The following is a 54,720-nucleotide window of genomic DNA, read 5'->3' on the forward strand; positions in this document are numbered from 1 at the left end:
CAAGTCGACGCTCATGAAGGTCATGGCGGGGCTTGTGGAGGCGGACCGGGGCAGCCGGGTTCTGGGGCCGGGGATCACGGTCGGCTATATGGAGCAGGAGCCGGATCTGTCGGGCTTCGAGACGCTGGGCGATTTCGCGGCGTCGCATCTCGATGCGGCGGAGAGCTATAAGGTCGATATGGTGGCCGAGGGGCTCAAGTTCGATCCGGCCACGCCGGTCGCGACCGCCTCGGGCGGCGAGCGGCGGCGGGCGGCTTTGGCGAAGCTTCTGGCCGAGGCGCCGGGGTTGATGTTGCTCGATGAGCCGACGAACCACCTCGACATCGAAGCGATTGCATGGCTCGAAGAGGAACTGCGGCTGACCAAGACGGCTTTTGTGCTGATCTCCCACGACCGGGCGTTTCTCAATCACCTGACACGCGCGACGCTTTGGATCGACCGGGGCGAGGTGCGGCGCCAGGAGCAGGGCTTTGAGGCCTTCGAGGAATGGCGCGACAAGATCTGGGACGAAGAGGACCAGCAGCGGCATAAATTGAACCGCAAGATCAAGGCGGAGGCGCGGTGGGCGGTTGAAGGCATCTCGGCGCGACGCAAACGCAACATGGGCCGGGTGCGGGCGCTTCAGGACCTGCGCTCGGAACGCGCCAGCCAGATCAAACGCCAGGGCACGGCGGCGATGGAGCTTGAGGTTGCCGAGAAATCAGGCAAGCGGGTGGTCGAGGCCGATCACATTTCCAAGAGCTTCGGTGATCGCGTGATCATCCGTGATTTCTCCATCAAGGTGGGCCGGGGTGACCGGATCGCTTTCGTGGGGCCGAACGGGGCGGGTAAAACCACGCTTCTGAAAATGCTCACCGGCGAGATGGAACCGGATTCGGGGACGATCAAACTCGGGACAAAGCTCGAAATGGCGGTGTTCGATCAGACCCGGTCGAACATTCGCGAAGACCTGACGCTTTGGGAGGCGATGACCTCTGACAAGGACATCTCCGTCTCCGGCAAGGCCGATCAGGTCATGGTGCGCGGCACGCCGAAACATGTGGTCGGCTATCTGAAAGATTTCCTGTTCTCGGAGGCCCAAGCGCGTGCGCCGGTGGCGTCGCTTTCAGGCGGCGAGAAGGCGCGGCTTTTGCTGTCGAAAATCATGGCGAAACCCTCGAACGTCTTGGTGCTCGACGAGCCGACCAACGATCTCGACATCGAAACCCTTGATTTGCTTCAGGAATTGCTGACGGATTTCGAAGGCACGGTTCTGCTCGTGTCACACGACCGGGATTTCATCGACCGGGTGGCGACACAGACCGTGGCGGTTCCGGGGGACGGGACAGCGACGCTCTATGCGGGCGGCTGGACGGATTATCTGGCGCAGCGCGGCGACAATGGATTCGCCAATGAGAAGCCGCATGTGAAAGCGGCGGCCAAGGCGGAGAAACCCGCTGAAAAGGCCTCTGAGAAGGCGGCCGCTAAACCTGCGCCTGCGAAATCCAAACTGTCCTTCACGGAAAAGCACCGGCTTGAGGCGCTTCCGGGGGAAATCGAGCGGCTGGAGGCCGAGATTGCCAAAATCGGCGATCTTCTGGCCGATCCGGAGCTGTTCACCCGCGAACCTGTGAAGTTCAGGAAGGCGACCGAAATGCTGTCGCAGCGGCAAGAGGCGCTGATGGCCGCCGAAGAAGAATGGCTAACGCTCGAAGAGAAGAATTCCGACGCCTGAGCGCGCGGATTTCTTGTGGATTATTTCGCCTCGGCCAGTTCTTGCCGGCGCGGAACCCTGTCTCGGCAGCTTTTCACCGATTTAGGGTACTTCACGGTTTCCTCACGCGGGCGTGACCGTTACCCCTCTGTATTTCTGGAACGATTTCTCTATCTCTCTCGTTGAGATGTCGATCAAGGCATCACCTCTGAACGAGGCAGTACAAGGAGAATGAACATGAAACGTATCGCAACCCCGGCGCTCGCTCTGGCCGCTTTTGCCCTGACCGCTCCGGCCTTTGCCGGCGGCTATTCCGAACCGGTCGTCGAACAGCCGGTGATCACCCCCGCCCCCGTCATGCCGGTTGCCGGCACCGACTGGACCGGCGGTTACGTCGGTGCGACCATTGGCTACGGCTGGGGCGACAACGCGCTCGATGGCGCCGATGACATGACCTACGGCGTCTACGGCGGTTATGACTATGACTTCGGCAACTTCGTGCTCGGTGGCGAACTCGAATACAACGCCACGGAGATGGAAGAGGGCGACAACAGCCTCGACAACCTGACCCGTCTGAAACTGCGTGCCGGTTACGACATGGGTCCGGCTCTGGTCTACGGTGTGGTCGGTGCCGCCTATGGTGAAGCCGATATCAACGGCGCCTCCTACAATGACACCGGCTATGTCTACGGTCTCGGCGTGGACTATGCCGTCTCCGACAACATGACCGTGGGTGCCGAACTGCTGCAAAACGAATTCGACGAATTCGACAACAGCGGTGAAGACCTCTCCGCCACCACTCTCGGCGCGCGCGTGAGCTTCCGCTTCTGATCGACGGATCGGAAAGAGACCCCCCCGATGGTCCATTTCGACCATCTCTGGCCCCCCGTCTTTCGAGGCGGGGGGCTTTGACGTTTCTATGACCCGCGGGTCAACATCCGATGGACACGCTCCCCGGGGGCGCTAAAGTGAGGGTGAGACTGAACGGGAGGGGCCGAATGGCGCTCGAAGACGCGAAAACCCAGATTGATCTGGCCTTTACCGGCTCCGGTCGGGGGCTGGCCTATGAGAATGCCTTTGGCGGTGCGCTGTCGGCCTTTCGCCGGCGCTATACCAAGGATCTTGCAGGTGTCGATCTGGCCATCACCGGCGTGCCGTTCGATCAGGCGGTGACCAACCGGCCCGGTACGCGGTTGGGGCCGCGGGCGATCCGCGAAGCCTCCGCGCTTCAACCGTTCGATGCGCCCTATGGCTGGGGCTATTCGCCCCTGGATGAGTTCACTGTGGTGGATTACGGCGATCTGGCCTTCGATTACGCCATGGTGTCGGAGTTCCCGGAGCGCTTGACGGATCACATCCGGGGGATTCTGGCGGCGGGCGCGGGGAGCCTTGTTCTGGGCGGGGATCATTACATCAGCTACCCGATCCTCAAGGCGCATGCGGAGAAATTCGGGCCCATCAGCCTTATTCATTTCGATGCGCATTCCGACACATGGCAGGACGACGATCTGAGCCGGATCGACCATGGCACGATGTTCTACAAGGCGGTGAAAACCGGCCTCATCGACCCGAAAACCTCGGTCCAGATCGGCATTCGCACCGACAACCCGGACACTTTGGGCGTCAATATCATCGACGCACGGACGGTGCATGAACGGGGGGCGGCCTGGGTTGCGGGCGAGGTGAAAAAGATCGTCGGCGACCGGAACTGTTATCTGACCTTCGACATCGACTGTCTCGATCCGGCCTTCGCGCCCGGCACCGGTACGCCCGTGTGGGGTGGGCTTGCGAGTTGGCAGGCGGCGGCGATCCTGCGCGATCTGGCGGGGGTGAACCTCACTGGCGGTGACGTGGTCGAGGTCTCGCCGCCCTATGACACGACGGGCGCGACGGCGGTCGCGGGGGCTCATGTGGCGATGGAGATCATCGCGCTCTACGGCTGGACGCGGCGGGCGGGATGAAGATGCTGTTCTGGGGGATCGTTCTTGTCTTTGTCGGGCTTCAGGCGTTCATTCGTCTGGCGCCGACAGATCCCCTGCGCTGGCATGTCGATCCCTTTGCCGCCGCCGACCCTGCGCCGGGGGGCGTGAAACGGCTGGTCAACGTACCTTTGACGCCGGAGGAGGCGCTCACCCGTCTGGCGGCGATTGCCGAGACCGAGATGCGCACGCGCCGCGTCGCCGGGTCGGTCGAGGAGGGGCGTCTGACTTACCGGACCCGCACGGCGTTCTGGGGCTTTCCCGATTTCACCACGATTTCCGCACGGAGTTCCGAGGGCGGCTCCGAGGTGGTGGTGCTGGCACGGCTACGCTTCGGCAAATCCGATTTCGGGGTCAACGGGCGGCGGGCGGAGGCGTGGATCAAGGCGGCCGGGTTTTAGCGCGGCTTGACCCGGACCGTGTTTCAGCGCAACAGATCGCCTCATGATACCTCAAGACCGCCTCCAGCAGATTCTCCAGCGTTTCGAATTCCTTGAAGCCTCGATGGCGCAGGGCACGGGCGATATTGTCGCCTTGGGCCGCGAATATGCCGGGCTCAGGCCGGTGGTGGAGCAGATCCGCGCTTATCAACGCCTTGCTGGCGATATTGCCGAGGCGGAGGCGATGCTTGCGGACCCGGAGATGCGGGCGCTGGCTGAGGAGGAATTGCCGGGTCTGAAAGCGCGGCTCCCTGAGGCGGAGCAGGCGCTCCAGATCGCGCTTTTGCCCAAGGATGCAGCGGATACCGGCTCGGCCATTCTCGAAATCCGGCCCGGCACGGGGGGCGACGAGGCGTCGTTGTTCGCAGGCGACCTGCTCAGGATGTATCAGCGCTATGCCGAGGCGAAGGGCTGGCGGTTCGACATCATCGAGCTGGCGGAAACTGAGTTGGGCGGCATCAAGGAGGTGATCGCCAATGTCGAGGGCGAGGGCGTTTTCGCGCGGATGAAGTTCGAGAGCGGGGTGCACCGGGTGCAGCGCGTGCCGGAAACGGAATCGGGCGGACGGATTCATACTTCGGCGGCCACCGTGGCGGTGCTGCCGGAGGCGCAGGAGGTGGATATCGAGATCAACCCGGACGACATTCGCATCGACACGATGCGGTCTTCGGGCGCGGGCGGGCAGCACGTCAACACCACGGATTCGGCGGTCAGGATCACCCACATCCCCAGCGGAACCGTCGTGACCTCGTCGGAGAAATCCCAGCACCGCAACCGTGAGATCGCGATGACCGTGCTGCGCGCGCGGCTTTATGACGCGGAGCGGCAGAAGCTCCATGCCGAACGCTCGGCGGACCGCAAATCGCAGGTCGGCTCGGGGGATCGCTCCGAACGCATCCGCACCTACAATTTCCCGCAAGGAAGGATGACGGATCACCGCATCAATCTGACGCTTTACAAGCTCGATCAGGTGATGGGCGGCGATCTCGATGAGGTGATCGACGCGCTGATTTCGGATCATCAGGCCGGGCTTCTGGCGGAGATGGCGGAATGACGGCGCCGTCCACAGTGCAGGCCGCTTTGGTCGCAGGCACCAAACGTCTGGCCGAAGCCGGGATCGACGGCGGCGCGCGCGATGCCCGGCTTTTGATGGCGCATGTGCTGGGGTTCGCGCCCTCGCGGCTCACACTCGTGATGCCGGATGCGATTTCGGAGGCGGACGAGGCGGCGTTTGCGGTGGCGATCAATCGGCGGGTCAATCGCGAGCCGGTGTCGCATATTCTCGGGCATCGGGAATTCTACGGGCGGTCTTTCAAGGTCAGCTCCGATGTGCTCGACCCGCGTCCCGAGACCGAGATCCTGATCGCCGAAGCCCTCGCGCGGCCGTTCAATTCTGTGCTAGATTTGGGTACAGGATCGGGCGCTATCCTTCTGACATTGCTTGCGGAACAGATTTTGGCTAAGGGGCTTGGAACCGATCTTTCGGAGCCTGCTTTGAAGGTCGCGCGCGAGAATGCCGATGCGCTTGGCCTGACCGGGCGGGCGCGGTTTCAACAAGCCAACTGGTGGGACGGCATCGACGGTGAGTTCGAACTGATCGTGTCGAACCCGCCCTATATTGCGCTGTCTGAAATGCCGTCGCTCGCGCCCGAACTGGCGCATGAGCCGCGCATGGCGCTGACCGATGAGGCGGACGGGCTTACGGCGTATCGGGCGATTGCCAGGGGCGCGCGGACGCATCTGGCGCCGCGCGGGCGGCTGATCGCCGAGATCGGTCCGACCCAGGGCGCGGCCGTGTCGGAGCTGTTTCTGGCCCAAGGGCTCAAGGGCGTACGGGTGATTGCCGATCTCGACGGGCGCGACCGTGTGGTGCGCGCTCAGGCGCCGAACCCGCATCCGCGCAACCGGGGCAAGTGAAACATGGTTCTGTCATGTCGCAGGTATGTTGCCGACAGATGTCGCCAGCATATGCGAATTGGTAACTGTTTTGTGCCAAACTGGTGCCGATGCTCCCGCAGTTTGCGGTTTTCATGGCGAAATGCCGCATAAAGGTACCGGGTTTATGTAAAAATCGCTTGTCATACCCGACTCGACAGGGTTACAGAGGGATGCGCCGGACGGGAGATTGCTCCCCGACGCTCTTACCCTGCACAGCTTTGATGTTGAGGGCTCTCGAGAGAACGAGAGCGCATTGGGACAGACAAGCCAGCTTCAAAAGCCGGTCCGAGAATCCGGCACACAGGCTCGATTAACGAGATATAGGCTCGAAAGAACACCGTATGAGATCCTCGAAAAACCGTTCGCGGTCCAAGAACAACCGCAACCGTTCCGTTGGCAATATCGTCAACCGTGTCTTCGACAGCTCCGGCCCCGAGGGCAAGGTGCGCGGCACGCCGCAACAGATCATCGAGAAATACAACCAGCTTGCTCGCGACGCGCAGCTTGCCAACGACCGGGTGGCGGCGGAGAACTTCCAGCAGCACGCGGAACATTACCTGCGGATGCTGGGCGAGGCGCAGAAAGAGCTGGACGCGCAACGCGAACAGCAGGAGCGCGAACAGCAGGAACGCCGTGACCGTCAGGAAGCCGAGCGTGCCGAACGCCAGCGCCGTCGTGACGAGCAGCAGGCCGAACAACAGTCCCAGCAGGTGGCGGGGGCGGGCGATCAGCCCGATCTGGTCTTTGTCGAGGCCGATGTGAACGAGGCGGGCGACGGCAGCACCGATACCGGGCTTGTCGAAACGCCCGAGGATCAGCCGAAGCCGAAAAAGCCGCGCGCACCGCGCAAACCGCGCAAGAGCAAGGCGGAACGCGAGGCGGAGGCCGCCGCTGCCGCGGCGGAGGCTCAGGAGCCGCAAAGCGCCACGGAAAACGCACCGGAGAGCGCGCCGAACGACGACACCACAGAGGCTGCCGAATAAACGCGCTTGATTGGCGGAACGCTTGAGATGGCTGAATGCGAAAAACCCCGCCACTGAGCGGGGTTTTTTCATGGTCGTCGAGCTGGTGCGGTCAGGGGGCCGAAGGGGCTGTCGCGTCGCTCTGCGGGTGCGGGTCGATCAGCGAGTCGATCAGGGCGGACATCATCTCGGCGCGGTTGCGGGTGCCCGATTTGCGATAGATCGCGTTGAGATGTGCCTTGATCGTGCCCTCCTTGTTGCCGCGCAACCCGGCAATCTCGGTGATGGAAAAGCCTTTGACGAGAAAGCTCGCGACATCGCGCTCCGACGGCGACAGGCCCCAGAGATCGAAATGGCTCTCGATCACCTCGAACACGGCGCGGGAGGCGTCCTTGAGGCTGCGTTCGAGCCGGGCCTTGCGCTGCATCAGCTCGATGATCATGCGCAGTTCGAAGAGGATGGCGATCACCAGCGTGCCGGAGGCCAGAGTCTCGATGATCAGATGCAGGGTCGGTTTGCCGCCAGCCTGTCCGAGGTCGGTGGCGACGTCGGACAGGAAGAACAGGGCGCAGAAACTCTGCACCCCGATGAGGGCGACGATGAGGGCGGGGGATGTGCTCAGGCTGCGAGGGCGCATCGGCATTCCGGGGGGCATTGAGTCATGGCACCTCCTTATAGCCTGTCACCATGGCGCGGGGAAGGTTCACGCGCGTGCGGCGGCTCTCGAAGAGCACGGCGGCAATATGCAGGACAACGGAGAACTCCGCCCAGTCGACGGCGATCTGGTGCAGCTCATCGGGCCATTCGACGCCCCAGAACATGTCGGTGGTCATCAGCCAGCCGGAGAGCGCGATGACGGACAGCGTCACGATCAGGTTGTAGATCATCAGCGCGCCCAGCGGCGTATGGCCAAGGTGTGTCTTGACGCGCCCGGCGACCATGTCGGAGGCCTGTTCGAGCGCCCCATGCGCGGAGGGCGGAAAGGAAGAGAACCGGGCATAGCGCGGTCCGATCAGCCCCCAGAGCACGCGAAAGATCAGCAGGGCGATGATCGTGTAACCGAACCACAGATGCGCGTCGCTTTCGTGATCGACGATCAGCGCATTGGCGGTGAAACTGAGGACGAGGGTCCAGTGGAACAGGCGCAGGAGCGGGTCCCAGACCTTGTGTCGGGTCATGTGGCTGTCCTTTGAAGAGGGGCCGAAAAGGCGCCGGGGTCGGGAGCCCCGGCGCGGGGACGGCATCAGTCTTCTTCGGTCTTGACGACGTTGAGGTCGCCATCGAGGAAGATCTCGTATTTCATGCCGTCTTTCTTGGCATAGGCTTCATAAAGACCGTCCTCGATCTTGATCTTGCCGACCTCATAGCCCTGGGCGGTGAGGGTTTCGGTGATCTTGGTTTTCATCTCGTCGGTGAGTGCCACGGAATCCGAGGCGAAGGCCGCACCCGAGAGCGTGGTGGCGAGTGTGGCGGAGAGCAGAGCGGCGGAGATCAGGGATTTCATCGGCAGGTCCTTATGTCAGAGCGGGCGGGGTTGCCCGTGGCGTGACATAAGGACCTGCCGGGGAGGTTTGGCCATTGGACCGGAGTTGGAGGTGGCTCGGTCTCCGGTCGGTGCATGGGCGATTCAACCGGGGTTTAGGTGTTTATTCCGAAGCTTTCGGTCAGCTCGGTGCGATGCACGAGGTGGACCTTGTTGCCGAACGGGTCGCGCAGGTAGGCGCCGTAATAATCGGGCGCATAGTGCGGGCGCAGGCCGGGCGCGCCCTCATCGGTGCCACCATGGGCAAGCCCTGCGGCGTGGGCTTTGTCCACCGCCCTGCGCGACGGGGCGACAAAGGCCAGCATGGTGCCGTTCCCGGCGGTTGCGGGGGCTTTGTCGAAGGGCCGATAGACGTAAAACCGTGGGAAGGGGGCCTCCGGGCGCACCCAGCAACGGGCCTCGGGGCCGCCGTCGGGCTCGACCTCACGTCGATGCAGGCCAATCTCGCCCAGAACCGCGTCGTAGAAGGACGCGGCCAGATCGAGATCGTCGGCGCCGAGAGTGACATGGGAGAACATGGGTCAGCCTTTCACCATTTCGCGGGCGAGCGCGCACCAGCCCTCGATCGGCACCTGTTCGGCGCGATCCGTGGGCTTGATCCCGGCGGCGGTCAGGCGGTCTTCGATGTCGGGCGTGAGGCCCTTCAGCGAGGCGCGGAGCATCTTGCGGCGTTGGTTGAAACCTGCGGCGACGATGCGTTCCAACACTTTCGGGTCGGCTTCGAACCGCGGCGCGGGCAGGGCGTCGAGATGCACCACGGCGGAATGGATTTTCGGCGGCGGGCTAAACGCCTCCGGCGGCAGTTCCATGACGATGCGCGGCGTGGTGCGCCATTGCGACAGGATCGCGAGACGACCGTATTTCTTCGATCCCGGCTCGGCGACGATGCGCTCGGCCACTTCGCGTTGAAACATCAGCGTCAGCGAGGCCCAATAGGGTGGCCAGGACGGCGGGGTCAACCAGCGCACCAGCAATTCCGTGCCGACATTATAGGGCAGGTTGGCGACGATGCGCACCGGGGCGGTCAGGCGTTCGAGCGGGTCGATTTCAAGCGCATCGGCGTTGATCACCTCAAGCCGTCCGGGATAGGCGGCGGAGATTTCCGCCAAAGGCGCCATGGCGCGGCTGTCTTTCTCGACGGCGAGAACCTTGCGCGCGCCCTCGGCCAGAAGGCCACGGGTCAGGCCGCCGGGGCCGGGGCCGACCTCGAGTACGTCGCATTGCGTCAGATCGCCCGCCTGACGGGCGATTTTCGAGGTCAGGTTGAGATCGAGCAGAAAGTTCTGCCCCAGCGATTTCTTCGCTACAAGCTCGTGGGTCGCGATCACGTCGCGAAGCGGCGGAAGCCCGTCGACCGTGGCCATCAGAGTGCCTTTCGGGCGGTGATCGCCATGTCCTGCGCCATCTTGAGCGCGGCAATCAGGCTCGATGGATCGGCCACGCCCTTGCCCGCGATGTCGAAGGCGGTGCCGTGATCCGGCGAGGTGCGGATGAAGGGCAGGCCAAGCGTCACGTTGACGCCGCCGGAGAAGTCGATGGTCTTGATCGGGATCAGCGCCTGATCGTGATAGGCGCAAAGCGCCACGTCATAGCCTGCCCGCGCCCGGCCATGGAACATGGTGTCGGGCGGCATCGGGCCTTTGAGATCGAAACCCTGCGTCTTGAGCCGGTCGATGAGCGGAATCATCCAGTCGATTTCTTCCGTGCCCATGGCGCCGCCTTCGCCCGCATGCGGGTTCAGACCCGCAATGGCGATGCGCGGATGGGCATAGCCCCAGTAACGCTCCATATCGGCAGCGGTGATGCGGATGGTGTCTTCGAGAAGCTCCGGCGTGAAGGCCTCCGGCACGTCCTTGAGCGCGATGTGGATGGTCACGGGGACGACGCGCAGTTCGGTGCAGGCCAGCATCATCACCACGCGCTCGACACCGCCCAGATGGGCGAGGAATTCGGTGTGGCCGGGGAAGGCATAGCCCGCGCCGTCTTTCAGCACTTTCTTGTGGATCGGTGCGGTGCAAAGCGCGGAGGCCTCGCCGGTCTGCACGAGCGCCGTGGCGCGGCGGATCACGTCGATCACCCCTTGCGCATTGTCGAGATCGGGCGTGCCGGGACGGACTTCGGCGGCGAAGTCGTGGCGCAGAACCGGGAGCGCGCCGGGCGCAATGCGCAGCGCGTCCGCCGGGCTTGCGATTTCCTCGAACAGCGCATCGGATGGCAAATGGCGCGGATCTCCGATCCAGAAGAAGGGCACCGCACCGGCCAGAAGTTTGGCGGCCTTGACCGCAAGTTCCGGGCCAACCCCGGCCGGTTCCCCGCAGCTCAGCGCAATGGGGGCGAGATCGGAGGGGCACAGATCGCTCTGGCTCATGGGATCACGATCGTCGCGTCGGCGCGCATCTCGGCGAGGAAACTGTCGGCCAGCGCGCCGATGCGTTGCGATTGCAACTGGGCCCGAACCGACTCGCGATCGGCATTGGCCAGCGCCTCATAGGTGCGCCCGCACATCATCAGGAAGACAAGCGTCTGGCCATCGGCGCGGGTCAGTGCGGTGGAGACCTCACCCGGATCGAGTTTCGCGAGTTCGAAAGCCACATCGTTGGGGACCTGGCTCACCGGCAGGGTGTCGATTTGCAGCACGCTTTCCGGCTCGCCCTTGGCGATGCCATAGAGATCGTCGCAGGTGTCGACACTGGCCTTCACCTCGGCAGCACGTTTCAGCGCGGCTTCGGAGCGTCCGCCCGCGATGTAATAGGCGGCATATTTGATGGCGTCGGCATTGGGCGTCGGCGTGGCGATCTCGGCGACCGAACGCAACTGGAACAGGCCGATGGCGTTGCCGGTGGACAAGGGAGCGCTGATCTCGCCGGGCTTGAGGCCCATGACGGCGGCGCGCAGCGGCGGCGGCAGATCGCCGATCGCGGCCCAGTCCATCCGCCCGGCTTTCTCGCGCGACGGAGCGACGGAGTATTTCTCGGCAGCGGCGGCAAAGGCGGCAATCGAGGGGTTGGCCGCGATCTGTTTCGCCAGCGCGTCGGATTTCGCGGCCTCTTCGGGCGTGCGGGCTGGCAGGAAAAGCTCGGACAGAGCCACGCGCAGCCCGCCGGAGGGGCCGTTCGATTGCAGCGCCTTGTCGATCTCCGCTTCGGAGATCTGCGCTTTCGAGGAGAACCGGGCGCGGGCGTATTCACGCCAGATGATGCCCGAGGACACGAAATCGCGCACGGTCTGGGCCGAGACACCGTTTTTCGCCATCAGCGAGAGGAACTGTTCGGGTTGCAGCTTGCCGCGTGCGGCAAACTCGGCGATCGCGGTGGCGACCTGTTCATCGGTCAGCTTGAAATCCACGCGCTCGGCGACCTGTTGCTTCAGGCGCTCCTCGATCAGCGCGTCGAGCACGTCCTTGCGGCTTTTCGGACCGCCCAGAACGGAGAGCATCTGCATGCGTTGTTCAAGCTCGTAGCCGGTCACCACCTTGTCGTTAACATAGGCGACGGGAGCGAAAAGGTTCTGGGCCACAGCCTGGCCGGGGGCGATCCCCGGCAGAGCCATCGCCAGGGCGAGAAGCCCGCCGCGGATCGTGCCGCGCGGCATGGGGTTGCGCAGAGAGGTTTTCACCGCGTCCAGAAGATCGGCCCCGAATTTGCGTGTCATGCTCACTCCCATGCTCACTTCCATACCCACTTGTGGCCCCGGTTTCGGGGCTTTCGTCCAGATGTCGGTTTCTTTTAAGAGGTTTCGCGGTCTGGGCCAAGCGGATTGCTCGTCTCTGTGCCGTGCACGGCGGGGAATATCCCGATTGTGAACGCAGGACGGGGCGCGACGGGAGCTTGGCAGGGGCATGACAGGGGGTGGGGCCCGGCTCAGAAGGCGCAGGAGCCGGTCTTTTGCGTCCCCGACCCGAAGGCGCCGAAGCCGACGGAAAACGCCACGCGGGTGGTCGGATCGAGGGAATCGGTATCCCAGTAGCGGCGCGACAATTCGAGTTTGAGCCGGGTGCATTCGTTTTGGAACTGCAGGCCAAGCCCGGCACGGGTGGCTTCGTCCTCGTTGAAATCGTAGAGATATTGCGCCGTGGCGCTCCAGTTCTGCGCAAGTTTCACAGAGCCGTCGAAGCCGAATTCGTTGAGATCGGTGTCGCGCTCTTCAGCGGCATCGGCGATGACATAGGCATAGCTCGATCCGATGGTATAGCGCGGACGGCTGAGATCGAGCCGGGTTTCCCATTTTGTGATCTCGGCATCCTCGGTGATGAGCGCGCGAGTGTTGGCGGCAAAGCCGTTCTGAAAGCGCAGCCCGGCGCCCAGAAGCCAGTCGGAGCTTTGCCCGGAGAGGCCGGAGGCGACGGAATAGGCGTCGTGATCTTCGAGGCTGAGGACCCGACCGAGCGTGAGGCCATAGTCGGAGGTCTCGCCGTAATGCGAAAACCGCAGCCCGGCGGCGGCGGTCAGGCCGGTGTCGCGCCGGTCCGCGCCGGGAAAGCGCGCGAGGGTCAGCAGATTGCCCTCGTCGAATTCGACGAAACGCGAATCCGTATTGGGCACATCGCCGCCGGTGCTGTCGGACCAGCCAAGCTGCAACAGAGGTTCCAGAAGCTCGGACGCGCCGGAGGCGGTGCTGCGGGTGAGCGGCCAGCTCAGGCGGGTTTCGGCACTGCCGGTGAGGCGGGTGACGTGGTTTTCGTAGGCGGAATATTGCTGTTGCAGGTAGCCGTCGACATAGAGGGCGGCGGCGTTTTCGAGTTTCAGGCCGGGGCCGAAGACGGTCGAGCCGCTCCAGCGCCCTTCGGCCCCAAGACGCAGCACGTCATAGCCGTCGATGTCGTCTTCGGAATCGCGGTACGAGGTCGAGGCGGTGATCCCGAAGCTCAGTTGACCGGGCAAACGGGCCGGATCGTAGAGATGTTCGTAGCTGAATTCGCCCAGAAGGAAGGGCAGCGTGTCCTCGATCGCCAGATCGGAATCGCGCAGGCTGCGGGAATAGACGAATTGCCCGTCGATGGCCTCGTCTTCGCGGTAGCGGCTCAGCGTGACTTTCGAGGGCAGGTAATCTTCGTCGAAATAGCCGTAATCCAGCAGATAGGCGATGTCGGAGGTGGCGCGCAGATCGAAGCCGAGCTTCATGCCGTTGTCGAGCCGCCAGTTGCCCTCGGCAAAGAGATAGGCCCGCAGCCCGTCGCGGGTGTCGTCGGAACTCACCGCGCCGTTCAGTTCGAGATCGCCATGCACGAAGGCCTGACGATAGCGCAGGTTGAGCGTCGTGGTGTTGGTCGCCAGATAGGGTGCGACGGTGAGGTCGCGGTGATCCCCCAGCGTGATGAAATAGGGAACCTCGATGCCGGTGCCGAGGGTGGAATCGGTGCGGATTTCCGGGATCAGGAAACCGTTGGCGCGGGTCACGGTCGGGTCGGGTACCCGCAGGTGCGGCAGCCAGAACACCGGAATATCGACGATGCGCAGATGCGCGTCGGTGAAATAGAGCTGATGGGTTTCGTTGTCGTGGATCACTTCGCTGGCGCGAATTTCCCAGAGCGGCACCGGGCGCACGGCGCAGACCTCGCAGGTCGATGCGACGGTTTTTTCGAGCCTTGTATAGCGGCCTTCGACCACGTCGAGCCGGGCGGCGGCCAATTGCATCTGGCGGTCGATCACCATGCGCGCCGACAGCAGAAGGCCGTTTTTCAGTTCTGTGTCGATCTCGGCGGCGGAGGCGAGAATCTCGCTTGCGCCATCGGCCTGGGTCAGGCGGATCGGGCCTTCGATCGAGAGCGCGCCGGTCTCCTGGTTGAAGGTGATGCGCGTGGCGGTGAGCCGCGTGTCGCCGCGCAGCACCTCGACCGCGCCGGAGGCGATCAACAGCGTGCCGTCGAAGCTGACGCTGTCGGCCATAAGCGCGGTGGAGGGCTCGGATGCTGTCTGGGTCATGGCGGGCAGGGCGGCCATGGACAGGGCGGCGCTCAGGGCGAGAGCCGTAAGCGGGGCGCGCAGGGTCTGCGCACGACGGGAAAGGGGGGCCTTCGGTGCGGCGGTCATGTCCTTATCCATCCTCCAAATGCAGCAGAAGGGCAAGAGAGGCGAGGATGATTGCGAGAGGCGGCGCCCAGGCGGCCAAAGAGATCGGCAGCAATCCGTTCTGTCCCATGACGATGGCGAAGGAGCGCAGGAAATAGAAGCCGAAGGCCAGAAGCACGGCGGTGATCACCCGCGAGGAGGTGTTGCCGAGACGGGTATGGCGCATGGTAAAGCCCGCAGCGATCAGCACCATGGCGATAAAGGAGAACGGCAGGGCCAGCTCGCTTTGCAGCCACATGCGGTAAGAACGGGCGGAAAAGCCGGCCACTTCGAGCTTGTCGATGTAGCTGGTGAGTTCCCAGAACGGCACGGCCTCGGGCGCGCCGAAGCGGTCGCGGATTTCATCGGGGGTGAGCGAGGTGGTCAGGGTGAGCGTGTCGTGCACGGTGGCGGCGGCCTCGGGGTTGGCGGCGCCGGTCAGCGGCCAACGCTTGGCCCCGGTGAGATGCCACTGGCCGTCCTCGATCTGGGCGCTCTGCGCTTCGATACGATAGAGCGGCGTGCCGTCGGGGGCGAAGCCGATGAAGCTCACCTCCTGCAATTGCGAGCCGTCGAGATTGGAGCGCCCGGCGCGGATCACCATCTGGCCGCTGGGCGTGCCTTCGCGCAGCCACAGCCCCTCGTCGGAGACCGAAAACACCTGGGCTTCGCCCTGGCTGAACAGGGTTTTCTGCCGCTCGTAGCTGCGTTCGGTGGTGGCGGCAATCGGGTTGAACACGGCGACGCTGAGCGCACCGAACAGGAAGGCGACGGCAACCGGCGGCACCAGGGAACGCAGGGCGGAGCGCCCGGCGGCGCGGGCGACGACCAGTTCGGAGGAGCGCGCAAGACCGAGAAACAGCACCAGCGTGGCGATCATCACGATGATCGGCAGGATGTCGTAAAGCGTGCGCGGCACGCGCAGGAGCGCCATGTGCAGAACGGCGGCGCTGCCGACCCCGAGATCGGCGAGATCGCGGAGCTGGTCGAGGCTTTCGACCATGAGGATGAGTCCGGCGAACATGGCGAGGACAATCAAGAGGGCGCGCAGGAAACGGCGGGCGAAATAGAGATCGAGCCTCATGACATCTTCCCCTGACGGGCCGGGGTGTCGTCCTTGCGGCGGCGCAGACGCGGATGGGCGGCCTTCCACATCAGAACGAGCGCCATGGCGACGGCCAGAACGGAGGCGAGATAGCGCAGCGGCCAGAGGCTTGGGGTGTCGTCGATCATGCCGCCAAAGCTGTTGTCGAGGGTTTTCACCACGACCAGAAGCAGGATCGCCAGAAGGATCTGGCGCCAGAGGCCGAAGCGCGAAAATCCGCCGATCAGCAGCGCGCCGAAGCCGACGAGACAGATGACGAGGCCCTGGACGGCCTTGTTGGTGCGCTGGGTCACCTCGGCGAACATCTCTTGCGGCGTGCGGCCGATCTCTTCCTGAAGCGCCGGGCTGGCCTGCAAGAGCGCGAGGCTGTCGGTGGAGCGCAGGGTGCGCGGCCGGGTCCGGGTTTCGCCGAGCAGACCCGAGAGGCTGTAGGAGAAACTGTCGAAACGGGTGACGGAGAGGCGCTGTGCGGCGAGTTCATAGGTCTGGCTCATGCCGTCGAACATCAGGAGCATCGGGCCGCTGTCGTCTTTGACGATGAGGGCGCGCGAGGCCATGAAGCTCTGGCGCTGGCTCTTTTCGCGGCTGTTCGAGAGGTAGACGTCTTCCAACTCGCCCGCAGCCGAGATGTTGCGCACGTAGAAGGTGATGCCTTTGACCGGGTGAACGAAGGAGCCTTCGGTCAGGAAACGGGCGGTCACGTCGCTGGCGATCTCGGCGCGGCGCAGGTCCAGTTCGCGCTGCGACAGCGGCACAAGCACATGGGCGAGGATGGCGACCATCAGCCCGACGATAAGGCCGAAGAACAGCACCGGGCGGGCGAGGCGATAGGGCGAATACCCGGCTGCCTGCACCACCACCAGTTCAGATTCCGAGGACAGGCGGTTGGTGACATAGACCACGGCGGCAAAGGCCGCGATCGGCAGCAGGTTCACGAGGATCGTCGGCAGCGACAGAAGCGTGAGTTGCAAAAACGTCGAGGCCGATTGACCGTCGCCCATCAGCCAGTCCAAGAGGCTCACCGCCTTGTTCACCCAGAACACCAGCGCCAGCAAAAGCGAGAAGAATCCGAACAGCATCAGCAGTTGCTGAAGCATGTATTTGTCGAATCTTCCCAACCCACTGGTCCCGATACTGGTGTTTGCGTTCGGGCGGACTTTATCCGCAGCCTGCGCGGGGAGAAAGCAGAAACCCGTGCGCAAACCGATGCAATCGGCGCAAACTCGCACTGGTCAGTCGGGGGTATGGCCGCTACCTATGGGAAAACCCGAATTCAGCAAAGGAATTGCCATGACCGCGCTTGCCCAGATCACCGTGACCGAATTGGACCTCGACGCCATCGCCGCAGCCCCCGGACGGGTCTCCGTCATGGTGACGCCCGACGGCAAGATGAGCCCGGCGGCGCGGCGGATCAACCGGCTGACGAAGGGCGCTCTGGCGCGGTTCGTCGAAAGCCCGGCCTTCGAGAAGATGAAAGAGGGCGAGGCGAAGGATCTGGCCTATCCGGTCGGCATGGCCGCCTCTGCGGTGCAGGTGGTGAAGCTGGCGCATCAGGCCTCGGTTGAACTTTGCCGCAAGGCGGGCGCGGCGATTGGCGCGGCGCTCGACAAAGAGGGCGCTTTGGTGCTGCCGGGCAGCCTCAAACGGGTCGAGGAGCTGGCGCTGGGGCTGATGCTCAGGAATTACAGCTTCACCGTGCATAAAACTTTGGACGAAGCGCCCGTTGCGCCCGCCGTGACGCTCGCGGTGGCGAAACCGGAGGCGGTCGATCTTTCGACGGTCACGGCGCTGGCCGAGGGGGTGTTCTTCACCCGCGATCTGGTGTCCGAACCGTCGAACGTGCTGAGCACGGTGGAATTCGCCTCCCGTCTGACCGATCTTGAAAGCCTTGGCGTCAAGGTCGAGGTGTTCGAGGAGGACCGTCTCGCGGAGCTGGGCATGAACCTTTTGCTCTCCGTGGGCCAGGGCTCGGTGACGCCGACGAAAATGGTTGTGATGACATGGCAGGCGGGCGGTGATGAGGCTCCGGTGGCGCTCGTGGGCAAGGGTGTTGTCTTCGACACCGGCGGGATTTCTCTGAAACCGGCGGCGGGCATGGAAGACATGACCATGGACATGGGCGGCGCGGGCACGGTGTCGGGCGTGATGAAATCCTTGGCTCTGCGCAAGGCGCCGGTGAATGTCGTGGGGCTTGTCGGGCTGGTGGAAAACATGCCGGACGGTCAGGCGACGCGGCCGGGCGATGTTGTGAAATCCATGAAGGGCGACACGGTCGAGATCATCAACACCGATGCCGAAGGCCGCCTCGTTCTGGCCGATGTGCTCTGGTACGCACAACAGACCTTTGCGCCGAAAGCCATGGTCAACCTCGCGACCCTCACCGGGGCCTGCATGGTGGCGCTGGGGCAGGAAAATGCCGGGGTGTTCTCCAACGATGACAGTTTCTGCGCCAGCTTCCTCAAAGCCGCCGAGGCGGAGGGCGAGGGGGCATGGCGTCTGCCGATGGGACAGGGCTATGACGATCTGCTGAAATCCAACGTCGCCGATATGAAAAACGTCGGCACGCGCTGGGGCGGGGCCATTACGGCGGCGCAATTCCTCAAGCGCTTCGTCAAGGATGAGACGCCGTGGATTCACCTCGACATCGCGGGTGTCGCCTCCGTCGCCACCGGCACGGCTCTGGCGCCCAAAGGCGCGACCGGCTGGGGCGTTCTGGCGCTCAATCGGATGATCGACGAGATGAACAAAAAGGGCTAACACCTTATGGGTGCTGTCTATTTCTACCACCTGACCCGTGCGCCTCTGATCGAGACGCTGGCCACGCTTGCGGAGAAATCTCTCTCTGCGGGCTGGCGGGTCGAGGTGCGCGGGCGCTCCGAGGAGATGCTGCGTGGCCTCGATCAGGCGCTCTGGCTGCGGGAGGGATTTCTGCCGCATGGCATGGCCGGGGGGCCGCATGACGCGGACCAGCCGGTGCTGTTGACGACCGGTACAGGTGGCAACAAAGCGGCCTGCGTGATGAGCGTGGGCGGGGCGGATCTGAGTGCTGAGGAAATCGCAGCACTCGACCGGGCCTGCATCCTGTTCGACGGCTATGACGAGGCGGCGGTGCAACACGCGCGGGTGCAGTGGAAAACCCTGACGGGGGCCGGGGCCGAGGCGCAATATTGGTCCGAGGAAAGCGGCCGCTGGGAGAAAAAAGCGGAAAGCAAGAAGGGCTGAAACTGTTTTCTATCACGATAGTGATTTACGTCGTCTTGATTATGACGCATGATTCATAATCTGTTGTTATGTTAGCGTATTCAACAATCGTATAGGAAATAGAGGCAACGATAATTAATAATGCTCCATCTATGAATATCGTTAACAAACGGCTCTTCTTAGCCTTAAAATCTCGTTCATATGCTTCGAGTAAAACTAGAAGTGCGAGGATGCCGATAGCAAATGTTGATATAAATGTTATCGCACCCGGGATGGCGCTCCATACAGTAGAGGAGCAGATTAAAAAATTGGCGGATGCGTATCTAATGTAAGCGCCAATACCGAGAAGAGCGGCACTCTTAATTACTGCTTCGCTTAAATCTGAGAAACGGCCTTTGGTCAAAATTACCTCATTTGCTGTCACGGGATACACTAGATGGTATTTGGAGAATGTTATCGCGTCAAAATCAGCTTGTTCTGTTTGATCTCGATGCTTTCATAGCGTTGCAGATAATCCATGCCAAGAAGCGAGCCGAACAGCTCGCCATCGGTGACATAGGCCCGCACGCGGCTGTCGGTGATGCCTTCGATCTCCAGCGTGTCGATCTTGACCGCCGCCGTGCGCACCGAGCCGTTGGCGGTCTGGGCGTGGCCGGTGAAGGCGAGGTTGTCGATGTCGATGCCCGCGCGTTCGGCGTCCTCTTTCGAGAGCACGACGTTCGAGGCGCCGGTGTCGACAAGGAATTCCACGGGGGCGCCGTTCACCTCGGCCATGACGGAGAAATGCCCGGAATGGTCGCGATCCACGGTGACGATGCCGTCGCCCATGCTCATCTGCGCGGGCGCAAGGCGGGGGCGGACGTCCTGCCACAGGCCCACGGCGGCCAGCGCGCCGATGAAGATCAGCGCCCAGAGCACGGCATGGCGCACCATCTGGCCCATGCGTTTGCGGTTGGCGATGACGTAATAGAACCCGACCGCTCCGAGGAGCAGCGAGAGATAGAGAATGCGGGCGGTGTCCATCTGATCCATAAGACATAGATAGGGGCGCAGGCGGGGTTTGTCAGTGGGACATTCTGTTCCTGACGAAAACGTCAAAGGGACGATCAGCCGATGAAGAAGATCGCCTTGACCCCGTCCACGACGAATTGCACCGACAAAGCGGCCAGCAACATGCCCATAAGCCGGGTCACCACATTGATGCCGGTGGCGCCGAGGACGCGTTCCATGACGCCACTCAGAGCGAAGAACAGCAGGCAAACGACCAGCACCGCGATGAGCACACCGAGCATGAACAGGACACCGGTGACGCCGTCGGCCTGATCAATGAGAAGGATCATCGAGGTGATCGCGCCGGGACCGGCCAGCAGCGGCGTGGCGAGGGGAAAGACGGAGGGGTCTTCGACCGGCTGATGTTCCGGGTGTTGGGCATGTTCCTCGCGGCGCTTGCTGCGTTTCTCGAACAGCATTTCAAGCGCGGTGAGGAACAAAAGAAGCCCGCCCGCGATGCGGAAAGCGGGCATGGAAATCCCTACAAATTCAAGGACATGGTCGCCGAAAAGGCCGAAAAGCGTCAGGATGCCGAAGGCGATCAGCACCGCGCGCAGACCGACGGCGCGGCGGTGTTTCGCGGTGGCGCCCTGGGTGAGCGCCACGAACAAGGGGGCAAGCCCGATCGGGTCGATGATGACGAAAAGCGTCATGAAGGCCGTGATCAGAACCTGCGGGTCCATGGCTCAGCTCTTGCCCCCGGCGGCTTCGAGTTTTTCGAGCGCGGCCATCCAAAGCGCCTCGGCGCGGTCCATCGCCTCCGAGACCTCGGCATATTTTTTCTGCCAGACGACGGCGGCCTGTTTGTCCTCGTAAAGATCGGGGTTCGCCAGTTTGACCTGTAGCTTTTCGCTCATGTCGTTGAGCTTTTCGACCCGGTCCTCGCATTTGCGCACCTCGGAACGAAGCGCCATCAGCTCTTCGCGGGTGGCTTTTTTGACCTTGGGCGCGGGTTTGACCTTGGCCTCTTTCGGTTTCTCGTCGCCCTGAACGAGGAAGCGGCGATAGGCCTCAAGGTCTTCCTCATAAGGCGTGACGCGGCCGTCTTTCACCAGCCAGAGCCGGTCGGCCACCAGCGACAAAAGGTGCATGTCGTGCGACACGAGGACGACCGCGCCGGTGTATTCGGTCAGCGCCTCGACCAGCGCCTCGCGGCTTTCGATGTCGAGGTGGTTGGTCGGTTCGTCGAGGATCAGAAGATGCGGCGCATCGAGTGTGGCCAAGAGCAGCGACAGGCGGGCTTTCTGGCCGCCGGACAGCCGCCCGACCTCGGTCTCCGCCTGATCGGCCCCAAGGCCGAAGCCCGCAAGGCGCGCACGCAGTTTCGTCGGTTCGAGATTCGGCAAAGCGCGGCGCAGGTGCTGGAGCGGCGTCTCGTCGAGATGCAGCTCGTCGACCTGATGCTGGGCAAAGAAGCCGACGCGGAGTTTCTTGTGCCGGGTGATGTCGCCGCCCATGGCGGGCAGGCGGTCGGACAGCAGTTTCGAGAGCGTCGATTTGCCCTCGCCGTTGCGGCCCAGAAGCGCGATGCGGTCGTCCTGGTCGATCCGAAGGTCGAGCCGTTGCAGGATCGCCTTGCCGTCATAGCCGACGGACCCGCCCTCGATCCGCAGGATCGGCGGGGACAGTTCTTCGGGAGTCGGGAAGGAAAACACCATGCGCGCGGCGTCTTCGGGCGCTGTGATGGTCTCCATCTTTTCCAACATCTTGACGCGGGACTGTGCCTGTTTGGCTTTCGAGGCCTTGGCCTTGAACCGGTCGACAAAGCTTTGCAGGTGGGCGCGATGCGCCTCTTGCTTTTTGGCGGCGGCGGCCTGAACCGCGCGTTGGGCGCTCCGGGTGCGGGCGAAATCGTCGTAACCGCCGGTGTAAAGCGTCAGTTTCTTGCCTTCGAGATGCAGGATCGCCCCCACGGCGCGGTTCAAAAGCGCGCGGTCGTGGGAGATCAAAAGCACGGTGTGCGGGTATTTGGCGAGATAGGTCTCAAGCCAGAGCGCGCCCTCGAGATCGAGATAGTTGGTCGGTTCGTCCAAGAGCAGGAAATCGGGCTGCGAGAACAGCACCCCCGCCAGCGCAACCCGCATCCGCCAGCCGCCGGAAAACGCCGAACAGGGCATCGCGATTTCTTCGTCGGTAAAGCCGAGCCCCTTGAGGATCGACGAGGCGCGGCCCTCGGCGGACCAGGCGTCGATGTCGGCGAGACGGGTCTGAATCTCTGCGATGCGGTGCGGGTCGGTGGCGGTTTCCGATTCCGCCATCAGCGCCGCGCGTTCCTTGTCCTCGGCCAGAACCGTGTCCAGGAGCGACACCTCGTTGCCGGGAACCTCCTGCGCCACGCCGCCGATGCGGGCCCGCGCCGGGATTTCGATCGCGCCGCCCTCAAGGACCAGATCGCCCTTGATCAGCCGGAACAGCGTGGTCTTGCCCGCACCGTTGCGGCCCACGATGCCGACCTTGTGGCCGGTGGGAATGGTGACGGACGCCTCCTCGATGAGGGTACGGCCTTCGACGGAATAGGTGAGATCGCGGATTTTCAACATGAGTGCCGCATAGCAGGGCGCGCGGGTGCGGTCCAGTGGCCGCAGACGCCCGCCTTGCAGCTTGTGCGAAAGACGCGACGCTCAGAAGGCGGGTTTCATTTGGGTGAGGCTGGAATTGTAGCTCCAGAGCACCGCAAGGACGCCTTCGGCCCGGTCATGGGAGAGGATATGCAGATAGAGATAATTGACGGTGCCGTCTTGCCAGAAGGCGAAGATGTCTTCCTGCCAGGTGTCGGACAGCCTGGCGTGATAAAGGGTGTCCGACTGATCGAGCGAGTTGCCGTAGAGGGTTGTGAGCGTCGTGCTCAACTCGGAAATCTGCGCGTCGGAATAGCTGTGTTGCGAGTCCAGACGCCGGATCAGCCCCGCATAGTCTCCCTGTTTCAGGCGTTGCGAGATGTCGAGGATCATCGCTTTGCGGCTTTTGTAGGCCATGTCCGGCGTCAGATCGGGAGAGGGAGCGTCCGGTTGTGGCGAAACGGCGGTCTGCGCCGCCATGGGCAGGGCATTCAAAAGCAGGAGGGAGGCGAAACAGGAGAAAAAGAGGGCGCGGGTCAGCATGGGAACCTTGTAAAAAACAGTTTTTCCACTGTGTCGCGGTTCCTGTTACGGTCAACGCGAGAGAGTCGATATGCCGCATGCAGTGCGCCTTTCGCGCTTTTCAAAGCGCCTTGCCCGTGGTATCCGGCGGCCAATCTTCGGGCGTGGGGCTTTCCGCACCTGTTTTCACTGCAAATCGAGATCCAAGAGGCTTTCCCAATGGCGATCCAGCGTACCTTCTCCATCATCAAACCCGACGCCACCAAGCGCAACCTGACCGGCAAGATCGTTGCCAAGTTCGAAGAGGCCGGCCTGCGAGTCGTGGCTTCCAAGCGCATTCAGCTTACGCTGGCTCAGGCTCAGGCCTTCTACGGCGTGCACAAAGACCGTCCGTTCTTCGGCGAACTGTGCGAATACATGATCTCCGAGCCGGTTGTCGTTCAGGTGCTCGAAGGCGAGAACGCCATCGCGAAAAACCGCGAAGTCATGGGCGCCACCAACCCGGCGGACGCCGCCGAAGGCACCATCCGCAAAGAATTCGCTCTGTCTGTGGGTGAAAACTCCGTGCACGGCTCCGACGCGCCGGAAACCGCGGCCGAAGAGATCGCCTTCTTCTTCTCCGGCATCGAGCTGGTTGGCTGAACCGAACCCGGTTCCGACATTTGAAAAGGCCGCTCTTCGGGGCGGCCTTTTTCATGTGGTATGAGCGCGTAAGCTCAGATCCGGCCTTCCTCAGGTGTGCGGGCGATGATCCAGACGGCGTGGACGATGCCGGGGATATAGCCCAGAAGCGTCAGAAGGATGTTGATCCAGAACTGTTTGCCGATGCCCACCTGCATGAAAACGCCCAGAGGCGGCAGGATGATGGCGGCGAGGATGCGGATGAGGTCCATGTGTCTCTCCTGAATGTGCTTTGAAGAGAAACGCCGCGCGGCGTTGGAAAGTTCCGATTGGGGGCCGAGCGGGGGACGTCTAGCGTCGCAGCCCTGTGCCGATGTCGTTCAAAATCGCCTCGATGCCCAGAGGCACGGCGGTCTTGTCTTCCTGCACGGAGGCGACGATGGCGTCGAAGCGGGCGCGCAACTCGTCCTTTTCCTTGCCTTTGCAATCGTTCCACGGGCGGCCCTGAAGCCCCATGACGATGCAGTAATAGCCGATGAAATGGGGGCGGCTGCCGTGCGTGAGCAAGTGCCTGTACGCGGCATCTGCCCCCATTTCACGGAGCTCCTCGGCGGAGGTGATCCCGGCCCGTGCGAAACTTGCGTCCGATGCGGGGCCAAGGTTGCGGATGGAAGAGACGGGTGTCGGCATGGGCGTCCACGGAACTGCGAGACAGGCGGATGTCGCAACTGTCCCGCAGCTTCGGGGGCGCGTCAAGCAAAGCCCGACCCGGTTGGCTCAGATCATCGCCCAGTCGATGAAGATCGGATGCGGCATGTAACGTGCGGCGACGGTTGGCACCTCGCTCATCGGGATGGGCGCGCGCTGTTGCGGCAGGGGCCGTTGATAGGCGAGCGGCGGAACGGGGATCGGATGTTGGAGCTGCTCAGTGTCTTTCGGGTGCATGGCGTCTCTCCTCGAAATTCGTGTGCCACGGAGTGTGCCGTGACACAGGTTAAATTCTGCTGAGAGTGCGTGGCGAAATGTGGGGCAGAAATGCGAAAAACCCGGGCGATTTGTCCGGGTTTTTAGATAAATTTTAGGGAAATCGAGTCGGTGGTCTTCAGGCCGGTTTTACGACCGTGTCGAGCGCATGCAGCGTTGCCAGAAGCGGGCCGAGGTCTTCGATCCGGAGCATGTTCGGGCCGTCGGAAGGCGCGTTGTCCGGGTCTTCGTGGGTCTCGATGAACAGCCCCGCGACGCCCACGGCGACGGCGGCGCGCGCCAGCACGGGAACCATGGTCCGGTCGCCGCCCGTCGAGGTGCCGTTGCCGCCCGGTTGCTGGACCGAATGGGTGGCGTCCATGATCACCGGATAGCCGGTTTCGGCCATGCGCGGCAGGCCGCGGAAATCGCTCACCAGCGTGTTGTAGCCGAAAGACGTGCCGCGTTCGCAGAGCATGATCTTGTCATTGCCGGTGGAGGCGAGCTTGGCGGCGACATTGTCCATGTCCCAGGGCGCAAGGAACTGGCCTTTCTTGACGTTGATCGCCTTTCCGGTTTCGCCGGCGGCGAGCAAAAGATCGGTCTGGCGGCACAGAAAGGCGGGGATTTGCAGCACGTCGACCGCTTCGGCGGCCATGGCGCAATGGGCGGGTTCATGTACGTCGGTGATCACCGGGCAGCCGAATTCCTCGCGGATCTTCGACAGGATGGTGAGGCCCTTTTCGGCGCCCAGACCCCGCTTGCCCGACAGCGAGCTGCGGTTTGCCTTGTCATAGGAGCCTTTGAACACGAAGCCGGTGCCGGTCGGCGCGCAGGCCTCGGCGATCTTCTCGGCCAGCATGCGGGCGTGATCGAGGCTTTCCAACTGGCACGGACCGGCAATGAGGCCGAAGGGTTTGGCGTTGGAAAAGGTGACATTTCCGATGGCGACATCTTTGGCGGTCATGTCGGGCTCCTTTTTGGCAGGTCTGGCGTCCCTATCCCATGAAGCGGGGGGCTGGTGCAAGTCCGAGCGACAGCGGGCAGGGCGCTTGCGCGGAAAGCGGCGCTGGGGCAGAACAGTCCTATGAGTGAAGAACTTGATGACGAGACGCGGCTCCGGTTGCGGATTTATTTCGGCGCGCGGCTGATGCTCGGGCCGGGCAAGGCGGATTTGCTCGAAGGCATTCGCGACACTGGCTCGATTGCGGCGGCGGGGCGCAGGATGGCGATGAGCTACAAACGCGCCTGGTCGCTGGTCGAGGAGATGAACGCCGCGTTCAAAGAACCTCTGGTGGCCTCCGCGCGAGGCGGAAGCAAGGGCGGCGGCGCGCATCTGACGGAGACAGGCGAGGCGGTTTTGACGCAATATCGGGCCATTCTGGCGGAGGTCGAGGCGGCGTCGGAGGCTCGGATTGCCATGATCCGGGGGATGCTGGCGGAACGTGACGATATGCGTCTCGATATGTCTGGAGGGAAATAACGCTTGCCCCTTCCTGCATGTGTTGCGATATGTTTGTGCAAACATATCCATGCTCAGGGAGTTCCCATGTCCGTTTCTTTCCCCCGTCGCGCTTTGGCGCTTGCAGCCGTTTCGGCCTTTGCCCCTCTGACGGCCCATGCCGAAGACATCACCGTCTTCGCCGCCGCCAGCATGACCAATGCGCTGGCCGAGATCGAAGAGAAATTCGAGGCCGAGACGGGCCACAGCCTTGCGATTTCACTGGCGGGGTCTTCGGCGCTGGCGCGCCAGATCCAACAGGGCGCACCCGCTGATATTTTCATCTCGGCCAATCCGGGCTGGATGGACACGCTTGAGGAAGAGGGGCTTGTGGAACCGGGCACGCGGTTCGATCTGTTGAACAATTCCATCGTGCTGATCGCGGCAGGCGACGCCGATGCGGTGGAGATCACCCCCGATCTCGATCTGGCGGGGCTTCTGGACGGCGGGCGTCTGGCGATGGCGCTGGTCGATGCGGTGCCTGCCGGGATTTACGGCAAGGCCTCGCTCGAAACGCTCGGGCTTTGGGACGATGTCGAGGCGCAGGTGGCGCAGGCCGACAATGTGCGCGCGGCTCTGGCGCTCGTGGCCACCGGCGAAGCGCCTTATGGCATCGTCTACGCCACGGATGCGGCGGCGGAAGCGGGCGTGACCGTGGTCGGCACGTTCCCGGCAGACAGCCATCCGGCGATTGTCTATCCTGCCGCCGATCTGGCGGGTCGCGATGTGCCGGCTGAGACCGAATTCCTTGAGTACCTCAAGGGGGCCGAGGCGCGTGCGGCATTCGAACGTCAGGGTTTCGTGGTCGTCGCAGACTAAAGGGGACGTCTTTGCTGGACTGGTTGGGACCGGAAGAATGGGCGGCGGTGCGCCTGTCGTTGCGCGTCGCCTTTTGGGCGGTGGCGGCGAGCCTGCCTTTGGGCATTTTCACCGCCTATGCTCTGGCGCGCTGGTCCTTTCCGGGCAAGCAATTGCTCAATGGCATCGTGCATCTGCCGCTGATCCTGCCGCCGGTGGTCACGGGCTATATGCTGCTTTTGACCTTCGGGGTGAAAGGGCCTGTCGGCAGCATTCTCCATAAAATCGGCATCACCTTTGCCTTTCGTTGGGAAGGCGCGGCGCTGGCCGCCGGTGTCATGGCCTTTCCGCTCATGGTGCGGGCGATCCGGCTGTCGATCGAGGCGGTGGATGTGAAACTGGAGCAGGCGGGGGCCACTCTGGGGGCCTCGCCATTCTGGGTGTTTCTGACCGTGACCCTGCCGATGACCTTGCCGGGGATCGTGGCGGGGGCCATTCTGGCCTTTGCCAAGGCGATGGGGGAATTCGGCGCGACGATCACCTTCGTCTCCAACATTCCCGGCCAGACCCGCACCATCCCTTCGGCGATCTATGCCTTTCTGCAAGTGCCGGGCGGCGAAGGTTCGGCAATGAAACTGGTGCTTGTGTCGGTGGCGGTCGCGATGGCGGCGCTGTTGATGTCTGAAATTCTCGCCCGACGTGTGGCGGATCGGGTGGGGGGCAAGTGATGTTGTCGGTCGATCTGCACCATGCGTTTGCCGGTTTCACGCTCGATGCGCGGTTCGAAGCCCCGCCGGGACTGACGGTGCTGTTTGGCGCCTCCGGCTCGGGCAAGACCACGGTGATCAATGCGGTCGCCGGGCTGTTGATGCCGGACCGGGGAAGGATCGCGGCGGGGGACTGGGTACTTCTGGACACCGAACGCAAGCTGCGGCTCAAACCGCATCAGCGCCGTCTGGGCTATATTTTTCAGGACGCGCGGCTGTTCCCGCATCTGACGGTCAAACAGAACCTGAACTACGGTGCATGGTTCGCGCCGAAAGACGCGCCGCGCGAGGATATGGGGCGGGTGGTCGAGCTTTTGGGCATCGGCCCGTTGCTCGACCGGCGTCCCGGCGCGCTTTCGGGAGGGGAAAAGCAGCGGGTTGCCATCGGGCGGGCGCTTTTGTCCGCACCGAAACTGATCCTCGCCGATGAGCCTCTCTCGGCCTTGGACGAGACCCGAAAGGCGGAGATTCTGCCCTATTTCGAGCGATTGCGCGACGAGGTGGCGGTGCCGATCCTCTATGTCAGCCATTCCGCCAGCGAGGTGGCGCGGCTTGCGACCACGATCGTTGTCATGGAGGGCGGCAAGGTGGTGCGGCAAGGCGCTGCGGCGAAGGTTTTGGGCGATCCTGACGTGTTGCCGATGGGCGCGCGGGAGGCGGGCGCGGTTCTGACCGTTTCGGTGAAGACGCATCATGCCGACGGGCTGACCGAATTGGACGCGGGCGGCGCGCCGCTCTTTCTGCCGCAGATCGCCCAGGCACCGGGGCAAAAGGTGCGGGTGCGGATCGCGGCCCATGACGTGATCCTGTCGCGGAGCCGCCCGGAAGGGTTGTCGGCGCTCAACATCCTCTCGGGCGTGGTGCAGCAGATGCAGCCGCATGAGGGGGCGGTGATCGTGGCGATCGACACGCAAGCGGGGCGGGTTCTGGCGCGGATCACCGGGCGCTCGGCGCAGGCGCTCGATCTGGCGCCAGGCGTGGCGATCCATGCTATCGTCAAGACGGTCGCGGTGGCCTCCTCCGACATCGGCGCGGTGGCCGCTCCCGCTTAGGCCTTCGGAACGCCGCGTTTCTCCAACTCCTTGCGCAGCCCCTCGGGCGCGGCATAACCCCAGCCGGGATAGCGGTCGCAGATCACCTCCATCATCTGGCGGATCGGGCGCGAACTATCGTCGCGGCGAAAGCTCATGAAGATCGGCGAGGTCGGGTTTTCCACGATGGGGCGAAAGCATAGCCCGTCCATGCGCGAACGTCGCACCGCCTCGGGCACCATGGCGATGCCTTCTTCGGCGGCGACAAGCCCGATGGCGATGTGCAATTCGCGCGCCTCATGGGCGATGTTGGGGGAGATGCCGTGGTCGTGGAACACGGCGAGCACCTGATCGGCAAAGCTCGGGCGCGGCTGGCTTGGATAAAGGATCTGCGGCTCCTGCGCGATGCGGGCCAGCGGCAGCGGGCCGTCTTCCTGCGCCAGCGGATGGGTTTCGGGCATGGCGACGAGCATATCCTCCTCGCGCAACAGGACGCGGGTGATCGCGGGGTCCTCGAAGCGCTGCGTGCCGAAACCGGCGTCGATCCGGCCTTCTTTCAGGGCCGGAATTTGTTCCAGACTGCTCATCTCGATCAGGTTGATGTCGACATCCTGCGCCGCTTTGCGAAAGCCCCGAATGAGCGCCGGAAAGCGACCGTACATGGTCGAGGCGACGAAACCGAAGACGACGCTTTGCCGACCGGAATGGGCGGAGCGCTCGATCATCTTCTTGGCGGCCTCGGCATGGGCCAGAATTTGCTCCGCCTGTTTGAGAAAGAGCCGCCCCGGCGCGGTCAGTTTCAGGGGGCGCACCGTGCGGTCGATCAGCTCGGTGCCCATTTCCGCCTCCAACATCTGAATCTGGCGACTGAGCGGTGGCTGGGCCATGTGCAGTTTTTCGGCGGCGCGGGAAAAATTCCGCTCGCTGGCGACCGCGACGAAATAGCGGAGCTGGCGCATCTCCATACTATACCCTCCTCGTATAGAAACAGATGAACTTGGTCTTGGATTTTTTAGCTCATGTTTCGCAGAGTGGTCCAATCTTGTTTGGATGCGGCGGCTGGAGGAGCGGCCGTCAGGGAGGTATCACCAGATACCGAAAAGGTCTCAAGAGGCGTGACTGGGCCTCTTCTCCCCCGTTTCGGGGGCCGGGTTTCTGCGTGCCATTGACGGGTGGCGCGCCGGAGCCGGGGTCTCTTCCTGCCGATCCGAACGGGACAGCAAACGTGCCCATAGGCACAGGCCAAAACGGAGGAGAACGCATGACCACCACGCTCAGAGACCGCATTGCGGGGGCCGTCGAGGAAGACGAAAACGGCATCCACCGCTGCCGCCGGGATATTTTCACCGACGAACAGATTTACGATCTGGAGATGAAACACATCTTCGAAAACGGTTGGGTGTATCTCGCGCATGAGAGCCAGATCCCGGAACCGAACGACTATTTCACCACCTGGATCGGTCGGGTGCCGATTGTCATCACCCGCGACAAAGAGGGCGAGCTGCACGCGGTGATCAACGCCTGTGCCCATCGCGGCGCGATGCTCTGCCGCCGCAAACACGGCACGAAATCGAGCTTCACCTGCCAGTTCCACGGCTGGACCTTTTCCAACACCGGCAAGCTTTTGAAGGTGAAGGACGGCAAGACCGGCGGCTACCCGGAAGGGTTCAACAAGGACGGCGCACACAATCTCAAACATGTCGCCAAATTCGAAAGCTACAAGGGGTTTCTCTTTGGCAGCCTGAACGCCGATGTGCCGACGCTCGATGAGCATCTGGGCGAGACCAAGGTGATCATCGACCAGATCGTCGATCAGGCGCCCAATGGGCTTGAGGTTCTGCGCGGCAATTCGAGCTATACCTTTGACGGCAACTGGAAGCTCCAGATGGAGAACGGCGCGGACGGCTATCACGTCAGCTCGGTGCACTGGAACTACGCTGCCACCATGGGCCACCGCAAGGACGAGGGCACGCAGGCGGTGGACGCGAACGGTTGGTCGAAAAGCGTCGGCGGGGTCTACGGGTTCGAGCGCGGGCATATCCTTTTGTGGACCCGAACTCTCAATCCTGAAGTGCGACCGGTGTGGAACCACAAGGACGAGCTTGAGGCACGTCTCGGCAAGGAGAAGACCGAGTTCATCACCACCCAGACCCGCAACCTCGCGCTCTATCCGAACGTCTACCTGATGGATCAGTTCTCGACGCAAATCCGCGTGGTGCGACCGATCAGCGTCGATAAGACGGAGATCACGATCTACTGTTTCGCGCCGGTGGGCGAGGCCCCGGAAGAGCGCGCAACGCGTCTGCGCCAGTATGAGGATTTCTTCAACGTCTCCGGCATGGGCACGCCCGACGATCTCGAAGAATTCCGCGCCTGTCAGACCGCCTATGCCGCCGCCGACGGGGTCTGGAACGACCTGAGCCGGGGCGCCACGCGTTGGATCGACGGGCCGGACGAGAATGCGACGGCGATGGGGATGACCCCGATCCTGAGCGGTATCCGGTCGGAGGACGAAGGGCTGTTCGTGCGCCAGCATGAATATTGGTCGGGGCTGTTGATCGAGGCGCTCGACAAGGAGGCGGCCACGCCGGTTTCCGCAGGTGAGGAGGTGATGGCATGAACGCGTTCGTGAAATCCGATCTCGAACAGATCGCCGCCTTTCTCTACCGGGAAGCCCGGCTTCTCGATGACCGTGAATGGGACGCATGGCTGGAATGTTACGCGCCGGAGGCGACGTTCTGGATGCCGTCCTGGGACGACGACGACCAGCTTGTCGAAGACCCGCAGTCGCAGGTGTCGCTGATCTATTACCCGAACCGTCAGGGGCTTGAGGACCGGGTGTTCCGGATCAAGACCGAACGCTCCGGTGCGACCATGCCGGAGCCGCGCACCAATCACATGATCACCAACATCGAGATCGTCGAGCGGCGCGAGCAGGACCTCGATCTGCGGTTCAACTGGCACACGCTGAGCCATCGCTACCAGACCACGATGAGCTTTTTCGGCACGTCTTATTATACGCTCGACCTGTCGGGCGAGGTGCCGAAGATCACCGCGAAAACCGTGGTTCTGAAGGATGATTACATCCATCAGGTCATCGACGTGTACCACGTCTGAGGAGGGCGACATGAGTTATCGCATTGCCCTCAATTTCGAGGACGGGGTGACCCGTGTGATCGACTGCAACCCGATGGAAACCGTGATGGATGCGGCCTATCGGCAAAAGGTCAACCTGCCGGTGGATTGCTCCGACGGGGTCTGTGGCACCTGCAAATGCCGCTGCGAGGAAGGCGCTTTTGATATGGGCGACGACTATCTCGAAGAGGCGCTGTCCGAAGAGGAGGCCGCCGAAGGGTTGGTCCTCTCGTGCCAGATGGTGCCGGAAAGCGATTGTGTGGTCTCCGTGCCGGTGCCGTCGTCGAGCTGCAAGCTCGGGCCGTCGGTCTTCTCGGGCGAGATCACCACGCTCGAACAGGTCTCTCCCAGCACGATCGTGCTGGGGGTGACGTTGCCGAACCCGGAGGCGCTCGATTTCCTGCCGGGACAATACGTCAATATTGCCGTGCCGGGGCTGGGCGTCACGCGCTCCTATTCCTTCAGCTCGGCGCCGGGGGCGGATGAGGCGATGTTCCTCATTCGCAATGTGCCGGGCGGGGCGATGAGCCGCTATCTGACCGAGGTCGCCAAACCCTGCGACCGGCTCGAATTCACCGGCCCGTTCGGCAGCTTCTTCCTGCGGGAACGCAAACGTCCCGTGGTGATGCTGGCGGGCGGCACCGGGCTTGCGCCGCTGTTGTCGATGCTGGAGGTCATGGCGGCCAGGGGCGAGACCGAGACGCCGGTGCATCTGATCTATGGCGTGACCTCGGACAGCGATCTGGTCGAAACCGCCCGGATCGAGGCCTTGGCGGCGCGTCTGCACAATCTCACATGGGCTGCGACTGTGGCGGATGCGGCCAGCTCTCATCCGCTCAAGGGCTATGTCACGCACCATCTCACCGACGCGCAGCTTAACGCGGGCGAGATCGACCTCTACCTCTGCGGTCCGCCGCCGATGGTCGAGGCGGTGCGCGGATTTCTCAAAGACAAGGGCGTCACGCCCGCCAGTTTCCATTACGAGAAATTCACCCCGAATGCGGCGGAGGAGGCGGCATGATCTGTCCCGGCAGGTTTGCGGGTAAGGTCATGGTCATCACCGGCGCGGCTCAAGGCATCGGTCGGGGCGTCGCCGCCCGGGCCTGTGCCGAGGGGGCGGATGTGGTCCTGGCCGACCGGGCGGAGTTCGTGGCCGAGGTGGCCGGGGAGATCGCCGCTTCGGGGCCGGGGCGCGCCACATCCGTGGTGGCCGATCTGGAGAGCTATGCGGGCGCTGAGGCCGTCATGGCGGCGGCCATCGCGGCCTTTGGCGGCATCGACATCCTGATCACCTGCGTCGGCGGCGCGATCCGGATGCGGCCCTACGGGGCGTTTGAGCCGGGGCAAATCTCGGCGGAAATTCAGCGATCCTTGATGCCGACGCTCTGGGCTTGCCATGCGGTCTTGCCCGCGCTCAGGACCCGTGGCGGTGGCGTGATCGTCAATGTCTCCTCGAATGCCACCCGCGGCATCCACCGCGTGCCCTATTCAGCGGCGAAAGGCGGGGTCAATGCCTTGACCGCCTCGCTCGCGATGGAGCTGGCGGAGGAGAACATCCGGGTCGTGGCCACGGCACCGGGTGGCACAGAAGCGCCGCCACGCCGGGTGCCGCGCAATGCGGCGGGGGATACAGCGGCGGAACAGGCCTGGATGGCCGAGGCTGTCGAACAGGTCACCGGCTCCACCATGATGAAGCGCTACGGTACGCTCGAAGAACAGGTCGCACCGATCCTGTTTCTGGCCTCGGAGGAGGCGGGCTATATCACCGCCTCGACGCTTGTGGTGGCCGGCGGCGATACCGGCTGAGCCGGAGCCTCCAAGATTGAGACAACCGGCCTCGCCATCGCGGGGCCGGTCGCCAGACATGTTCAGAGGGATGGGAGGCCCGGATGAACTTCAAGCAACTCACCTATTTCATCGCCGTCGCCGAGGAATTGCATTTCGGACGCGCGGCGGAACGGCTCGACATGGCGCAACCGCCCCTGAGCCGTCAGATCAAACTTCTGGAGGAAAGCCTCGGCGCGGTGCTGATCAACCGCTCGCGCAATGCCACCTGCCTGACCCAGGCGGGCGAGAGGCTTCTGGACCGCGCCCAGTCGATCATGGAACAGCTCAACGACACACGCCTTGAGGTCAAACGGCTCGGGCAGGGGGCGGAGGGGCGGCTGCGCGTGGGGTTTGTCGGTTCGGCCACCTTTGGCATTCTGCCCAATATCCTGAAATCCTACCGCGCCGCCTATCCGGATGTGAATCTGAGCCTCATTCCGATGAACAACGCGAAACTGCACCGGGCGCTGGTGACCCGCGAGATTGACGTGGCGCTGACCCGTCCGGCGCTTCAGGACAGCGATATCGTGAGCCGCACCCTGACGGAGGAGGATCTGATCGCGGCGGTGCCCGACACGCTCGACACCGGTGGGCGCAGCGTCGATCTCGCGGCGCTCGACCAACCGAATTACATCCTCTACCCGGAATATCCGCGCCCGAGCTATGCCGATCTCGTGCTCGACTGCTGCGCGCGTCAGGGGTTCGACACCTCGCGCCGGGTCTGGACGATGGACATCCAGACCGCGCTCAGCCTTGTGGCGATCGGCGAGGGGATTTGCATCGTGCCCGCTTCGGTCGGCACCGCCCAGCGCAATGGCGTGCGGTTCCGACCGATCCGCGCGCCGCTCGGGGTGACGACTTTGGCTCTGAATGCGCGGATCGACGAGCAGGGGGTGCATGTCTGCAATTTCAAACGCATCGCCCAGACGGTGGCGCGCAAGACCGGCTGAGCCGTCCGGCCTGCGCTTTTCTATCACACGCCCAGCCATCTGTGCTGGGCGTTTTCGTCCGCGCGGATCGCGTCTGCATCCCCCGTCCAGACCACCTGTCCCTTGCTGACCACGACCACATCGTCGGCGAGCGAGGTGGCAAAGCCGAAATTCTGTTCGACGAGGATCATCGACAGGCCTTCGTGTTTCAGCTCCATGAGCTTGTCGTGAATGAGCTTGACGATGATCGGCGCGAGGCCTTCGGTCGGCTCATCAAGGATCAAAAGCCGCGGGTTCATTAAAAGCGCACGGGCGATGGCGAGCATCTGCTGTTCGCCGCCCGAGAGCTGCGTGCCGCCATTGTCCATCCGCTCTCCCAGGCGCGGGAAGAGATCGAGCACGCGCGCCATGGTCCATGGGCTGTCGCTGTCGCCAAAGCGTTTTGCAGTGATCTCAAGGTTCTCGCGCACGGAGAGCGAGGGGAAGATGTCGCGGGTTTCCGGCACATAGGCGATACCCATCCGGGCGATGTCATAGGGCGTCTTGCCCATCGGCTGGCCGTCCAATGTGATCGTGCCTTCGCGGGTCGGCAAAAGCCCCATGATGGTCTTGAGTGTGGTGGATTTCCCTGCGCCATTGCGGCCCAGAACGGCCAGAACCCGGCCCTGTTCGGCGCGCAAGGACAGCCCGTGTAACACCTGCGTTTCGCCATAGCCAGAGGCGACGGATGTGAGATCAAGCATCTTCCCAGCTCCCCAGATAAATCTCTTTCAAAAGTTTCGACCCGCGCGCTTCTTCCGGCAGCCCGTCAAACACCACCTCGCCGTAGTTCAACACGGTGATCGTGTCGGCCACGTCGAAGGCCAGATCCATGTCATGTTCGATGATCAAGAGCGTCAGATCGCGCGGCAGGTCGTTGAGCAGATCGTGAAACCCCTTGGCCATCTCGGGGCCGACGCCGCTTGTCGGTTCGTCCATCAGCAAGACGAGGGGCCGGGTGGCCAGAGCGACGCCCACCTCCAATTGCCGCCGCACGCCATAGCTGACTTCGGAGACCTTCGCGTGCAGATAGGGCATCAGGCGCACCTGTTCGGCCACCTCGGCGACTATTTCGCGCACTTCGGGTGTGGCGAGGCTGTCGCCCCAAAGCCGCGTCCCCGCGCCGGTGTGGATCGCGGCGGCGAGGCCGAGGTTTTCCTCGACCGTCAGCCCGTCGAACAGCGTGTTCTTCTGATAGCTCCGCGACAGGCCGCGGCGGGCGCGTTTCGCCACCGGGAGGGCGGTGACGTCCTCGCCCGCCAGCAGAACCGAGCCGCTGCTGGGGGTCAGTTCGCCGACCAGAAGGTTGAACAGCGTGGTTTTGCCCGCGCCATTGGGGCCAAGGATGACACGGCGCTCGCCGCGTTCGAGTTTCAGCGACACGTTCCGGGTGACGTGAACGGCGCCGAAGCTCTTGTCGAGATTGCGGGTCTCAAGCATCGGTGGTGATCTCCTCTGCGTCGGATTTGCGGGTCATATCGGAGAGGCGGCGCTCAAGCCGTGCGCCCCAGCGGGATTCGATCCAGCCGAAAAGCCCATTGGCGCGGCTCATCACCACGGCGATCAGCAGAACGCCGACGACGAGATGCCAGTGGCTGGTGACATTGCTGACCTCGTGTTTCAGGATCACGAAGGCGGCAGCGCCGATCATCGGGCCGACCAGCGTGCCGAGGCCCCCGAGAATGACGACGACCAGCGCTTCGCCGGAGACGGTCCAGGCCAGAAGGCCGGGCGAGATATACATGACATGCTGGGCGGCGAGCGCACCGGCGAGGCCTGCGATCATGCCGGAGAGGCCGAAGACATCGGCCTTGACGCGCCAGACGGTCAGGCCCAGCGCGCGCATGCGCTGTTCGTTGTGCATAACCCCGGTGAGCGAGCGGCCCAGACCCGAACGCAGGATCAACACCGCCGCGCCATAGGCCGCGCCCAGAAGCACGAGGCAAAACAGCGCAAAGCTGCGGCTGTCGTTCAGATCGAGACCGATGAGCGACAGGTCGATCCGGGGAATGCCGCCCATGCCGTCGTCGCCACCGAAAATCGGCGCTTCGAACACATAGGAATAGGCCATTTGCCCGAAGGCGAGTGTCGCCATGATGAAATAGATCCCGTGCGAGCGCGCGCCGATCGCGCCGATCACCCATGCGGCGGCCCCGGTGACGGCGATGGAGCCGCCCAAGGCCACGGGCGGCGCGAGGCCCGCCTTGGTGGTGAGGATGGCATAGGCATAAGCGCCGACCCCCATCAACGCGCCGTGGCACAGCGACACCATGCCGCCAAAGCCCGCGACCATGTCGAGCGCGAGGACCAGCATGGCGAGGAGCAGGATTTCGGTCAGAACTTCGAGGCCGAAATAGCCGGCGGTGACGGCTTGGGCAAAGGCGCCCACGGCCAGCAGGATGAGAGCGGCGTAGCGCAGCGGAGTGTGTTGAAACATCGTATCAGCCTTTCGCCGGGAAGAGGCCCATGGGACGGATCACGAGGACCGCCGCCAGAAGCGCATAGATGAGAACGGAGGCGAGCTGGGGCGCGAGAACGGCGCCGAAGGTCTGGACGAAGCCGAAAATGAGCGAGCCCGCGATGGCGCCTTGCAGAGAACCGAGCCCGCCGATGACGATGACGATCAGCGTCGGGATCAGGATCTGAAGCCCCATGTCGGGGGTGACGCTCAGAAGCGGTGCGGCCACGGCCCCCGCCAGCCCCGCCAGCGCGCAGCCGACGCAGAAGACGATGAAGAACAGACGCTCGACATTGATGCCGAGACAGGCGGCCATGGCGTCATTGTCGACGCCTGCGCGGATCATCGCGCCGATCTGGGTGCGTTTGAGCACGGCTGCGAGGGCGGCGAAAATGGCGAGGCCCAGCGCGATGATGAACAGGCGATAGACCGGGTAATCAATGCCGAAGAGCGAGACGCGACCTGCGAGCAGCGGGGGCACTTCGATGGCAAGCGCGATGTCGCCCCAGACGATCCGCGTCAGATCGAGCAGCGCGAAGATCAGCCCGAAGGTCACCAGAACCTGCGCCATCGGCCCGCTTTTGCGCATCCGTTTGATCAGCCCGCCATAGAGCAGAATGCCCATGCCCGCGACCGCGACGGGGGCCAGAAAGAACCCGGTCCAGTACCCGCCCACGGTGGCGGCGGCTGCGGCGACATAGGCGCCCAGCGCATAGAGCGAGCCATGGGCGAGGTTGACGAAATGCATCAGGCCGAAAATCACCGTGAGGCCGATGGAGAGAAGGAACAGGAGCATGGAAAGCTGCAACGCATTGAGCGTCTGCAACGCCCAGAAACCGGGGTCGAGAGACATGGTGGGGGTCCTTTGACAAATGCCCGGCCGGGGAGTGTGCCCCGGCCGGGCTGGGAGGTCAGTTGGAAACGGGCTTAGTTCGAGACGGGTGCCATGGCGCAGCCGTTGACCGGATCGAGCGTTGCGGGCAGGGTGGCCAGAACCTTCTGGGTCAGGCCCGCATCGCCTGCGACGGTCTCATAGACATAGATCGGCTGGACGATGTTGTTGGTGGCCGGGTCGATGGACAACGTGCCGCGCGGGCCGTCGAAATGCACCTGACGCAGGGCATTGGCGAGGCTGTCGCGATCCATGGCACCGGTCTTGGTGGCCTCGATGAGGGCACGGGCGGCGTCGAAGCCCTGCACGGCGTATTCCGACGGCGTGCGACCGGTTTTCGCCTCGAAAGCGGTGACGAAAGCGGCGTTTTCCGGGCTGTCGAGGGTCGGCACATAATGCAGCGCGGTGATCACGCCCTCGGCGGCGGGGCCTTCGGCGTTGACGTAGAGCGGAGAGGTCAGAAAGCCCGAGCCAAAGAGCGGCAGATCGGCTTTGAGACCGAAGCTGTCATATTGTTTGACGAAGGAAATCGCCTCGCCCCCCGCGTAGAACACATAGACGGCGTCGGCTCCGCTGGCCTTGGCCTTGGCGAGGAACGGTCCGAAATCCTGCGTCTTTTGGAAGGGCGTATATTCCTGCCCGACGATCTCTCCACCGGCGGCAGTGAAGGTCTGGGTAAAGCCGTCGATCATTTGACGGCCTGCGGCGTAATCGGGGGCCAGCGTGAAGACCTTGGTCAGGCCCTGCTCGACCATCCACGGTCCCATCGGGCGGTTCACCTGACCGTTGGAGAAGGACATGCGGGTGATGAAGGGCGAGCAATGCGCGCCGGTGGCCTCGTCATTGCCGGCATTGGCGACAATGAGCGGCACGCCCGCACCATCAATGAGATCGCGCACCGCGCCCAGAACGCCGGAACTGACGATGCCCGCCATGACGTCGACCTTGTCCTGAAGGATGAGCTTCTTCGCCTTGGCGAGCGCGACGGGCGGTTTCACCTCCGTATCTTCGCGCAGGAGCACAAAACTGGCGTCGGTCTCGGAGCCGTATTCCTCGATCGCCAGTTCGAAACCGGCCTCGATGTCATTGCTGAGCGCGGCATAGACGCCGGAATAGGGTAGCAGAAGCCCGACTTTGATCTCTTCGGCGTTTGCGGGCATGCTCAATGCGGTGGCGAACCCGAGGGCTGCCAGAACGGTGGTTTTCATGATATTCCTCCCTGTATCCCCGAACCCCTCCCCGGGTCCGGGTGGCGGCCACAGCGGCCGACCTTTGTGCGTGCCAGTCCGGGGCTTGGAACCCGTTCGGAACAGCTTGCGGCCAGACTGTGCGCAGGGCGCGCACAAGTCGAGAAAGGTTTGGGTATCGAATAATATCGGTTTTGTTGCGAGTGGCACCGGGTCACAGCCTCATTTTTAGGCGGTGATCGGGAAGTGGGGACGACGGAGCGGATCGGGCGTGGGCCAGCGTTGACAGCTTCGGCAAAAAATAAATCAATTGGTCCAAGTTTCGCATCGCGGGAGCGCGATGTGGGCCAAGCGTTCGCACAGACGTACACCATAAAACTTCGCGCATGCGAGCAAGCAACAGGGGATCAAGATATGACCAAAGACATGACGCGCCTCGGCCAGTCCCGGCGCAGTTTTCTCAAGGCGAGTGCGGCGGGTGCGCTTTTGACCACGCCCTTTGTACGGGCCGCGCTGGCGGCGGGAGATGGGCCGCTCAAGGTGGCAGGGATCTATACCGTGCCGGTCGAACAGCAATGGGTGAGCCGCATCCATGTCGCCGCCGTCGCGGCGCAGGCGCGGGGCGATATCGAGTACACCTATTCGGAAAACACCGCCAACACCGACTATCCGCGCGTCATGCGCGAATATGCCGAACAGGGCTATGACCTGATCGTCGGCGAGATTTTCGGCGTCGAACAGGAGGCCCGCGAAGTGGCCGCCGATTATCCGGACACCGCGTTCCTGATGGGCTCTTCGTTCAAGGAAGATGCGGGCGTGCCGAACCTGTCGGTTTTCGACAACTACATTCAGGACGCGTCCTACCTGTCGGGCATCATCGCGGGGGCGATGTCGAAATCCGGCAATATCGGCATGGTCGGCGGCTTCCCGATCCCGGAGGTCAACCGTCTGATGAACGCCTTCATGGCGGGCGCGAAGGAAATGAACCCGGAGATGAAATTCCAGGTGTCCTTCATCGGCAGCTGGTTCGATCCGCCCAAGGCGAAAGAAACCGCCTATGCGATGATCGACAACGGGTCGGACATGCTTTACGCGGAGCGCTTCGGTGTCTCGGATGCGGCGAAGGAAAAGGGCGTTCTGGCGATCGGCAATGTGATCGACACCCAGACCGACTACCCCGAGACCGTGGTCGCCTCGGCGCTCTGGCATTTCGAGCCGACGTTGGACGCGGCTATCGCCAAGGTCAAAGCCGGTGAATTCATCGCCGCGGATTACGGGCTGTATTCCTTCATGAAAGAGGGCGGCTGTTCGCTTGCGCCTTATGGCACGTTTGAGGGCAAGATTCCGCAGGAGGCGCTCGATCTCGTGGCTGCGCGCATGGCGGAGATCAAATCCGGTGCCTTCACCGTTGAGATCAACGACGAAGAGCCGAAGTCCGCGTAAATGCAAGCCTTTGAGACGGACGCAGGGCAGGGTGAACCTGTCCTGCGCATGACCGGGATCACCAAGCGCTTTGGCGCCGTGACCGCCAATGAGGATGTGAGCTTTGCCCTGCAACCGGGCGAGGTGATCGCCCTTCTGGGCGAGAACGGCGCGGGCAAGACCACGCTGATGAACATCCTCTTCGGACAATACGCGCCCGATGAGGGCAGCGTCGAGGTGTTTGGCGAGACCCTGCCGCGCGGCAATCCGCGCGCCGCCTTGTCGGCGGGCGTCGGCATGGTGCATCAGCATTTCACGCTGGCGGGGAACCTGACGGTCTGGGAAAACATCGTGCTCGGCACGCAACCTCTGGGTAAACTCAGCCTGTCGCCCGCGGCGGTGCGCGCCAGGATCACCGCGCTGGCGCAGAAATTTCACCTCAAGGTCGACCCGAATGCCAGGGTCGGCAAGCTGACCGTGGGCGAGCGGCAGCGTGTTGAGATCCTCAAGGCGCTCTATCGCAAGTCCCGCATTCTCATCCTCGACGAACCCACCGCCGTTCTGACGCCGCAGGAGACCGACGATTTGTTTGCGACGCTGCGCGAGGCGGTGGCGCTTGGCCTGTCGATCATTTTTATTTCGCACAAGCTGCACGAGGTCATGGCGATCTCGCATCGGGTGCTGGTCTTGCGCCATGGCCTTCTGGTCGCTGAACGGGCCGTCACGGACACCAGTCGCGAAGAATTGGCCGCGCTTATGGTTGGCAGCGAAGTGACCGCCCCCGATATTCCCGCCCTGCCTGCGGGACCTGCGCTTTTGTCGCTGCGCGATGTGCATGCGACGGGGCTCAATGGCGTGACGCTCGATCTGCCCGCCGGTCAGATCACCGGGCTTGCGGGCGTGTCCGGCAACGGGCAGGCGGCGCTGTTCGATCTGATTTCCGGGCTCAATCCGCTGCGCTCCGGGGCCTTCACCATTCTGGGCCAGACGCCCGAGCATTGGACCCCGCGCGCCGCACTTGAGACGGGTGTCGGGCGCATCCCCGAGGACCGGCACACGACCGGCTCGATTGCCGATTTCGACCTCACCGAGAATGCGATCCTTGAGACCTATGCGACGAAATTTTCCCGCAAGGGTTGGATGAACTGGGGCAGGGCGCGCGCCGCGACCGAGCATCTGATCGCGACCTATGACGTGCGCTGCCCGGGGCCTCAGACGCGCATTCGCCTCCTGTCCGGCGGTAATATGCAAAAGCTCATTCTGGGGCGGGTTTTGGAAGAGGCGCCGAAGATCATCCTCGCCAACCAACCCGTTCGAGGGCTCGATATTGGTGCTGTGAACTATGTCCATGGCCGTCTGGCGGCGGCGCGGGAATCCGGGGCCGCCGTGCTGTTAATCTCCGAAGACCTCGAAGAGATCATGACGCTGTCGGACCGCATTCATGTCATCTCAGAAGGCCGTCTCAGCCCGGCCTTTGCGCGCGGCAGCGTGACGGTGGCGGAGTTGGGCAAGTGGATGGCGGGAGATGGGGAGGGCAGCCATGCGGCTTGAACCCATTTCCAACGCGGGCCCGGCGCGCAAGCTTCTGCCGCCCGTACTGGCGATCCTTGCCTCTTTCGTGGTGGCGGCGGTTTTGGCGCTGGTCGCAGGCGGCGATCCCTTCGCCGTTTTCGGTCTGATCTTCAAAGGCGCGTTCGGGTCTAAATTCGCCCTTCTGGAAACGCTGAACCGCGCCACGCCGCTGATCTTTACCGGGCTCGCCGTCGCCGTTGCCTTTCGTGCCAAGCTCTGGAACATCGGGGCGGAGGCGCAGTTTTACGCCGGGGCCGTCGTGACGGCGGCGCTTGGTGCGGGTGCGATCGGGCTGAGTTCGGTCTTTCTCTTGCCCATCCTCGCCATCACCTCGGCCCTTGCCGGGGCTTTTATCCTTCTGATCCCGGCGCTTTTGAAAACCCGGTTCAAGGTCGATGAGGTGGTGACCACGCTGCTGTTCAACTTCATCTTTCTGCTCTTCGTCTCCTACCTGCTCGAAGGCCCGCTGAAGGACCCGATGGGCATGGGCTGGCCGAAATCCGTGCGGCTCATTCCCGAAGCCCGCCTGCCGCGCATCGTCGAGGGGCTGCGGCTGCATTGGGGCTTTGCTTTGGCGCTGATCTGTGCAGTGGCGCTTTATGTGATCGACCGGAAAACCACGCTCGGGTTCGAAATGCGCGCGGTCGGCCAGAATGTCGAAGCAGCGCGGTTTGCGGGGATTCCGGTGACGAAAGTGATCCTCAAAACCGCGCTTTTGTCGGGCGGATTGGCGGCCCTCGGCGGCTTCTCGGAAGTGGCGGGGCTCAAAGGCTCCCTGACGCTCGATCTCAGCGCGGGGTTTGGCTACACCGGCATCGTCGTTGCGATGTTGGCGCTTCTGAACCCCTTGGGCGTGGTGGCGGCCGCGTTCTTTGTGGCGGCGATTTTTGTCGGCGCCGACAGTATGAGCCGGGCCATCGGCGTGCCGACCTATCTGGCGGATATCATGCTGGCCTCCGCGCTTTTGATGATGGTTCTGGCGATCCTCTTCACCAAATTCCGGATCAGGAGGGACTGATGGAGATCATCGACATTCTGCTGTCCGTGTCGTTCTGGGCCGCCGCGATCCGCATCGCCTCGCCGCTGATTTTCGCCACCATGGGGGAGCTGATCTGCGAGCGGGCAGGCGTTTTGAACCTCGGGATCGAGGGCATCATGGTCGCGGGCGCCTTTGCGGGCTGGTTCGCCGTGCTCTCTGGCCTGCCGCTTTGGGCGGGGGTGGGCGTGGCGCTTTTGGTGGGCATGGCGTTTGGGCTGTTACATGCAGTGCTCTCTGTGCCTTTCGGGCTGTCGCAGCATGTGGTCGGCGTCGGTGTCACGCTGTTTGCCACCTCGACCACGTTTTTCATCTATCGCGTCGCCCTGCCGGAGGTCTCCTCGCCGCCGAAGATCACGGCCTTTCAGCCGGTCGAAATCCCGATCCTGTCGGATATTCCGCTTTTGGGGCAGGCGCTGTTCAACCAGACACCGCTCACATATGCGGCCTTCCTGACCGTCGCGCTGACCGCCTTTGTTCTCTACCGCACGCCCTTGGGTCTGGCGGTGCGGGCGGCGGGGGAAAGCCCCTCGGCCGTGGCCGCCCAAGGCCTCTCGGTGACGCTGATCCGCATGGGCGCGGTGGTGGTCGGCAGCGGCTTGATGGCCGTGGGCGGTGCGTTCCTGACCATGTCCGCCTTTGACAGTTTCTTTTTCGAAATGGTCGGCGGGCGCGGCTGGATCTGCATCGCTTTGGTGGTCTTCGGCGCATGGAAGCCCGGCAAGGCGATGCTGGGCGCGATCCTGTTTGCGGCGTTCGACGCGCTGCAAATCCGGTTGCAACAGACCGGCGTGGGCGCCATCGTGCCCTATCAGGTCTTCCTGATGATGCCCTATGTACTGTCGATCCTGGCGCTCGTTCTGATGTCGCGCCGCGCCGAAGTTCCGGCGGCTTTGATGGTGCCGTTCAACAAAGGAGAGAGATGATGTTCGACCTGCTCGTCAAAGGCGGTACCTTGCCGGACGGAACCGTCGCGGACATCGCCATTCAGGGCGACAAGATCGCCGAGATCGCGCCAAAGATCGACGCCGGGGCGCGCGAGGTGATCGACGCCACGGGCGATCTGGTCGCGCCGCCTTTTGTCGATCCGCATTTCCACCTCGACGCGACGCTGTCCTATGGCCTGCCGCGCCTGAACGCGTCCGGCACGCTCCTGGAGGGGATTTCGCTTTGGGGTGAGCTGCGGGAGATCGCGACGGTCGAGGAGATGGTCGAACGTGCGCTGCAATATTGCGACTGGGCCGCCTCCATGGGCCTTCTGGCGATCCGCAGCCATGTCGACACGACGCCCGATCATCTCAACACCGTCACCGCGATGCTGGAGGTCAGGGAGAAGGTCAAAGGCTACATCGACCTGCAACTCGTGGCCTTTCCGCAGGATGGCCTCTACCGTGCCCCGAACGGGCGCGAGAACCTGCTCCGTGCGCTCGACATGGGTGTCGATGTCGTCGGCGGTATCCCGCATTTCGAACGCACCATGCAGGCCGGTGCCGACAGCGTGCGCGATCTGTGCGAGATCGCTGCGGAGCGCGGGTTGCCGGTCGATCTGCATTGCGACGAGACCGACGATCCGATGAGCCGCCACGTTGAGACGCTGGCGCATGAGACGACGCGTCTGGGGTTGCAGGGCCGGGTGGTCGGCTCGCACCTGACCTCGATGCATTCGATGGACAATTATTACGTTTCGAAACTGATCCCGCTGATGGCCGAGGCCGAGATCGCCGCCATTCCCAACCCGCTGATCAACATCGTGCTGCAAGGCCGTCATGACACATTCCCGAAACGCCGTGGCCTGACCCGTGTACGGGAGATGCAGGCGGCGGGGATCGCCGTGGGCTGGGGGCAGGATTGCGTGCTCGATCCGTGGTATTCTCTGGGCACGGCGGACATGCTCGATGTGGCTTTCATGGGGATGCATGTGGCGCAGATGACCCACCCGGACGAAATGGCGCGGTGTTTCACGATGGTGACCGAGACCAATGCCGCGATCATCGGGGTTGAGGACTATGGGCTGCGCAAGGGGGCGATGGCCTCATTGGTGGTGCTGGATGCGAGCAATCCCGTCGACGCGCTGCGCCTGCGGCCTGCACGGTTGGCCGTGGTGTCCAAGGGCAAGGTGATCGCGCGAACGTCGAGGCAGGATGCGACATTGTCACTGGCTGGGCGCCCGGGCCGTGTCCGCCGCCGCGCACCGAAACGATAATTCCGTTTCCGGGCATGCGAAGCGGGTCTTCCCACCTCGTCCAGCAAGGCCGTGAGAGGAAGTTTGATCCCGAGGTCTTGGCGAGGATTTTCTAACTTCGTCAGGGAGCTGGACAACGTGGCCGTGTTCAAAAAATCGTCTTGAGCACTTTTCCGTTCCGGCACCCCAATCTTCAATTTCTTCTTTTGTCGCTGCACGCCCTTTTGTGTGGTCGCAAATGTTCCGTATATCAGCCAAATGCGGGATGAAGAGCCATTGTAGCGCTGTCGTCACGTCTGCATCTTTTCGCATCTGACTTAGGTCAGATATGCCGGGGTTTTCTTGCTGATCGTGATGCCGGGAACTCTGCAAACTGCCTGTGGTTAGCAGTCTAGAGGAGGTGCTCGACATCTTGCGGCGGCGCCGGGGCCAGAGAGCAGCAGTATGCGGCAGCGCTCAGAAACTCATACGGCGCAGGGCTCAGAGCAGCGCCGATTTGTGGTCTGAATATCGGTGATCTCGAAAGTATGCGTCCAATTTGGTGGGAATCATCTATGCTTAAGGAAAGAGACCTGTGCCCTATTGTGCGAACTATAGAGATGATGTGCAAATTTGCATTGCAAATACACGCATTGATCCAAACTTAAGAATTTGAAACAATACTAAAGCATATATTTAAACATACTAATTGGTTATCTATTTTGCCGCTAACTATACGTAAAATATAGGTTAAATTCTTTTTTGTGTTGTTTGTTCGCGCATTTTATTTTCTAAAAGACATGTCTCATAAACGTATTTTCATTTAGGCAATACGTTTTGATCTTAGATCATCCAAAAGTCTTGGATTGACAAAAATATAACCTTTAGGGGGACACTCTATGAAATTCATCCAGAACTCCAAGAGCCTCATGCGGCGGTTCGCGCGAGAAGAAGACGGCGCAACAGCCATTGAGTATGGTCTCTTCGCCGCTTTGATTGCGGCAGTGATTGTTCTCGCCGTGAGCAACCTCGGGGGCACTCTTAATGGCACGTTTACGGACGTGAACACCTGCTTGGAAACACCCAACGCAACCAACTGCGGATAACTCAGTTGTGATTGTAATGTCTGGTTTTCCCAGGCGCGCGACCCTGGTTCTGGCCACGTCGGCTGTGGTGGCCGGCGTTGTGGTGTGGGGAGGGTTTCGTCCGAACACCCAACCCACTGCACAGCCCGTGCTCCAGGTCGCCTCCGGAACGGCAGAGACGACGCGTATTCTTGTCGCGTCGCGCACCGTTCAGGCCGGAGACCGCGTCTCGCCCGACGATTTCCACTATGCCGACATGACGCAAGACACCGTTCATGACGGGTTTCTCGCGGATACGTCGGCGCATCGGGCCGTGTTGACGGGAATGATCGCTTTGCGGACCATTCCGGGAGGCACCCCTTTTGTCGACGCCGATTTGACGGGGCCGGACGTCAGGCTGGACCTGCCGGAGACGCTTTCGTCGCCGACCCGGCTGAATCTGTCGGAGGGGATGCGGGCTATCGCCCTGCCGGTCAAGGCAGAAACGGCGGTGGCCGGGCTGCTCGAACTTGGCGATCGTGTCGATATCCTGTTGTCCTACGAGATGGCGGAGGACGTCCTGGCGATCCGCACGGTGTTGCGTAATGTGCGGATCATCGCGACGGATCAGACCACGCAGCCTCCGGCGGAAGACGCGCAGGCGGAGCCGAAAACGCCGCCGAAGATCGTGACCTTCGAATTGACGCCGGAGGGAGCCAAGGTTCTGGCTCTGGCGGATCAGATGGGCGACATCATGTTGGTTCTGAGCGAAGATGATGCAGGTGAGGGGCCGGTGATCGCCGAGGATGCCCCGATTTTCTCCAGCCAGATTTCCGGCCAAACGACCAAGCCTCTGCCGACGGTGACCAGTCGCAGCGTGTCCATCGTGCGCGGTGCGCAAAACCGGGTGGATGTGTTGCTCTCAGAAGAGCAGCTCCCGGGGGGCGTACCCGCGGCGGTCGTCTCCGTTCCTTCCAGTTCAGCAGAGTGATCATGATGTTTCAAAAACGTCTCAATCTCATCCTCCGCAAGCCTCCGATATTGCGGTTCGCCCTGAGCGCGCTTTTGCTGTCGCTGACCTTTGCCCCCGCGCAAGCGCAAACCCTTGTGGAAACGCGCAATCGGGCGATTGATCTGTTTGCGGGGCAAGGCAAGTTGATCAAACTCGAAAGCCCTGCGGAGACGGTTTTTCTGGCCAATCCCGACGTGGCCGATATCGAGATCAAATCTCCGAAACTGCTTTACATCTATGGAAAGTCCATCGGGGAAACGACGCTTTTCGTGATTGATGACACGGAGGAAGTGACGCTCAGCAGCGCAGTCAACGTGTCCTTCAACATGGAGGCCATGACCCGTGCCGCCCGTGCTGCGCAGCCGGGGGGCAGCTTTTCCGTGACCGAGATCGGTGGGGCGATCGTGTTGAGCGGCAGCGTCGATACCATCGGAGAGGCGGAAAAGGTCGAAGCGGTTGTGCGGCAACTGGCGGGGGCCGATGCGACGGTGGTCAATTCCCTGTCATTGAACACCCCGGCGCAGATCAACCTTCAGGTCAAGATCGCGGAAGTGTCCCGAACGGTGACGGAGGATCTGGGGGTGAGCTGGACGGTGTTGTCCGGTCAGGGCTTTTCCGGCGGATCCGGCGTCGAGGGCGGCTATGCGCTGGCTGGCAATATTCGCAATGGCGGCACAAATATCGGGGTGACGCTTGAGGCGCTGAAAGGCGAAGGTTTGGTCACAATCCTGTCGGAACCCAATCTCACCGCGCGCTCCGGCGACAAGGCGAGTTTTCTCGCGGGGGGGAGGTTTCCCTATCAGACCACCAAGGACGATGACACGGCCACGGTTGTGTTCGAGCCCTTCGGCGTGGAGTTGGAATTCCTGCCGGAGGTCTTGCGCGCGGATCAGATCAAGCTGAACGTGCGCACGCAAATCCGCGAGCTTGATTTTTCGAACGGAAGCCAGACCAACACACAGAATGTGCCGTTGATCCGCGAACGCAGTGCCAGCACGACGATCGAGGTTGGCAGCGGTCAGAGCTTTGCCATCGCTGGCCTGTTCAGCGCGTCGACGCAGCAGGATGTCGAACAGGTGCCGGGCCTCGGGGATATTCCGCTGTTGGGCGCCTTGTTCCGGTCGACGAGCTTTCAGAAGGGCGAAAGCGAGCTGGTGATCATCGTGACGCCCTACATTGTCGAACCGGCCGCACCCGGTCAGTTCAAGACGCCGCTCGACAAATTCAGCCCGGCAAACAGTCTCGACCGCAATTTCCTCGGCGCGCTCTCTTCCGGTGAGCCGATCAGCAAAGACGGTCCTGTGTCTGTCAAGAACATCAACGGCAACGCAGGGTTCCTTTTGCAATGAGACCGATCCGAATGTCCTCCGTCTGTGCCCTTGTCGGGGTCTCCCTGTTGAGCGCCTGTGCAACGCTGGTTGTGGATCGCGGTGCGATGCAACGTCTTTCGGCGCCCTATGTCGAGGTTCAGCACCAGTTTCGCTTTGCCAGCGGTGGTGGCGATCTCTCCGCCTCTGAAAGACAAAGTGTCCAGCGCTTTTTGAACAGTCTTTCTTTGACGGACAGCGACTTGGTGATTGCGACCCTTCCGGGAAGCGGCCAGCCGACGGTGGATGCGGCGCGCGAGCAGGCGATGCGGTCGCTTTTGTCGCGCAGCCCTGCCAAAGTTGAAATTCTGATGGACGAGACCTTTGGGGCCCGACCGACGCCGAGGCGACAGGTCGGAATTCTGCGTGCTGTGCGCGCCCAAGGGCTTGCGGTCTCCTGTGCGCCGGGAGAGCTCATCGCGGATCTGGGCTGTGCCAGTGCGACCAATCTCGCGGTGATGATCCATGAACCGGGCGATGTTCTGGCCGCCGAGGCGACGGCGGCGCGGGCCTATCGTGACAGTCCGGCGGAGACGGCGCAATGAACCAGCCTATGCCTTCCCGAGCTGTTACCCGGCATGCAATTGATGCGTTTGTTGCCTCCGAGGAGGGGCGCGATGCGATCACCTTGCTGTTGCAGCGGCTTGGAGAAAGCGACGCCGCCACACTTCAAACCGGCACGCTTGAGACCGTCGCCCGGCTCGCCGGTCTTGCCCCGTTTCGCAAACTCATGATCGTGGAACTGGGACAGGGAGAGATGGGTGACCATCTCGAGGCCGTCCGTGAGATTGTCGCCGAAGGTGGGGAGCTCGTGCTGCTCGGGCGCGAAAACAGTGTTGCGGCATATCGCCATTTTCTGGCGGCCGGGGCGCGGGACTATCTTGCACTGCCTTTGGAGTCGGATTTTGTGCTGCCGGATGTCTTTGCAGCGCCGAAGGGCGCGCTCCCGGTTCATGGCATCCAGGCTAAGGGCCGTGTCGTTGCGGTTTGCGGGGCGTCGGGCGGTGTCGGTGCAAGCCTCTTGGCCGCCAATTTGTCCGTTGCGTTTCTGGCACATAATGCGCCCCATAGGGCGGAAATCTCAAACGCGGGTCAGGGGGCAAAGGTCGGTCTGCTCGATGCGGATTTTGCCTTTGGGTCTCTGGCTGTCGATTTCGACATCGAAGCGACGCAGGGCGTTTTCGAAACCTTGGAAAGACCGGAGCGCGTCGACAGCACCTATCTTCAATCCAGTATGGCGGAGGTTTTGCCCGGTTTGTCGGTCTATGCCGGAGAGCTTCATGATGCGTCACTTCTTGCGGGGTACGAACAGGGGCTTGCGGGACTTGTGCAAACGCTGAAAGAGGAATTTCCGCTGACCGTCATGGATTTGCCGCGCCGACTTTTGCTGCAGGATGTCGGTTTGTTACGGGAATTGGACGATGTGGTTTTGGTTCTGGCGCCCGGTTTCGGTGCGTTGCGCACTGCGGGACGGTTGATCGAGCGCGTGAGCAGCCAAAGCGGGGCCACGCGGATCTGGAACGTCGTATCCCAAAGCCGCCGAGATGCCGGGTTGAGCCGAAAAGAGATCGCTGAGGCCCTGGGGCAGCCGGTGACTTGCGAACTGCCTTTGAGCTCTGCCGAAATTGCGCGCGCCTCGGTCAAGGGCGCGCCGCTACAATCCGAGTTTCCGAGGAGCGCTTACGCCCGAAAAGTCGCCGATCTGGCCCAGACGATATTGGCGGCATCGGAACACGAGACATCCGACGTAAACGACCGTCGGTCTTGGTGGAAAAAGAGGTCGCGATGACCATGTCCGACCCGCGACCAGCTACTGAATTGTCGACCGCACATGTTCAGATCGCAGAGCGTGTTCGCCTTCTGATGGCGGAAGGCGCGCAGGGCGGGCCTTATTTGGTGAGTTCTGCGATTGATTGGTATCAGGCGCACAGTGGTGAAACCGTGCCGCGCAATGTGCAGCGGGCGTTGATGCAGGATCTGGTCGCAGATGTGAATAGAATCGTACCCACCCCGCCGCCGGTCGTGCCTGTATCGCCGGGGAGGGCGCAGTATCAGCCCGAGTTTACCAAGCGGGTGATGCAGCTTGGCGGGCAGATTGCGCCCGAGGTGATCGGGCTTTTGGATTTGCGTGCCTTGGGGCATTTGTCTTTGGACGCGCAGCGCAGTGCGATCCGGGATGCCGTTCTGAGCGTCAGTCGTGGGCAGAAACTCGATCTGAACGGCGTCGAGACGGCGGAGCTGGTCGATTACGTCGTGGACGACATGTTGGCGCTGGGGCCGCTTGAGCGTCTGCTTGCGGATGACAGCGTCTCCGAGATCATGGTGAATGGGCCCCGGCAGATTTATGTCGAGCGCCGCGGACAGTTGGAGCTGGCGGATATTTGTTTTCGCGATGACGACCATGTGGTGAACATCGCCTCGCGGATTGTCGGCGCCGTTGGGCGTCGGGTGGATGAGACGACGCCGCTTGTCGATGCGCGCCTGCCGGATGGCAGCCGGATCAATGTGACCATCCCCCCTCTGGCGGTGGACGGGCCGACCATGACCATTCGGAAGTTTCCGAAAGACGATCTGACGCTTCAGGATCTGGTGGAACGAGGCAGTCTAAGCCGACAGATGATGCAATTCCTGCGTCTTTGTGCACAGTTGCGGCTCAATCTTCTGATTTCCGGTGGCACGGGGTCCGGGAAGACCACGCTTTTGAACGCGATTTCGCGCGAAATCCCGGCCAGGGAGCGGATCGTGACGCTTGAGGATGCCGCCGAATTGCGTCTGCAACAGCCGCATGTCGTCCGGCTTGAAACCCGGCCCGCGAACATCGAGGGGCAGGGGGCGGTTCCCATGCGGGCCCTGTTTCGCAATGCACTGAGGATGCGACCGGACCGGATCATCATCGGTGAGGTGCGTGGCGATGAGGCATTCGACCTTTTGCAAGCGATGAACACCGGACATGATGGTTCGATGAGCACGCTGCACGCGAATACGCCGCGCGAAGCGCTGACCCGGATGGAGAACATGATAGCCATGTCCGGCGTTGTCCTTCCGACGGAATTCGTGCGTCAGCAGTTGGGCGACGCGATCCACGTTATCGTGCAGATTTCGCGCATGCGTGATGGTGGTCGGCGGATTTCCTCCATCTCAGAGATCGTAGGTGTCGAAGGCAGTGTCGTCAGCCTTCAGGAACTGTTCCGTTTCGTCCCGCGCCCCTATGAGGGCGAGGCCGTGCAGGGCGATTTTGTCTCCTCAGGTCTGATGCCCGGTTTCTTGGATCTGGCGGTGGAGCAGGGGCTGGACAAGACGTTGCGTCAGACCATGGAGCCAGGCTGATGCTGATGTCCGCGCTTTTGTTTCTGCTCATCTTCGTCGCCTGCGTCGCTGTGAGTACCTTTGCTCTGATGATGTATGACCGGACCAACCGGGGCCGGAGGGGCCGCTTGATGCGGGCTGCGGCGGCGCATCCCGGCGCCACCTCCGCACAGGTGCGGCAACGGCTGGCGGAAAGCGCGTCCGAGGCGGCTTCTGCGGTGCTCAAGCGTGAAAAGAGTGGTGTGATTGGCGTCCTGGAACAGCGACTTCGTGCCGCTGGATTGTCTCTTTCTGCGCCCGCCGGGCTCCTTTTGGTCTTGTTTTTGTCTGTCCTCAGCTTTCTCGGCCTGATGGTCTTCGCGGCTGTACCTGTGATGTGGTCGGCGCTGATAGCGATCGGAGCGGGCTGGATGCTCCTCAATGTTGTGCTCGACATTCTGCGCCTGCGGCGGGTGCGGCAGTTCACCGAAGCCTTGCCGGATTGTCTCGATGTCTTCGCGCGCGGGCTGCGGGCCGGACAACCTCTCGGGGAGGCGCTCGGTCTGGTGGCCAATCACTCCAAGGGGATCGCGCAGGAAGAGTTTCTCAGATGTCGTGAGGAATATCGTATGGGGATGGCGCTGGATGAGGCTTTGTCGGGGATGGCGGATCGGATCACTTCCCCGGAAGCGCGTTTTATCGCCGTGGCCACAGGATTGCAGGCCGAAACCGGCGGCAACCTGATTGAGACGCTTGAAAACCTTGCCATGCTCCTGCGAGACCGGCGCAAGTTGCGCAAAAAGGCGGCGGCGCTTTCGGCCGAGACGCGCGTGAGCGCCGTGATCCTGTCCGGGCTGCCGTTTGCTGTCGGTGGCGTCATTTTCTTTATGAATCCGAACTATCTGTCGCCGCTCATTGAGGACCCGAGAGGCCGCATTCTCGGCATTCTGGGGCTGCTCAGCCTGAGCCTCGGCATTGCCAGTATGTACAAGCTGTCGCGGATAGATGTCTGAGATGGAACGTTTTTTTCTCCTCCTGCTTGTATTCGCAGCACTGGGCCTGCTGCAGGTCCTGTTTTGGGGGCTATGGGACGCAAGGGCCAGGCGCGCGCGATTGCAGCGCACGATCGCCCGAAACGCGCAAGGGGCATCGTCAATTGCCTTTGCGCCTCCTGTGGCCAACCCGATGCACAAGCGTCTTCAGGACCATTTGACACGTATGGCGGTGGCGACATTTGAGCGGGTCTCGGTCGTGAAGGGCAGTGAGGCGGAGGCTTCGGATGCGCTGTTGAAAGCCGCGGGCATTCGCAGCCGGGATGCCCACCTGGTCTATGCCTTTCTGAAACTGGTTCTGCCGATTGCCGGGGTGTTTTTGGCGTTGTTCTGGTTGATGTTCAATGCGGACGGCGGGCTCAATCCGCTCTCCGTCATTATTGGTGTAAGTGGCTGCGCGCTTTTCTTTTCCCGTGCGCCGGATGCTTTTTTGGCAATGCGCCGGCGCAAGCGGCTTGAACGCGTGCGCCGGGCGTTTCCCGATATGCTGGAGCTTTTGGTGATCGTCAGCGAAGCTGGCCTTGGTCCGCTGCCGGCGCTGCGGCGGGTCGCGCGGGAACTGCAGGTGAGCTGTCCCGATCTGTCTTTGGAACTGCAACAGCTCGTGCTCGAACTCACGGTTTTGCCGCAGCGCGCAGAGGCGTGGCGCAATTTCGAAGAGCGTCTGCCATTGCCGGAAATCTCGGTGTTTGCCAATGCCCTTGTGCAGGCGGAGCGCTATGGCACGCCGTTTCGCGGCGCGCTGCGCAACCTGATGCAGGACACGCGGTCGGCGCGTCTGTTGCAGATCGAGGAAAAGGCCGGACGTCTGCCCGCCCTTATGACGATCCCGCTGATTGTTTTCATCATGCCAGCGCTTTTCGTGGTGCTGATCGGCCCGGCCGTGCTGAGCATTCTTGACAACATTATGCAGGGAGGAGCGGGGGGATGAATCTGTTTCGGCGTCACTTGCAGGAGGACGAGGGGGCGACGGCGGTCGAGTTCGCGCTCGTTTTGCCAGTGCTTTTGAGCATCCTCTTCGGCATCATTGCCTTCGGCCAGTATTTTGCCATTGCCAACAGCCTACAGCAATTCGCGGCAGAAGCCCTGCGCTATTCGGTGAGCGAGCCCTTCATGGCCGACCGTGAGGCGCGTGCGAACAGTTTTCTGAACAGCCCCGGAGAGCGCTTTGCCTTTCTCGACGCCACCAAGATTTCCCGTACCGTGACGCCAAGCGAAACGGTCACAGAGAGCGGTCTGACCGTCACGGCGCTACAGATCACGTTGACCTACGATCTGAGCGGAACGGCGGTCGATATTGCGGACAGGTTCCTTGGCATCGGGATCGCTGACATCACCCGGAGCAGTTACCTTGCCTATTAAGCGCCATGTCCAGAGATTTCACCGCGATGAACGTGGGGCAGTTGCGATTGTGGTCGCGCTCTTTATGACCGTTGCGATCGGGTTTCTGGCCTTGGGGGTCGACCTGGGCTCGCTCTATTTCGAGCAAAAGACCCTGCAAACGCGTGCTGATATGGCGGCGGTGAGTGCGGTTTTGAATCTTGACGACAGCCCGGCTCAGAA

The 54,720-nt window shown here is 62.6% G+C and carries 59 protein-coding genes (2 of these 59 running past the window's edge); 34 read left to right on the top strand and 25 right to left on the bottom strand.

Annotated elements, in window-relative coordinates:
- The 7 genes from CEW89_RS02750 to CEW89_RS02780 all read left to right on the top strand — a co-directional run.
- Positions 1 to 1,714, top strand: the 3' portion of a protein-coding gene (locus CEW89_RS02750; protein WP_096804823.1) for an ABC-F family ATP-binding cassette domain-containing protein. It extends 131 nt beyond the left edge of the window; only the last 1,714 of its 1,845 coding nucleotides appear in the window; the start codon falls outside the window, past its left edge; its stop codon occupies positions 1,712 to 1,714.
- A gap of 216 nt (positions 1,715 to 1,930) precedes the next feature.
- Complete coding sequence (locus CEW89_RS02755) at positions 1,931 to 2,524, top strand: outer membrane protein (protein WP_096804824.1); 594 nt, start codon at positions 1,931 to 1,933, stop codon at positions 2,522 to 2,524.
- A 167-nt stretch (positions 2,525 to 2,691) separates the two neighbouring features.
- Entirely contained in the window at positions 2,692 to 3,654 is a 963-nt protein-coding gene (gene speB, locus CEW89_RS02760) for an agmatinase (RefSeq protein ID WP_096804825.1), read from the top strand.
- A complete protein-coding gene (locus CEW89_RS02765; protein ID WP_066701665.1) occupies positions 3,651 to 4,073 on the top strand; it encodes a DUF1499 domain-containing protein in 423 nt (140 codons plus the stop codon). The genes speB and CEW89_RS02765 overlap by 4 nt, the downstream gene beginning before the upstream one ends.
- 43 nt (positions 4,074 to 4,116) lie before the next feature.
- A complete protein-coding gene (gene prfA / locus CEW89_RS02770) occupies positions 4,117 to 5,166 on the top strand; it encodes a peptide chain release factor 1 (RefSeq protein WP_096804827.1) in 1,050 nt (349 codons plus the stop codon).
- Entirely contained in the window at positions 5,163 to 6,029 is an 867-nt protein-coding gene (gene prmC, locus CEW89_RS02775) for a peptide chain release factor N(5)-glutamine methyltransferase (protein WP_096804828.1), read from the top strand. Before prfA ends, prmC begins: the two co-directional genes overlap by 4 nt.
- A gap of 362 nt (positions 6,030 to 6,391) precedes the next feature.
- Entirely contained in the window at positions 6,392 to 7,033 is a 642-nt protein-coding gene (locus CEW89_RS02780) for a DUF4167 domain-containing protein (RefSeq protein ID WP_096804829.1), read from the top strand.
- A gap of 91 nt (positions 7,034 to 7,124) precedes the next feature.
- Here CEW89_RS02780 and CEW89_RS02785 read toward each other — a convergent pair whose 3' ends face one another.
- From CEW89_RS02785 to lptF, 10 genes are all read right to left on the bottom strand, one after another.
- Positions 7,125 to 7,667 carry a helix-turn-helix transcriptional regulator gene (locus CEW89_RS02785; RefSeq protein WP_244906145.1) on the bottom strand — a complete coding sequence of 181 codons (543 nt, stop codon included), beginning with the start codon at positions 7,665 to 7,667 and terminating at the stop codon, positions 7,125 to 7,127.
- A gap of 4 nt (positions 7,668 to 7,671) precedes the next feature.
- The gene (locus CEW89_RS02790) at positions 7,672 to 8,190 is read right to left on the bottom strand and encodes a cytochrome b/b6 domain-containing protein (protein ID WP_066701675.1); all 519 of its coding nucleotides are present in this window, start codon (positions 8,188 to 8,190) and stop codon (positions 7,672 to 7,674) included.
- A gap of 65 nt (positions 8,191 to 8,255) precedes the next feature.
- On the bottom strand, positions 8,256 to 8,516 hold the full coding sequence (locus CEW89_RS02795; protein WP_066701677.1) for a PepSY domain-containing protein: 261 nt from the start codon (positions 8,514 to 8,516) through the stop codon (positions 8,256 to 8,258).
- Between the two features lie 134 nt (positions 8,517 to 8,650).
- Positions 8,651 to 9,073 carry a VOC family protein gene (locus CEW89_RS02800; protein WP_096804830.1) on the bottom strand — a complete coding sequence of 141 codons (423 nt, stop codon included), beginning with the start codon at positions 9,071 to 9,073 and terminating at the stop codon, positions 8,651 to 8,653.
- Between the two features lie 3 nt (positions 9,074 to 9,076).
- Complete coding sequence (gene rsmA / locus CEW89_RS02805; RefSeq protein WP_066701679.1) at positions 9,077 to 9,919, bottom strand: 16S rRNA (adenine(1518)-N(6)/adenine(1519)-N(6))-dimethyltransferase RsmA; 843 nt, start codon at positions 9,917 to 9,919, stop codon at positions 9,077 to 9,079.
- Positions 9,919 to 10,923: a 4-hydroxythreonine-4-phosphate dehydrogenase PdxA gene (pdxA, locus tag CEW89_RS02810; RefSeq protein WP_096804831.1), complete on the bottom strand. Its 1,005-nt coding sequence runs from the start codon at positions 10,921 to 10,923 to the stop codon at positions 9,919 to 9,921. The genes rsmA and pdxA overlap by 1 nt, the downstream gene beginning before the upstream one ends.
- Complete coding sequence (locus CEW89_RS02815; RefSeq protein WP_198403484.1) at positions 10,920 to 12,206, bottom strand: peptidylprolyl isomerase; 1,287 nt, start codon at positions 12,204 to 12,206, stop codon at positions 10,920 to 10,922. Before CEW89_RS02815 ends, pdxA begins: the two co-directional genes overlap by 4 nt.
- Positions 12,207 to 12,415: 209 nt before the next feature.
- Complete coding sequence (locus CEW89_RS02820) at positions 12,416 to 14,584, bottom strand: LPS-assembly protein LptD (protein ID WP_157779738.1); 2,169 nt, start codon at positions 14,582 to 14,584, stop codon at positions 12,416 to 12,418.
- A 4-nt stretch (positions 14,585 to 14,588) separates the two neighbouring features.
- Entirely contained in the window at positions 14,589 to 15,686 is a 1,098-nt protein-coding gene (gene lptG, locus CEW89_RS02825) for an LPS export ABC transporter permease LptG (protein WP_096804834.1), read from the bottom strand.
- Positions 15,683 to 16,825, bottom strand: coding sequence for an LPS export ABC transporter permease LptF (gene lptF, locus CEW89_RS02830; protein WP_244906146.1), 1,143 nt, complete (start codon positions 16,823 to 16,825; stop codon positions 15,683 to 15,685). Before lptF ends, lptG begins: the two co-directional genes overlap by 4 nt.
- 172 nt (positions 16,826 to 16,997) lie before the next feature.
- Here lptF and CEW89_RS02835 point away from each other — a divergent pair, with 172 nt between their 5' ends.
- Both CEW89_RS02835 and CEW89_RS02840 read left to right on the top strand, forming a co-directional pair.
- A complete protein-coding gene (locus tag CEW89_RS02835; RefSeq protein WP_096804836.1) occupies positions 16,998 to 18,464 on the top strand; it encodes a leucyl aminopeptidase in 1,467 nt (488 codons plus the stop codon).
- Positions 18,465 to 18,470: 6 nt separating this feature from the next.
- On the top strand, positions 18,471 to 18,929 hold the full coding sequence (locus CEW89_RS02840) for a DNA polymerase III subunit chi (RefSeq protein ID WP_096804837.1): 459 nt from the start codon (positions 18,471 to 18,473) through the stop codon (positions 18,927 to 18,929).
- A gap of 25 nt (positions 18,930 to 18,954) precedes the next feature.
- Here the strand turns inward: CEW89_RS02840 and CEW89_RS20640 are convergent, their stop codons facing one another.
- From CEW89_RS20640 to CEW89_RS02860, 5 genes are all read right to left on the bottom strand, one after another.
- The gene (locus tag CEW89_RS20640) at positions 18,955 to 19,311 is read right to left on the bottom strand and encodes a hypothetical protein (RefSeq protein WP_157779740.1); all 357 of its coding nucleotides are present in this window, start codon (positions 19,309 to 19,311) and stop codon (positions 18,955 to 18,957) included.
- A 50-nt stretch (positions 19,312 to 19,361) separates the two neighbouring features.
- Positions 19,362 to 19,931, bottom strand: a complete 570-nt coding sequence (locus CEW89_RS02845; RefSeq protein ID WP_342352345.1) for a retropepsin-like aspartic protease family protein — start codon at positions 19,929 to 19,931, stop codon at positions 19,362 to 19,364.
- A gap of 83 nt (positions 19,932 to 20,014) precedes the next feature.
- Positions 20,015 to 20,641 carry a MarC family protein gene (locus CEW89_RS02850; RefSeq protein WP_066701693.1) on the bottom strand — a complete coding sequence of 209 codons (627 nt, stop codon included), beginning with the start codon at positions 20,639 to 20,641 and terminating at the stop codon, positions 20,015 to 20,017.
- Positions 20,642 to 20,644: 3 nt separating this feature from the next.
- A complete protein-coding gene (locus CEW89_RS02855) occupies positions 20,645 to 22,498 on the bottom strand; it encodes an ABC-F family ATP-binding cassette domain-containing protein (protein WP_096804839.1) in 1,854 nt (617 codons plus the stop codon).
- An 81-nt stretch (positions 22,499 to 22,579) separates the two neighbouring features.
- Positions 22,580 to 23,059: a hypothetical protein gene (locus CEW89_RS02860; RefSeq protein WP_096804840.1), complete on the bottom strand. Its 480-nt coding sequence runs from the start codon at positions 23,057 to 23,059 to the stop codon at positions 22,580 to 22,582.
- Between the two features lie 198 nt (positions 23,060 to 23,257).
- Here CEW89_RS02860 and ndk point away from each other — a divergent pair, with 198 nt between their 5' ends.
- A complete protein-coding gene (gene ndk / locus CEW89_RS02865) occupies positions 23,258 to 23,680 on the top strand; it encodes a nucleoside-diphosphate kinase (protein WP_066701699.1) in 423 nt (140 codons plus the stop codon).
- Positions 23,681 to 23,754: 74 nt separating this feature from the next.
- Here ndk and CEW89_RS02870 read toward each other — a convergent pair whose 3' ends face one another.
- The 4 genes from CEW89_RS02870 to kdsA form a co-directional block, all read right to left on the bottom strand.
- A complete protein-coding gene (locus CEW89_RS02870) occupies positions 23,755 to 23,931 on the bottom strand; it encodes a YqaE/Pmp3 family membrane protein (RefSeq protein ID WP_081423722.1) in 177 nt (58 codons plus the stop codon).
- Between the two features lie 79 nt (positions 23,932 to 24,010).
- On the bottom strand, positions 24,011 to 24,349 hold the full coding sequence (locus tag CEW89_RS02875; protein ID WP_066701702.1) for a TfoX/Sxy family DNA transformation protein: 339 nt from the start codon (positions 24,347 to 24,349) through the stop codon (positions 24,011 to 24,013).
- An 87-nt stretch (positions 24,350 to 24,436) separates the two neighbouring features.
- Positions 24,437 to 24,604 (bottom strand): hypothetical protein, encoded by a 168-nt coding sequence (locus CEW89_RS20645; protein WP_157779742.1) that lies wholly within the window; start codon positions 24,602 to 24,604, stop codon positions 24,437 to 24,439.
- Between the two features lie 157 nt (positions 24,605 to 24,761).
- Positions 24,762 to 25,589, bottom strand: coding sequence for a 3-deoxy-8-phosphooctulonate synthase (gene kdsA / locus CEW89_RS02880; RefSeq protein WP_066701704.1), 828 nt, complete (start codon positions 25,587 to 25,589; stop codon positions 24,762 to 24,764).
- A gap of 120 nt (positions 25,590 to 25,709) precedes the next feature.
- Between kdsA and CEW89_RS02885 the strand changes: the two genes are divergently transcribed.
- The 4 genes from CEW89_RS02885 (at position 25,710) to modC (ending at position 28,740) form a co-directional block, all read left to right on the top strand.
- Entirely contained in the window at positions 25,710 to 26,105 is a 396-nt protein-coding gene (locus CEW89_RS02885; protein WP_198403485.1) for a winged helix-turn-helix domain-containing protein, read from the top strand.
- Between the two features lie 66 nt (positions 26,106 to 26,171).
- The gene (gene modA, locus CEW89_RS02890) at positions 26,172 to 26,942 is read left to right on the top strand and encodes a molybdate ABC transporter substrate-binding protein (RefSeq protein ID WP_096804841.1); all 771 of its coding nucleotides are present in this window, start codon (positions 26,172 to 26,174) and stop codon (positions 26,940 to 26,942) included.
- Positions 26,943 to 26,956: 14 nt separating this feature from the next.
- Positions 26,957 to 27,649: a molybdate ABC transporter permease subunit gene (modB, locus tag CEW89_RS02895; RefSeq protein ID WP_096807107.1), complete on the top strand. Its 693-nt coding sequence runs from the start codon at positions 26,957 to 26,959 to the stop codon at positions 27,647 to 27,649.
- Entirely contained in the window at positions 27,649 to 28,740 is a 1,092-nt protein-coding gene (modC, locus tag CEW89_RS02900) for a molybdenum ABC transporter ATP-binding protein (RefSeq protein ID WP_096804842.1), read from the top strand. Before modB ends, modC begins: the two co-directional genes overlap by 1 nt.
- On the opposite strand, the gene CEW89_RS02905 is transcribed toward modC, so the two are convergent.
- Positions 28,737 to 29,684, bottom strand: a complete 948-nt coding sequence (locus CEW89_RS02905; protein WP_096804843.1) for a LysR family transcriptional regulator — start codon at positions 29,682 to 29,684, stop codon at positions 28,737 to 28,739. The genes modC and CEW89_RS02905 overlap by 4 nt on opposite strands.
- A 296-nt stretch (positions 29,685 to 29,980) precedes the next feature.
- Here CEW89_RS02905 and CEW89_RS02910 point away from each other — a divergent pair, with 296 nt between their 5' ends.
- From CEW89_RS02910 to CEW89_RS02930, 5 genes are all read left to right on the top strand, one after another.
- On the top strand, positions 29,981 to 31,339 hold the full coding sequence (locus CEW89_RS02910) for a Rieske 2Fe-2S domain-containing protein (RefSeq protein ID WP_096804844.1): 1,359 nt from the start codon (positions 29,981 to 29,983) through the stop codon (positions 31,337 to 31,339).
- Entirely contained in the window at positions 31,336 to 31,836 is a 501-nt protein-coding gene (benB, locus tag CEW89_RS02915) for a benzoate 1,2-dioxygenase small subunit (protein ID WP_096804845.1), read from the top strand. The genes CEW89_RS02910 and benB overlap by 4 nt, the downstream gene beginning before the upstream one ends.
- Positions 31,837 to 31,846: 10 nt before the next feature.
- Positions 31,847 to 32,875 carry a benzoate 1,2-dioxygenase electron transfer component BenC gene (gene benC / locus CEW89_RS02920; protein WP_096804846.1) on the top strand — a complete coding sequence of 343 codons (1,029 nt, stop codon included), beginning with the start codon at positions 31,847 to 31,849 and terminating at the stop codon, positions 32,873 to 32,875.
- Positions 32,872 to 33,660 carry a benzoate diol dehydrogenase BenD gene (gene benD, locus CEW89_RS02925; protein WP_096804847.1) on the top strand — a complete coding sequence of 263 codons (789 nt, stop codon included), beginning with the start codon at positions 32,872 to 32,874 and terminating at the stop codon, positions 33,658 to 33,660. The genes benC and benD overlap by 4 nt, the downstream gene beginning before the upstream one ends.
- Before the next feature lie 83 nt (positions 33,661 to 33,743).
- On the top strand, positions 33,744 to 34,631 hold the full coding sequence (locus CEW89_RS02930; RefSeq protein WP_096804848.1) for a LysR family transcriptional regulator: 888 nt from the start codon (positions 33,744 to 33,746) through the stop codon (positions 34,629 to 34,631).
- A 23-nt stretch (positions 34,632 to 34,654) separates the two neighbouring features.
- On the opposite strand, the gene CEW89_RS02935 is transcribed toward CEW89_RS02930, so the two are convergent.
- From CEW89_RS02935 to CEW89_RS02955, 5 genes are all read right to left on the bottom strand, one after another.
- Positions 34,655 to 35,353, bottom strand: a complete 699-nt coding sequence (locus CEW89_RS02935) for an ABC transporter ATP-binding protein (protein ID WP_096804849.1) — start codon at positions 35,351 to 35,353, stop codon at positions 34,655 to 34,657.
- Complete coding sequence (locus tag CEW89_RS02940; RefSeq protein ID WP_096804850.1) at positions 35,346 to 36,089, bottom strand: ABC transporter ATP-binding protein; 744 nt, start codon at positions 36,087 to 36,089, stop codon at positions 35,346 to 35,348. The genes CEW89_RS02935 and CEW89_RS02940 overlap by 8 nt, the downstream gene beginning before the upstream one ends.
- The gene (locus CEW89_RS02945; RefSeq protein WP_096804851.1) at positions 36,082 to 37,086 is read right to left on the bottom strand and encodes a branched-chain amino acid ABC transporter permease; all 1,005 of its coding nucleotides are present in this window, start codon (positions 37,084 to 37,086) and stop codon (positions 36,082 to 36,084) included. The genes CEW89_RS02940 and CEW89_RS02945 overlap by 8 nt, the downstream gene beginning before the upstream one ends.
- 4 nt (positions 37,087 to 37,090) lie before the next feature.
- Positions 37,091 to 37,960 carry a branched-chain amino acid ABC transporter permease gene (locus CEW89_RS02950; protein ID WP_096804852.1) on the bottom strand — a complete coding sequence of 290 codons (870 nt, stop codon included), beginning with the start codon at positions 37,958 to 37,960 and terminating at the stop codon, positions 37,091 to 37,093.
- A 74-nt stretch (positions 37,961 to 38,034) separates the two neighbouring features.
- The gene (locus CEW89_RS02955; protein WP_096804853.1) at positions 38,035 to 39,207 is read right to left on the bottom strand and encodes an ABC transporter substrate-binding protein; all 1,173 of its coding nucleotides are present in this window, start codon (positions 39,205 to 39,207) and stop codon (positions 38,035 to 38,037) included.
- Positions 39,208 to 39,600: 393 nt separating this feature from the next.
- On the opposite strand from CEW89_RS02955, the gene CEW89_RS02960 reads away from it, so the two are divergent.
- From CEW89_RS02960 to CEW89_RS03030, 15 genes are all read left to right on the top strand, one after another.
- The gene (locus tag CEW89_RS02960) at positions 39,601 to 40,629 is read left to right on the top strand and encodes a BMP family protein (RefSeq protein WP_096804854.1); all 1,029 of its coding nucleotides are present in this window, start codon (positions 39,601 to 39,603) and stop codon (positions 40,627 to 40,629) included.
- Positions 40,630 to 42,159 (top strand): ABC transporter ATP-binding protein, encoded by a 1,530-nt coding sequence (locus tag CEW89_RS02965; protein ID WP_096804855.1) that lies wholly within the window; start codon positions 40,630 to 40,632, stop codon positions 42,157 to 42,159.
- Complete coding sequence (locus tag CEW89_RS02970) at positions 42,149 to 43,198, top strand: ABC transporter permease (protein WP_096804856.1); 1,050 nt, start codon at positions 42,149 to 42,151, stop codon at positions 43,196 to 43,198. Before CEW89_RS02965 ends, CEW89_RS02970 begins: the two co-directional genes overlap by 11 nt.
- Complete coding sequence (locus tag CEW89_RS02975) at positions 43,198 to 44,142, top strand: ABC transporter permease (protein WP_096804857.1); 945 nt, start codon at positions 43,198 to 43,200, stop codon at positions 44,140 to 44,142. Before CEW89_RS02970 ends, CEW89_RS02975 begins: the two co-directional genes overlap by 1 nt.
- On the top strand, positions 44,142 to 45,419 hold the full coding sequence (locus tag CEW89_RS02980) for an amidohydrolase family protein (RefSeq protein WP_096804858.1): 1,278 nt from the start codon (positions 44,142 to 44,144) through the stop codon (positions 45,417 to 45,419). Before CEW89_RS02975 ends, CEW89_RS02980 begins: the two co-directional genes overlap by 1 nt.
- A gap of 857 nt (positions 45,420 to 46,276) precedes the next feature.
- Positions 46,277 to 46,483, top strand: a complete 207-nt coding sequence (locus CEW89_RS02985; protein ID WP_096804859.1) for a Flp family type IVb pilin — start codon at positions 46,277 to 46,279, stop codon at positions 46,481 to 46,483.
- 16 nt (positions 46,484 to 46,499) lie between these two features.
- Entirely contained in the window at positions 46,500 to 47,432 is a 933-nt protein-coding gene (gene cpaB, locus CEW89_RS02990; RefSeq protein WP_096804860.1) for a Flp pilus assembly protein CpaB, read from the top strand.
- Positions 47,433 to 47,434: 2 nt separating this feature from the next.
- Positions 47,435 to 48,802 (top strand): type II and III secretion system protein family protein, encoded by a 1,368-nt coding sequence (locus CEW89_RS02995; RefSeq protein WP_096804861.1) that lies wholly within the window; start codon positions 47,435 to 47,437, stop codon positions 48,800 to 48,802.
- Positions 48,799 to 49,365, top strand: coding sequence for a CpaD family pilus assembly lipoprotein (locus CEW89_RS03000; RefSeq protein WP_244906147.1), 567 nt, complete (start codon positions 48,799 to 48,801; stop codon positions 49,363 to 49,365). Before CEW89_RS02995 ends, CEW89_RS03000 begins: the two co-directional genes overlap by 4 nt.
- Positions 49,362 to 50,609, top strand: coding sequence for a CpaE/TadZ family protein (locus CEW89_RS03005; protein WP_157779743.1), 1,248 nt, complete (start codon positions 49,362 to 49,364; stop codon positions 50,607 to 50,609). Before CEW89_RS03000 ends, CEW89_RS03005 begins: the two co-directional genes overlap by 4 nt.
- A complete protein-coding gene (locus tag CEW89_RS03010; RefSeq protein ID WP_244906148.1) occupies positions 50,606 to 52,147 on the top strand; it encodes a TadA family conjugal transfer-associated ATPase in 1,542 nt (513 codons plus the stop codon). The genes CEW89_RS03005 and CEW89_RS03010 overlap by 4 nt, the downstream gene beginning before the upstream one ends.
- Positions 52,147 to 53,118 carry a type II secretion system F family protein gene (locus CEW89_RS03015; RefSeq protein ID WP_066701745.1) on the top strand — a complete coding sequence of 324 codons (972 nt, stop codon included), beginning with the start codon at positions 52,147 to 52,149 and terminating at the stop codon, positions 53,116 to 53,118. Before CEW89_RS03010 ends, CEW89_RS03015 begins: the two co-directional genes overlap by 1 nt.
- 172 nt (positions 53,119 to 53,290) lie before the next feature.
- Positions 53,291 to 54,088, top strand: coding sequence for a type II secretion system F family protein (locus CEW89_RS03020; RefSeq protein ID WP_244906149.1), 798 nt, complete (start codon positions 53,291 to 53,293; stop codon positions 54,086 to 54,088).
- The gene (locus tag CEW89_RS03025) at positions 54,085 to 54,519 is read left to right on the top strand and encodes a TadE/TadG family type IV pilus assembly protein (RefSeq protein ID WP_096804865.1); all 435 of its coding nucleotides are present in this window, start codon (positions 54,085 to 54,087) and stop codon (positions 54,517 to 54,519) included. Before CEW89_RS03020 ends, CEW89_RS03025 begins: the two co-directional genes overlap by 4 nt.
- Positions 54,509 to 54,720: the beginning of a pilus assembly protein TadG-related protein gene (locus CEW89_RS03030; protein ID WP_280522628.1), read on the top strand. Its footprint extends 1,579 nt past the window's final position; the window shows 212 of its 1,791 coding nt (coding positions 1-212); the start codon lies at positions 54,509 to 54,511; the stop codon falls past the right edge of the window. The genes CEW89_RS03025 and CEW89_RS03030 overlap by 11 nt, the downstream gene beginning before the upstream one ends.

Source organism: Celeribacter ethanolicus (assembly GCF_002407265.1).
GTDB classification, from domain to species: domain Bacteria; phylum Pseudomonadota; class Alphaproteobacteria; order Rhodobacterales; family Rhodobacteraceae; genus Celeribacter; species Celeribacter ethanolicus.

Excerpts from the sequence above, each read along its gene's own strand:
- CEW89_RS02755 (WP_096804824.1), top strand. The coding sequence starts at position 1,931 with ATGAAACGTATCGCAACCCCGGCGCTCGCTCTGGCCGCTTTTGCCCTG.
- speB (WP_096804825.1), top strand. The coding sequence starts at position 2,692 with ATGGCGCTCGAAGACGCGAAAACCCAGATTGATCTGGCCTTTACCGGC.
- CEW89_RS02765 (WP_066701665.1), top strand. The coding sequence starts at position 3,651 with ATGAAGATGCTGTTCTGGGGGATCGTTCTTGTCTTTGTCGGGCTTCAG.
- prfA (WP_096804827.1), top strand. The coding sequence starts at position 4,117 with ATGATACCTCAAGACCGCCTCCAGCAGATTCTCCAGCGTTTCGAATTC.
- prmC (WP_096804828.1), top strand. The coding sequence starts at position 5,163 with ATGACGGCGCCGTCCACAGTGCAGGCCGCTTTGGTCGCAGGCACCAAA.
- CEW89_RS02780 (WP_096804829.1), top strand. The coding sequence starts at position 6,392 with ATGAGATCCTCGAAAAACCGTTCGCGGTCCAAGAACAACCGCAACCGT.
- CEW89_RS02785 (WP_244906145.1), bottom strand. The coding sequence starts at position 7,667 with ATGCCCCCCGGAATGCCGATGCGCCCTCGCAGCCTGAGCACATCCCCC.
- CEW89_RS02790 (WP_066701675.1), bottom strand. The coding sequence starts at position 8,190 with ATGACCCGACACAAGGTCTGGGACCCGCTCCTGCGCCTGTTCCACTGG.
- CEW89_RS02795 (WP_066701677.1), bottom strand. The coding sequence starts at position 8,516 with ATGAAATCCCTGATCTCCGCCGCTCTGCTCTCCGCCACACTCGCCACC.
- CEW89_RS02800 (WP_096804830.1), bottom strand. The coding sequence starts at position 9,073 with ATGTTCTCCCATGTCACTCTCGGCGCCGACGATCTCGATCTGGCCGCG.
- rsmA (WP_066701679.1), bottom strand. The coding sequence starts at position 9,919 with ATGGCCACGGTCGACGGGCTTCCGCCGCTTCGCGACGTGATCGCGACC.
- pdxA (WP_096804831.1), bottom strand. The coding sequence starts at position 10,923 with ATGAGCCAGAGCGATCTGTGCCCCTCCGATCTCGCCCCCATTGCGCTG.
- CEW89_RS02815 (WP_198403484.1), bottom strand. The coding sequence starts at position 12,206 with ATGACACGCAAATTCGGGGCCGATCTTCTGGACGCGGTGAAAACCTCT.
- CEW89_RS02820 (WP_157779738.1), bottom strand. The coding sequence starts at position 14,584 with ATGACCGCCGCACCGAAGGCCCCCCTTTCCCGTCGTGCGCAGACCCTG.
- lptG (WP_096804834.1), bottom strand. The coding sequence starts at position 15,686 with ATGAGGCTCGATCTCTATTTCGCCCGCCGTTTCCTGCGCGCCCTCTTG.
- CEW89_RS02835 (WP_096804836.1), top strand. The coding sequence starts at position 16,998 with ATGACCGCGCTTGCCCAGATCACCGTGACCGAATTGGACCTCGACGCC.
- CEW89_RS02840 (WP_096804837.1), top strand. The coding sequence starts at position 18,471 with ATGGGTGCTGTCTATTTCTACCACCTGACCCGTGCGCCTCTGATCGAG.
- CEW89_RS02845 (WP_342352345.1), bottom strand. The coding sequence starts at position 19,931 with ATGGACACCGCCCGCATTCTCTATCTCTCGCTGCTCCTCGGAGCGGTC.
- CEW89_RS02850 (WP_066701693.1), bottom strand. The coding sequence starts at position 20,641 with ATGGACCCGCAGGTTCTGATCACGGCCTTCATGACGCTTTTCGTCATC.
- CEW89_RS02855 (WP_096804839.1), bottom strand. The coding sequence starts at position 22,498 with ATGTTGAAAATCCGCGATCTCACCTATTCCGTCGAAGGCCGTACCCTC.
- CEW89_RS02860 (WP_096804840.1), bottom strand. The coding sequence starts at position 23,059 with ATGCTGACCCGCGCCCTCTTTTTCTCCTGTTTCGCCTCCCTCCTGCTT.
- ndk (WP_066701699.1), top strand. The coding sequence starts at position 23,258 with ATGGCGATCCAGCGTACCTTCTCCATCATCAAACCCGACGCCACCAAG.
- CEW89_RS02870 (WP_081423722.1), bottom strand. The coding sequence starts at position 23,931 with ATGGACCTCATCCGCATCCTCGCCGCCATCATCCTGCCGCCTCTGGGC.
- CEW89_RS02875 (WP_066701702.1), bottom strand. The coding sequence starts at position 24,349 with ATGCCGACACCCGTCTCTTCCATCCGCAACCTTGGCCCCGCATCGGAC.
- CEW89_RS20645 (WP_157779742.1), bottom strand. The coding sequence starts at position 24,604 with ATGCACCCGAAAGACACTGAGCAGCTCCAACATCCGATCCCCGTTCCG.
- kdsA (WP_066701704.1), bottom strand. The coding sequence starts at position 25,589 with ATGACCGCCAAAGATGTCGCCATCGGAAATGTCACCTTTTCCAACGCC.
- CEW89_RS02885 (WP_198403485.1), top strand. The coding sequence starts at position 25,710 with ATGAGTGAAGAACTTGATGACGAGACGCGGCTCCGGTTGCGGATTTAT.
- modA (WP_096804841.1), top strand. The coding sequence starts at position 26,172 with ATGTCCGTTTCTTTCCCCCGTCGCGCTTTGGCGCTTGCAGCCGTTTCG.
- modC (WP_096804842.1), top strand. The coding sequence starts at position 27,649 with ATGTTGTCGGTCGATCTGCACCATGCGTTTGCCGGTTTCACGCTCGAT.
- CEW89_RS02905 (WP_096804843.1), bottom strand. The coding sequence starts at position 29,684 with ATGGAGATGCGCCAGCTCCGCTATTTCGTCGCGGTCGCCAGCGAGCGG.
- CEW89_RS02910 (WP_096804844.1), top strand. The coding sequence starts at position 29,981 with ATGACCACCACGCTCAGAGACCGCATTGCGGGGGCCGTCGAGGAAGAC.
- benB (WP_096804845.1), top strand. The coding sequence starts at position 31,336 with ATGAACGCGTTCGTGAAATCCGATCTCGAACAGATCGCCGCCTTTCTC.
- benC (WP_096804846.1), top strand. The coding sequence starts at position 31,847 with ATGAGTTATCGCATTGCCCTCAATTTCGAGGACGGGGTGACCCGTGTG.
- benD (WP_096804847.1), top strand. The coding sequence starts at position 32,872 with ATGATCTGTCCCGGCAGGTTTGCGGGTAAGGTCATGGTCATCACCGGC.
- CEW89_RS02930 (WP_096804848.1), top strand. The coding sequence starts at position 33,744 with ATGAACTTCAAGCAACTCACCTATTTCATCGCCGTCGCCGAGGAATTG.
- CEW89_RS02935 (WP_096804849.1), bottom strand. The coding sequence starts at position 35,353 with ATGCTTGATCTCACATCCGTCGCCTCTGGCTATGGCGAAACGCAGGTG.
- CEW89_RS02940 (WP_096804850.1), bottom strand. The coding sequence starts at position 36,089 with ATGCTTGAGACCCGCAATCTCGACAAGAGCTTCGGCGCCGTTCACGTC.
- CEW89_RS02945 (WP_096804851.1), bottom strand. The coding sequence starts at position 37,086 with ATGTTTCAACACACTCCGCTGCGCTACGCCGCTCTCATCCTGCTGGCC.
- CEW89_RS02950 (WP_096804852.1), bottom strand. The coding sequence starts at position 37,960 with ATGTCTCTCGACCCCGGTTTCTGGGCGTTGCAGACGCTCAATGCGTTG.
- CEW89_RS02955 (WP_096804853.1), bottom strand. The coding sequence starts at position 39,207 with ATGAAAACCACCGTTCTGGCAGCCCTCGGGTTCGCCACCGCATTGAGC.
- CEW89_RS02960 (WP_096804854.1), top strand. The coding sequence starts at position 39,601 with ATGACCAAAGACATGACGCGCCTCGGCCAGTCCCGGCGCAGTTTTCTC.
- CEW89_RS02965 (WP_096804855.1), top strand. The coding sequence starts at position 40,630 with ATGCAAGCCTTTGAGACGGACGCAGGGCAGGGTGAACCTGTCCTGCGC.
- CEW89_RS02970 (WP_096804856.1), top strand. The coding sequence starts at position 42,149 with ATGCGGCTTGAACCCATTTCCAACGCGGGCCCGGCGCGCAAGCTTCTG.
- CEW89_RS02975 (WP_096804857.1), top strand. The coding sequence starts at position 43,198 with ATGGAGATCATCGACATTCTGCTGTCCGTGTCGTTCTGGGCCGCCGCG.
- CEW89_RS02980 (WP_096804858.1), top strand. The coding sequence starts at position 44,142 with ATGTTCGACCTGCTCGTCAAAGGCGGTACCTTGCCGGACGGAACCGTC.
- CEW89_RS02985 (WP_096804859.1), top strand. The coding sequence starts at position 46,277 with ATGAAATTCATCCAGAACTCCAAGAGCCTCATGCGGCGGTTCGCGCGA.
- cpaB (WP_096804860.1), top strand. The coding sequence starts at position 46,500 with ATGTCTGGTTTTCCCAGGCGCGCGACCCTGGTTCTGGCCACGTCGGCT.
- CEW89_RS02995 (WP_096804861.1), top strand. The coding sequence starts at position 47,435 with ATGATGTTTCAAAAACGTCTCAATCTCATCCTCCGCAAGCCTCCGATA.
- CEW89_RS03000 (WP_244906147.1), top strand. The coding sequence starts at position 48,799 with ATGAGACCGATCCGAATGTCCTCCGTCTGTGCCCTTGTCGGGGTCTCC.
- CEW89_RS03005 (WP_157779743.1), top strand. The coding sequence starts at position 49,362 with ATGAACCAGCCTATGCCTTCCCGAGCTGTTACCCGGCATGCAATTGAT.
- CEW89_RS03010 (WP_244906148.1), top strand. The coding sequence starts at position 50,606 with ATGACCATGTCCGACCCGCGACCAGCTACTGAATTGTCGACCGCACAT.
- CEW89_RS03015 (WP_066701745.1), top strand. The coding sequence starts at position 52,147 with ATGCTGATGTCCGCGCTTTTGTTTCTGCTCATCTTCGTCGCCTGCGTC.
- CEW89_RS03020 (WP_244906149.1), top strand. The coding sequence starts at position 53,291 with ATGCACAAGCGTCTTCAGGACCATTTGACACGTATGGCGGTGGCGACA.
- CEW89_RS03025 (WP_096804865.1), top strand. The coding sequence starts at position 54,085 with ATGAATCTGTTTCGGCGTCACTTGCAGGAGGACGAGGGGGCGACGGCG.